Origin of the sequence: Micromonospora sp. L32 (assembly GCF_052068055.1) — a bacterium.
Lineage (GTDB): Bacteria > Actinomycetota > Actinomycetes > Mycobacteriales > Micromonosporaceae > Micromonospora > Micromonospora purpureochromogenes.
This window is the reverse complement of the sequence record NZ_JBQHDD010000002.1, coordinates 108,933-166,603: the sequence shown is the minus strand read 5'-3', so window position 1 is coordinate 166,603 and position 57,671 is coordinate 108,933. Positions and strand designations below refer to the sequence as shown.

The following is a 57,671-nucleotide window of genomic DNA, read 5'->3' as shown; positions in this document are numbered from 1 at the left end:
GGGGAGCTGACTGTCCATGGAGGATCATCCGGAACTGGTGCCGTTGCTGACGGTGGCGGGCGGGGCGATGCGTGGGGCCAGCTTCCGGCTGAGCCCACGGCCGCAGGTGATCGGCCGCGCGCCGACCGCCGACATCGTGGTGACCGACGCGCACCTGAGCCGGCGGCACGCCGAGGTGCGGCTGACCGACGCCGGCGCCGTCCTGGTAGACCTGGGCTCCACCAACGGCACCTGGCTCAACGACCGGCGGATCACCGGCCCGGAGCTGCTCTGCGACGGTGACGTGGTCCGGCTCGGCCGTACCGAACTGCGCTTCTTCGACCCGGGCCTGGCCACCACCGATCCGGTGGGGCTGCGCTTCGCCGGCGGGGGCCCGGTCCGCCGGGACCACCGGCCGACCCTGCCGCTGCCGCTGGCCGCCGCCACCGCGCCGACCGACGCCTGGGCTGCCGGCGGCGAGCCGGTCGGGTCGGCGGCCGGGACCGACGGCGCCACCTGACCTGCCGCCGCGTCGCTGACCTCCGGAGACCGTGCCGCACCCCGGTCGTCGTGCGGGGCGCGGCACATCCGGCCGCGCCGGATCGTGGGCGGCCGGCCCATGGACCGGGGGACGCCGCCGTGGCAGCATGCCGCGGATGGAGATCGAGCAGCGGACCGTGACGGCGAACGGCATCACCCAGCGGGTACGGGTGGCCGGGCCGCCGGACGGCGTGCCGGTGCTGCTGGTGCACGGCAACGGCTCCTCCTCGGCGTTCTGGGAGCCGCTGGTCCGCCGGCTGCCCGCGACGCTCCGGGTCGTCGCGCCCGACCTGCGCGGGTACGGCGACACCGAGACCGCCCCGGTGGACGCGACCCGGGGACTGGCCGACTTCGCCGACGACGTGGCCGCCCTGCTCGACGAGCCGGGTCTCTTCGCCGCCGGCGCGCGTCCGGTGGTGGTCGGGCACTCCCTCGGCGGCGGGGTGGCGATGCGGCTGCTGGTCGACCACCCGGACCGGGTGGCCGCCCTGCTGCTGGAGGCCCCGGTGTCGCCGTACGGCTTCGGTGGCACCCGCGACCTCGACGGCACCCCGACCACGCCGGACTTCGCCGGCACCGGCGCCGGCTCGGTGAACCCGGACTTCGTGGCCAGGCTCGCCGCCGGCGACCGGAGCGCCGACGCCCCGACCAGCCCGCGCAGCGTGCTGCGGACGACCTACGTCGCCGACCCGGCCTCGCTGGGCGAGGACGAGGAGCTGCTGCTGGACAGCCTGCTCTCCACCGCCACCGGCGACGACAACTACCCCGGCACGGCCGGCACCTCGCCGCACTGGCCCGGCACCGCGCCCGGGTCGCGGGGCGTGCTCAACGCGCTCGCCCCGGCCCACTTCCGGCTCGCCGACGAGCTGGTCGCCGTCGAGGTCAAGCCGCCCGTCGCCTGGGTACGCGGCGACGCCGACGTGATCGTCTCGGACACCTCGCTGTTCGACCTGGCGTACCTGGGGTCGCTGGGGATGGTGCCGGGCTGGCCGGGGGAGCAGGCGTGCCCGCCCCAGCCGATGGTCGGGCAGACCCGGGCGGTGCTGGACCGGTACGCCGCGGCCGGCGGCACCTACCGGGAGGTGGTGCTTCCCGGCTGCGGGCACAGCCCGCACGTGGAACGACCGGCCGAGTTCGTGGCCGAGCTGTTGGCGCTGACGGGGGTGCCGGCGACGAACTGACCCGGTGCGTGAAATATCCCACGGCGTCTCGACATCGCAGCGTCGCGTGGCAGACTCCGGCGCATAACCTTAGTCGCCGTTCAAGTCGGCGGGGTGCGGAGCCAGGGGAGGCCGGTCGTGGCGCGCGAGTTCACCAGTGTGGGTGTGGTGGGTCTGGGCACCATGGGTGCCGGCATCGTCGAGGTGTTCGCCCGCAACGGCATCGACGTCGTCGCGGTGGAGATCTCCGCGGCCGCCCTGGAGCGCGGCCGGGTCACCCTCACCGGCTCCACCGACCGGGCCGTCGCCAAGGGCAAGCTCGCCGAGGCCGACCGGGACGCCCTGCTGTCCCGGGTGAACTTCCAGGTCGGGCTGGACGCGCTGCACTCGGTGGACCTGGTGATCGAGGCCGTCCCCGAGCACCTCGACCTGAAGCAGCGGATCTTCGCCGAGCTGGACCGGGTCTGCAAGCCCGAGGCGATCCTGGCCACCAACACCTCGTCGCTGAGCGTCACCGAGATCTCGGTCGCCACCACCCGGCCCAACCAGGTGATCGGCATCCACTTCTTCAACCCCGCCCCGGTGATGAAGCTGGTCGAGGTGGTCCGCACGGTGGTCACCTCCGCCGAGGTGGTCGCCGACGTCGAGGCGCTCTGCGAGCGGCTCGGCAAGGTCGACGTCACCATCAACGACCGGGCCGGCTTCATCGCCAACGCGCTGCTCTTCGGCTACCTCAACCACGCCGTCAGCATGTTCGAGTCGCGGTACGCCACCCGCGAGGACATCGACGCCGCGATGAAGCTCGGCTGCGGCCTGCCGATGGGCCCGCTCGCGCTGATGGACCTGATCGGCCTGGACACCGCGTACGAGATCCTGGACACCATGTACCGGCGGGGCGGTCGCGACCGCCGGCACGCGCCGGTGCCACTGATCAAGCAGATGGTCACCGCGGGTCTGCTCGGCCGCAAGTCCGGCCGGGGCTTCTACACCTACGAGCGGGCGGGCTCCCCGGTGGTCGTACCCGACGAGCAGACGCCCGTGGCGTCGGAGTCGGCACTCGCCGACGGCGCCCGGGGGATCGCCAAGGTCGGCGTGGTCGGCTCCGGGACGATGGCCACCGGCATCATCGAGGTCTTCGCCAAGGCCGGCTACGAGGTCGTCTCGGTCACCCGGGGCGCGGAGAAGTCCGCCAAGGTCTTCGAGTCCGTCAAGACCTCGCTCAACAAGGGCGTGGTGCGCGGCAAGCTGAGCGAGGCCGACCGGGACGCGGCGCTGGGCCGGATCAACTGGTCCGCCACGCTGGAGCACCTGGCCGACGTCGACCTGGTGGTCGAGGCCGTGGTCGAGGAGCTGAGCGTCAAGAAGGCCCTCTTCGCCAGCCTCGACGAGATCTGCAAGCCGGGCGTCGTGCTCGCCACCACCACCTCCTCGCTGCCGGTGATCGACGTGGCGATGGCCACCCAGCGCCCGGCCGACGTGGTGGGGCTGCACTTCTTCAACCCGGCGCCGATCATGCCGCTGATCGAGGTGGTGCAGACCATCCGCACCTCGGCGGAGACCACCACCACCGCGAAGGCGGTCTGCGCGACGCTGGGCAAGACCGGTGTGGTCTGCGGCGACCGCTCTGGGTTCATCGTCAACGCGCTGCTCTTCCCGTACCTGAACGACGCGGTGAAGATGCTGGAGGCCAGCTACTCCACCGCCGACGACATCGACTACGCGATGAAGCTCGGCTGCGGCTACCCGATGGGCCCGTTCGAGCTGCTCGACGTGGTCGGGCTGGACGTGTCGCTGGCCATCCAGCGGGAGCTCTACCTGGAGCTGCGCGAGCCGGGCTTCGCCCCCGCGCCGCTGCTGGAGCACCTGGTCACCGCCGGCTACCTGGGCCGCAAGAGCGGCCGGGGCTTCCGCGACCACACCCGTCGCTGACCGCATCCCCGTGGCCAATGACCTTGGCGAGCCGATCGGCGGGGACTGACCGTAACCTTGGGTACGTGAGCCCCCGTCGCAATCGTCCCCGCCGGGACGACGCCGCCCACCTGGAGCCCGACCGCGTCCGCCAGGGCGTCGCCTCGGTGCAGCAGTGGCGCGACGGCGAGTGGCAGGTACGCGGGATCGGCGGCGGGGCGTCCACCAAGACGTACCGCTGCCCCGGCTGTGACCAGGAGATCCGCCCCGGGGTGGCGCACCTGGTGGCGTGGCCGGCGGACGGGACGGGTGACCTCACCGACCGCCGGCACTGGCACAGCGGCTGCTGGCGGGCCCGGGACCGGCGCGGCCCGGCGATCCAGCGCGGGCGCAGCGCGCCGAAGTACGGCTGAGCGATCTGGATCACCCTGTTTCCGCCCGGGCGGGCGGCGGCGGTGAAGTCGCGCCAGACTTGAGCGGTGAGCACACCGATCCGCGCGTCGTCGATCCTGCCCGGCCACCGGGAGGACATCGAGCTGCACACCGCCGACGGCCTGCGCCTGGTCGGTGAGCTGGCCCGACCGGTCGACCGGGAGCCGGTGGCCACCCTGGTCTGCCTGCACCCGCTGCCCACCCACGGCGGGATGATGGACAGCCACGTCTTCCGCAAGGCGGCCTGGCGGCTGCCGGCCCTGGCCGACCTGGCCGTGCTCCGGTTCAACACCCGGGGCACCAGCAGCGTCCGCGGCACCAGCGAGGGCACCTTCGACGCCGCGGTGGGGGAGCGGTTCGACGTCGCCGCCGCGATCGAGTACGCCGAGTTCCACGAACTGCCGAACATCTGGCTGGTGGGCTGGTCGTTCGGCACCGACCTGGCCCTGAAGCACGGCTGCGACCCGGCGGTGGCCGGCGCCATCCTGCTCTCCCCGCCGCTGCGCTTCTCCGAGCCGGCGGATCTCGCGGCCTGGGCCGAGGCGGGCACCCCGCTCACCGCGCTGGTGCCCGAGTTCGACGACTACCTGCGGCCGGACGAGGCGCGGGAGCGCTTCGCGGCGGTGCCGCAGGCCGAGGTGGTCGGGGTGCCCGGCGCGAAGCACCTCTGGGTGGGCGACGCCGAGACGGTGCTGGACGAGATCGTCCGGCGGGTCAACCCGGCCGTGCCGCTGCCGCTGCCCACCACCTGGGACGGCCCGATGGAGACCGGCGACGTCAGCGCGTACGCCGACCGTACGGTGGCCTCCTTCGCCGATACGCCCGTCCCGGGACCGGCGCGGGACTGAGGGTCAGCGGGCCTCCTGCCGGGGCAGCACCACCTCGCGCAGGATGAGCTGGAGCGCCGCCACCGTCGGGATGGCGATCAGGGCGCCGACCACGCCGATCAGCGCCACCCCGAGCAGCGCGGCGAGCAGGGCGGCCACCTCGTTGACCTCCACCGACCGCCGCATCACCTTCGGGTAGATCAGGTAGTTCTCCACCTGCTGGTAGACCAGGAAGAAGGCCACGCAGGCGATCCCGGTCGGCAGCCCGGTGGCGAACCCGACCAGGGCGACGATCACCGCGCCGAGGGTGGCGCCGATCTGCGGGATCAGGTCGGTCACGGCGACGACCACGGCCAGCGCGAAGGGGTACGGCAGCCCGACGACCAGCGCGAAGACGAACGTGCTCACGCCGGCCAGCACGGCGATGCTCAGCGCGCCCACCATGTACGCCCCGACCTTGGTCAGGATCGCGTCGCCGATCAGGCTGACCCGCTGCCGCCGCGAGCGGGGGACCAGCCCGTACGCCAGGGCGCGCAGCTTGTCGAAGTAGGCCAGGAAGTAGATGGTCAGCACCAGCACGGTGAGCGCCCGGAGCAGGGTGCCGAAGATGAGCTGGGCGCCGCCGAGCACACCGCCGAGTGCCCGGCCCACGGTGTCGGCGTTCGCCGCCGACTGCACGCGCTCCATCACGTCGTACCGTTCCACCAGTTCGTTGGCCGTGGGGTTGCGCCGCAACTCCTCGACGTAGCTGGGGATCTGGTCGACGAACTCCCCGGTCTGCGTCACCACCGGCGGCACGAGCGCCACCAGGCCGCCGGCGATCAGCAGTAGCAGGGTGAGCACCACCGTCGTCACCGCGAGACCGTGCGGCACTCCCCAGGAGCGCAACCGGACCACCGCCGGGTTGAGCCCGACCGCCAGGAAGAGCGCGATGACCACCAGGACGAGGATGCCGCCGGCGTTGCGAACGCCCAGATAGAGCGTGTACGCCAGCAGCACGCCGAGCGCACCGGTGAAGCCGACCAGGAAGCTGCTCCGCCGCAGCGGCCGCCCCGGCTGGCCGTAGCGCCCGGAGGGGGTCGCCACCGGAGCGGCCGGCTCGAACTCCGTCGGGTCGGCGTCGGTCGACGTGGCCGCGTGCGCGCCGGCCGCGGGCCGTTCCCCGGTGGGCTCGAAGTCCGTCGGGTCCCCGTCGGTCGACGGGTGCTCTCCGTCGCGCTGGGTGCGTCGCCCGCCGGGCGTGGTGGGTCGGGTGCCGGCGTCGTCCCGAAATTCGCCCTCCACCGGTTCGTCCTGTCCCACTCGACCTCCCCGGATCGTGCCCCGGCGGTACGCCGGACCCTGTCGGACCGTCCGGCCCGAGCCCCGGGCCGGCCCCCTGCCCGGAGGGTAGTGGCCGGCAGGTGCCCGAGCCAGCCCCGCCCGCATTGTCCGGCCGCCCGCCAGGCCTGTCGGACCAGCCACGCTCCGCCGACCGGGCCTCGGCTGGACAACATTCCGCCCGGGCGGTCCGTCCCGGCCGGCTGCGTTGCCGACCGCGGTCCGTCATTTCACCTGGAGAGTCGCACCGCGCCGGGCACCGCGGTCCCATCGCCTCCTTTGCTCTGCTGCCCAGCCGGCAACACTGGGAGCACTCTCGCTGTTGCCTGGACCGCAGCAGAGCAAAGCGTGTGGCGGAGGGGTGTCGTCGGGCCGGGTCGCCAGGATGCTGGCGGGGTCGGGACCGCAGCGGGGTGGGACCGTCGTGGGCCGCGACCCTGGCGGGCTGGGACGGCTGTGGGTCGGGACGTCGTGAGCCGCGACGGTGGCGGGCTGGGACGCTCGTGGGTCGGGACCATCGTGGGTGGCGATTGTGGCGGGGCTGGGACGGTCGCGGGTCGGGACCATCGTGGGTGGCGATTGTGGCGGGGCTGGGACGGCCGTGGATCGGGACGATCGTGGGCCGGGTCGAGGCGGTTCAGGACCCGGGACAGGCTCAGGACGCAGGGCGATCCGGTCCGGCCTGATGGCGAGGCGGACGGCCGGATACCGCACGGGACAGGGCGAGTCCTGGCCCAGCTCAGCCGGGCGGCCGTTCCGGCGCTCGCGGCGCCGGAACGGCCCCGGTCACTCCGACTCGGCGGTGACCTTGCTCGGCTTGGCGCCGCGCTCGTCGGTGGTCGGCTTGGTCGGCCGCTTGCCGTTCTCGCCGGTGCTGGTGATCTTGGTCGGGGTGGCCTCGCGGCCGCCCGTACCGGGCACCGCGGCCACCGTCGGCTCCCCGTCGACACCGGCGCTGGCCGTGCCACCGTCCACGGTGGTCACCGGCTCGGCCACCGGGCGCGCCTTGGGCTTCGCCCCGTCCGTGCCGGCGACCGGCTCGGCCTTCGGCCTGGCCCCGTCGGTGGCCGGCGCGGTCTTCGCGCCGTCGCCGGTGACTCGCGCGCCGTCGGCGATGGCCTTCACGGCGTCGGCCTTGGGCTTCGCGCCGTCGCCGGTGGGCTTCGCGCCGTCGGTGCTCGGAGTGACGCCGGCGAGCGCCGGAGCGGCACCGTCCGTCGTCGGTACGGCCGCCGTCCCGGTGACCTTCCGGAGCTGGAGTTCGGTGATCTGCCGCTGGAGCTCGTCGGACTCCTGCCGCGCCTGCCAGGTCTCCTGACGCAGGTCGGCGAGCTGCTGCTGGGCCCGCGCGATCTCCAACATCACCTCGGCGAGCTGCTGCCGGCCCGCCGCCGCCTCCTGCTGCGTCGCGGCCAGGTGCTGCTGGGTGGTGGCCAGGTGCTGCTGGGTGGTCGCGGCGTACTCCTCGAACTGCCGGCGGGACGCCGCGACGTGCTCGTCGGCCTTGCGGCGCTTGTCGGCCGACTCGGTCTCGGCCCGCTGGAGCAGCGTGGTGGCCTCCTCCTCGGCCCGGCGGCGCATGGTGAGCGCGTCGACCTCGGCGGACCGACGGACCTCGGCGGCGCCCTGCTCGATCTCGTCGCGGCGCGCCGTCCACTCCCGCTCCAGCTGGTCGTGGCGGGTCTTGTGCTGCTTCTCCAGCTCGTCGCGGCGCTTGGCGTACTCCTGCTCGATGGCGGCGCGACGCTGCGCCAGCTCCCGGTCGGCGGCCTCCCGCTGGCCGTTGACCTCCTTCTCCACGCCCGCTCGCCAGGCGCCCAGCTCCTGCTGCGTCTGAGCGCGGGCGTGCTGCACGTACGCCTCGGTCTCGCTGCGCATCCGCTGCACGTACGCCTCGGTCTCGGCGCGGCTGCGCTTGGCCGTCTCCGCGGCCTCCGTGGTCAGCCGGTGCGCCTCCTGCCGGGCCCGGCCCCGGGTGCCCTTCGCGGCCTCCTCGGCGTCGTCGGTGATCCGCTTCGCCTCCTGGAGGGCCTTGGCGTGGGTGGCCCGCCCGGCCTCGGCCGCCGACTCGGTGAGCCGCTTGGCCTCCTGCTGGGCCTTGGCGTGCACCTCCTTGGCCGCCTCGCGCAGCTCGGTGGCCTCCTGCTGCGCCTTCGCCAGCGCCTCTTTGGCCGTCTCGCGCAGCTTGGTGGCCTCCTGCTGGGCCCGGCTGTGGATCTCCTTGGCCGTGTCGCGGAGCTGGGTGGCCTCCTGCTGCGCCTTCGTCAGCGCCTCCTGGGCGGCGGCGCGCAGCCGGGTCGACTCGTCCTGGGCGGTGGCGCGCAGCCGATTCGACTCGTCCTGGGCCGTGGCCCGCAGCCGGGCCGCGTCCTCCTTGGCGCTCTTGAGCGCGGCCGACGCCTCGGCCTTGCGGGCGGCGGTGTGCCGCTCCTCCTCGGCGCGCCGCGCCGCCAACGCGATCTCGAAGTCCTTGAGTGCCTGGGCGGCCTGCTCGCGGGCCTCGTCGATGATGTGCTCGGCGGCGGCGCGACGGGCCTCGATCTCATCGTTGGCGGCGCTCAGGATGGCGTCCGCCTGCTCCTCGGCGAGGGCGAGGATCTGTTCGACCCGGGGCCCCAGGTGCTTGAACGAGGCGCGGTCCACCACGCCGATCTGCTTGCGCACCTGGGCCAGGTCCCGCTGGAGATGCTCGACCTGCCCGGCCAGCTTGTGGATCTGGGTGTACGCCTGTTCCCGCTCGGCCGTCAGTGTCGCGATCTCGTGCTCCGCACGAGCGACGTACCGGTCGACCTGTCGTTTCTCGTACCCCCGCAGGGCGGACTCGAAGCTGGGCTCCGTGGTCACGTCCCCGCCGAGAGCGAACAGTTCCTCGCCGTGCGACATACCCCCATCCTCACACGCATCCGGTCCTGCTGGGGCGATACGGACGCCCCTGTTGCGACCTACTTCATCACGGTCGGACCGGCCGTATCAGGGGTTGGGAAACGCATACGGCGCGGGGTGCCACCGGTCACCCGGTGTCACCCCGCGCCGTGAACTCATGCCCCGACGGTGCGGTGGGTCAGCTGGCCGTCTCCGCGGTCGCCCGCTGCTCGGTGCCGGCGGCCTTGGCGGCCTCCGGCTTCGCCGGCGCGGCGGCCGGCTGCTGCGCCGGCACACCCGGCACGATGCCGGCCAGGCCGGAGAGCATCTGGCCGAGCTGGGAGGTGACGGCGTCCTTCTGGCGGGTGAGGTCCTCGACCTCGCGGCGGGCCGCCTGGGTGGTCAGCTCCGCCTCGGTGCGCGCCTCGGTGAGCAGCCGGTTCGCCTCGGCCTTGGCCTCGTTGAGGGTCTTCTCGGCCAGCGCCTTGGCCTTGTCGACGGTCTCGTTGGCGGTGCGCTCCGACTCGACCCGGCGGGCCTCGGCGCGCTGCTCGATCTCCTTGGCGCGCTCCTGGGCGGCGCGGGCCCGCTGCTCGGCCTCGCCGACCAGCTTCTGGGTCTGCGCGACCTGCGCGGCGTGCCGCTCGGACTCCTCGCGCTCGGCCTTCTCGCGGCGCTCGGCGAGCTGCAGCTCCAGGGCCTGGAGGTCCTTGTCCCGCTTGTCGCGGGCGTCGGTGAGCAGCTTGGTCGCCTCGGCCCGCTTCTCCTCGGCCTCGCGCGCGGCCTTGGCCCGCTGCTGGGTGATCTCCCGCTCGGCGGTGGCGCGCAGGGTGGCGACCTCCCGCTCGACCGTGGACTTCAGCTCGGCCACCTCGTGCGCGGTGACCGTACGCAGCTGCTTGGTCTCCCGGTCGGCGTCGGCGCGCAGGGTGTCGGCCTCGCGGCGGGCCTGCACGCGGACCTCGGCGGCCTCGCGCTCGGCGGTGGTGCGGACGTTGCCGGCCTCCCGCTCGGCGGTGGCCTTCATCGCCGCCGCCTCGGCGCGCGCCTTGTCGGTGATCTCCCGGGCCTCCAAGCGGGCCGCGGAGAGGATGCCCTCCGACTCGCGCTTGGCCTCGTTGCGGTGGTCGTTGGCCTGCTCCTCGGCCAGCCGCAGGATCTGCTCGACGCGAGTGCCCAGGCCGGAGAGGGTCGGCCGGCTGTTCTCCTCGAGCTGCTTGCTGGTGTCGGTGAGCTTCTGCTCAAGCGCGCTCTGGCGCTGCTCGGCCTGGCGGAGCCGACGCTGGGCGTCGTTCATCCGCTGCTCGGCCTCGGCGCGGGCCTGCTCGGACTGGGTCAGCGCGGCGGTCATCCGGCCGATGAAGTCATCGACCTGGTGGGTGTTGTATCCGCGCAGGCCGACGGTGAAATCTGGCTGCGAGTTCGCGTTATCGAAGAACGCGAGAGGGGAGGACTGCTGCTGGGGCATTGGGACATACTTGCAGACCCCCCGGGGTCGTTCGCAAGAGCGGTCCCGAGCTTTCGTGTCCTCATTACATGGTCAACTTCCGCACTCGGCGGAGACCGGACCAATCGGCGATCTTGGCAGGTCCCGGGCGGGCCGAGGTCACGCCGAGTGAGCGGGAAAAGGGCCGCGGGGGATGCCCGCGGCCCTTTGTCCGTCGTCACTCGAATGGGGTGCGCCGCCCATGTGGAAAGGCAATGGCCGCCTCACCGCAATGGGCATGCCGGCATCACCCGGACGGCTCAGTGGCCGCGGAACCGGTTGATCGCGTCCTCGTGCCGGGAGCGCAGCGCGGTGTCCCGGACGCCCAGCCCGTCGGTGGGGGCGAGGCAGCGCACGCCGACCTTGCCCTGGTGGGCGTTGCGGTGCACCTCGTACGCCGCCTGGCCGGTCTGCTCCAGCGGGTAGGTCCGCGACACCGTCGGGTGGATCAGGCCCAGCGACACCAACCGGTTGGCCTCCCACGCCTCGCGGTAGTTGGCGAAGTGGCTGCCGACGATCCGCTTGAGGTGCATCCACAGGTAGCGGTTGTCGTACTGGTGCAGGTAGCCGCTGGTGGAGGCGCAGGTGACGATGGTGCCGCCCTTCTTGGCGACGTAGACGCTCGCGCCGAAGGTCTCCCGGCCGGGGTGCTCGAAGACGATGTCCGGGTCCTCGCCGCCGGTCAGCTCGCGGATCCGCTCGCCGAAGCGGCGCCACTCGTCCTGGTCCTGGGTCTGCTCGTCCTTCCAGAACCGGAAGCCCTCGGCGGTGCGGTCGATCACCAGCTCGGCGCCCATCTTCCGGCACAGCTCGGCCTTCTCCGGCGAGGAGACCACGCAGACCGGGATCGCGCCGCCGTTGAGCGCCATCTGGGTGGCGTAGCCGCCCAGGCCGCCGGAGGCGCCCCAGATCAACACCACGTCGCCCTGCTTCATGTTGGCGCCGTGGTGCGAGACCAACTGCCGGTACGCGGTCGAGTTGACCAGCCCGGGGCTGGCCGCCTCCTCCCAGCTCAGGTGGCGCGGCTTGGGCATCAGCTGGTTGGCCTTGACCACGCACAGCTCGGCCAGGCCGCCGAAGTTGGTCTCGAAGCCCCAGATCCGCTGCTGCGGGTCGAGCATGGTGTCGTCGTGGCCGGCCGCGTCCTCCAGCTCCACCGAGAGGCAGTGCGCGACGACCTCGTCGCCGGCCTTCCACTTGGTCACGCCGGGACCGGTGCGCAGCACCACGCCCGCCGCGTCCGAACCCACCACGTGGTACGGCAGGTCGTGCCGGCGGGTCAGCTCGGAGAGCCGGCCGTAGCGCTGGAGGAACTTGAAGGTCGGCAGCGGCTCGAAGATGCTGGTCCAGACCGTGTTGTAGTTGATGGCGCTGGCCATCACCGCGACCAGGGCCTCGCCCGGGCCGAGCTCCGGGGTGGGCACCTCCTGCAGGTGCAGGGCCTTGCGCGGGTCCTTGTCGCGGGTGGCCATCCCGTCGAACATCCGGGTGTCCTCGGCCCGGACGACCACGCCGCGGTAGGTCTCCGGTACCGGCAGTCCGGCGAGACCGGCGAGTTCGCGCTCCGGTCGGTCGGAGCCTTCCGCCGCCATGATCGCTTCGAGGATGTCCTGCACGGTGACCTCCCGTTCGTCCGCACCCACGCCGGGGGGCAGGGGTGCTGCCATCGTCGGCGCCGGTGCGACCGACCGCCATGTCGGCAATCGACACATCCGGCACCGGTCGCGCTCCTTGTTGGGCCGGGACGTTACTGAACGGTAGCTAGGGCCGGAAGTCCTGTGTGAAAAACTGCATTGGCCGGTGCGTGGAGGTGTCCGCGCCGCACCCGTACCGCGCACCCCCGCGCTCCGCCCCGTTCCCTGGGTGGGCCGGCGAGGTCCGCCGGCCCCGGATGCGGCGTGTCGCGGTGTCCGACGGCGGGGACACCGCGACACGCCGCAAACGGCAGTGCGGAACAGGCGAGGCGGGCGGTCAGTGGGCGTCGGCGGCCGGCTCGACCAGCTCGACCAGGACGCCGCCGGCGTCCTTCGGGTGCACGAAGTTGATCCGGGAGTCGGCGGTGCCCCGCTTCGGCTTCTCGTAGAGCAGCCGTACGCCCCGCTCGCGCAGCGCGGCGCAGGCGGCGTCGATGTCGGCCACCGTGTACGCCACCTGCTGCACGCCCGGCCCGTTGCGGTCCAGGAACTTCGCGATGGTCGACTCCGGGGTCAGCGGGGCGAGCAGTTGCACGCAGCCGCCCTCGGTGGTCGGGCCGACGGCCAGCATCGCCTCGCGTACGCCCTGCTCGGTGTTGGTCTCGACGTGCACGCACCGCATGCCGAAGGTGCGCTGGTAGAAGTCGATCGCGGCGTCGAGGTCGGCGACCGCGACCCCGACGTGGTCGATGCGGCGCAGGCCGATGTCTGTGACATAGTCGGCAGCGGGCTCGACGGGGGAGTTCTCAGCCATGGCGCTAGTCTGACCGAACAATCGTTAAGGCGTACAGGTCGGCACCCCCTCGGAGGCAGGCAATGGCTTCGGTGATCATCAGCGGCGCGCGGACCCCCATGGGGCGCCTGCTGGGCAACCTCAAGGATCTCCCGGCGACGAAGCTCGGCGGCGTCGCGATCAAGGCGGCGTTGGAGCGCGCCGGCGTCGCTCCGGACCAGGTGCAGTACGTGATCATGGGGCAGGTGCTCCAGGCCGGCGCCGGGCAGATCCCGGCCCGGCAGGCGGCGGTCGAGGCCGGCATCCCGATGTCCGTGCCGGCGCTGACCATCAACAAGGTCTGCCTCTCCGGCCTGGACGCGATCGCCCTGGCCGACCAGCTCATCCGGGCCGGTGAGTTCGACATCGTGGTGGCCGGCGGCATGGAGTCGATGACCAACGCCCCGCACCTGCTGCTCGGCCAGCGCTCCGGCTACAAGTACGGCGACGTCACGATCAAGGACCACATGGCGCTCGACGGGCTGACCGACGCCTGGGACTGCTGCGCGATGGGCGAGTCCACCGAGAAGCACGGCGTGCGGCACGGCATCACCCGCGAGGAGCAGGACGCGTTCGCCGCGACCAGCCACCAGCGGGCCGCCGCCGCGCAGAAGAACGGCCACTTCGCCGACGAGATCGCCCCGGTGGTCATCCCGCAGCGCAAGGGCGAGCCGCTGGTGATCAGCGAGGACGAGGGCATCCGCCCCGACACCACGGCCGAGTCGCTGGCGAAGCTGCGCCCAGCGTTCACCAAGGACGGCACCATCACCGCCGGCAGCTCCTCGCCGATCTCCGACGGCGCCGCCGCCGTGGTCGTGATGAGCAAGGCCAAGGCCAAGGAGCTGGGGCTGACCTGGCTGGCCGAGATCGGCGCGCACGGCAACGTGGCGGGGCCGGACAACTCGCTGCACTCGCAGCCGTCCAACGCCATCCAGCACGCCCTCAAGAAGGGCGGGCTGAGCGTCGCCGACCTGGACCTGATCGAGATCAACGAGGCGTTCGCCCAGGTCGGCATCCAGTCGGCCCGCGACCTCGGGGTCAGCCCGGACAAGGTCAACGTCAACGGCGGCGCGATCGCGCTGGGCCACCCGATCGGCATGTCCGGCGCCCGGCTGGTGCTCACCCTCGCGCTGGAGCTCAAGCGCCGGGGTGGCGGCACCGGCGCGGCCGCGCTCTGCGGCGGTGGCGGTCAGGGTGACGCACTGATCATCCACGTGCCGGCTGGGGCCGAGAGCCAGCAGTGAGCGCGCGGAGCGAGTCGGTGCTGCGAGCTTCGCAGCCGTGAACAAAGGGACCACAGTGAGCGACGCCGTCGATCACGTCCCGGCGACGGCCACCGGGCCGGTGCGCCGCAGCCGGGACGTACCGATGCTGGTGGAGCGGGCCCGCGCGGGTGACCCCCGCGCGGTGGCCCGGCTGATCACCCTGGTCGAGTCCGGTGACGAGGTGCTGCCGCAGGTGGCGGCGGCCCTCGCGCCGTACGCCGGTCAGGCCCAGGTGGTGGGCCTGACCGGCTCGCCGGGGGTGGGCAAGTCGACCACCACCAACGAGCTGGTGCGGGCGCTGCGGGCGCGCGGTCACCGGGTCGGTGTGCTGGCGATCGACCCGTCCAGCCCGTTCACCGGCGGCGCGATCCTGGGCGACCGGGTCCGGATGCAGGACCACGCCACCGACCCGGGGGTCTACATCCGCTCGATGTCCAGCCGGGGCCACCTCGGCGGGCTGTCCGCGGCCACCCCGCAGGCGGTGCGGGTGCTGGAGGGCGCCGGCTGTGACGTGGTGCTGGTGGAGACCGTCGGGGTCGGCCAGGCCGAGGTCGAGGTGGCCTCGCTCGCGGACACCACCCTGGTCCTGCTGGCCCCCGGCATGGGCGACGCGATCCAGGCGGTCAAGGCCGGCATCCTGGAGATCGCCGACGTCTTCGTGGTCAACAAGGCCGACCGGGACGGCGCCGACGCGACGGTCCGCGACATCCAGGGCATGATCGCTCTCGGTGAACGCGGGCCCGGCGAGTGGCGTCCGCAGGTGGTCCGCGCGATCGCCGCACGGGCCGAGGGAATCGACGACATCGCCGCCGCCATCGACAAGCACCGCGGCTGGCTGGAGCAGCACGACGAGCTGCGCCGCCGCCGGGAGACGCGGGCCGCCGCCGAGATCGAGGCGATCGCGCTCGGCGCGCTCCGCGCCCGGATCGGTTCACTGCGCGACGGTACGGAGCTGTCGACGCTCGCCGCCAAGGTGGCCGAGGGCGCGCTCGACCCGTACGCCGCAGCGGACGAGCTGCTGGCCCAGCTCGGGTCCTGACCGGTCCACTGCGGACCTGCCCGCCTAGTACGCTCGCACCGCTCCACGGCGAGCGTGGGGCTGGACGAGTGGGCGGGTAAACCATGGCTGACGAGGCGACGCAGGAGCTGTCGGTGACTCCGGACGCGGTGGCGGGCGGGACGACGCACGTCTCCGACGAGGTGGTGGAGAAGATCGCGGTGGCCGCCGCCCGGTCCGTGCCCGGGGTGGCCGAGCTCGGTGGCGACGTCGCCCGGTTCTTCAACGCCGTGCTCGACCGGGTCGGCCTGGACCAGGTCGGCGACGCGCGGCGGGGCTGCTCGGCGCACGTGACCGACGGCGGGGCGGTGGTCAACCTGGTGCTGGTGATCTCCGCCGGGCACCCGGTGCCGCAGGTGACCGACGCGGTACGGGCGGCGGTGACGGCGGCGGTCGAGGCGTACGGCCTGCGCGCCGACGAGATCAACATCCGGGTGGACGACGTCGCGCTCGACGCCCCGGCCGGATAAGGTTACCGACCGGTACGAACTTCCTTAGCGATCGTTCAGGACTCCGTTCTACACTCGGTCTTCAGTCGAGGACTCGAGGAGGAGCCCCGCGGATGAACGCCGACGAGATCGCAGCCGGACGGGCACGCTGGCAGGCCCGCTACGACGCCGCGCGAAAGCGGGACGCCGACTTCACCACGCTGTCCGGGATGACCGTCGACCCGGTCTACGGCCCGCCGGAGGGCACCGCGTACCCGGGCTTCGACCGGATCGGCTGGCCGGGCGAGTTCCCGTACACCCGGGGGCTCCACCCGACCGGCTACCGGGGGCGCACCTGGACGATCCGGCAGTTCGCCGGGTTCGGCAACGCCCAGCAGACCAACGAGCGCTACAAGATGATCCTGGGCGCCGGCGGCGGCGGGCTCTCGGTCGCGTTCGACATGCCCACGCTGATGGGCCGCGACTCCGACGACCCGCAGGCGCTCGGCGAGGTCGGCCACTGCGGCGTCGCCATCGACACCGCCACCGACATGCAGGCGCTCTTCGACGGCATCGACCTGGCCGGCGTCACCACCTCGATGACCATCTCCGGCCCGGCCGTGCCGGTCTTCTGCATGTACCTGGTCGCCGCCGAGCGGCAGGGCGCCGACCTGTCCAAGCTGGACGGCACCCTGCAGACGGACATCTTCAAGGAGTACATCGCGCAGAAGGAGTGGCTCTTCGACCCCGAGCCGCACCTGCGCCTGATCGGCGACCTGATGGAGTACTGCGCCCGGGAGATCCCGCGGTACAAGCCCCTCTCGGTCTCCGGCTACCACATCCGCGAGGCCGGGGCGACCGCCGCGCAGGAGCTGGCGTACACGCTGGCCGACGGGTTCGGCTACGTCGAGCTGGGGCTCAGCCGCGGGCTGGACGTCAACGTCTTCGCCCCGGGCCTGAGCTTCTTCTTCGACTCGCACGTCGACTTCTTCGAGGAGATCGCCAAGTTCCGCGCCGCCCGCCGGATCTGGGCCCGCTGGCTGCGCGACGTCTACGGCGCGACCAGCGAGAAGGCGCTCTGGCTGCGGTTCCACACCCAGACCGCCGGGGTGTCGCTGACCGCGCAGCAACCGGTCAACAACGTGGTACGGACCGCCGTGGAGGCGCTCGCCGCGGTGCTCGGCGGGACCAACTCGCTGCACACCAACGCCCTCGACGAGACCCTGGCCCTGCCCACCGACGAGTCCGCCGAGATCGCCCTGCGTACCCAGCAGGTGCTGATGGAGGAGACCGGCGTGGTCAACGTCGCCGACCCGCTCGGCGGCTCCTGGTACGTCGAGGCGCTCACCGACAAGATCGAGGCCGAGGCGGAGGAGATCTTCGCCCGGATCCGGCAGCTCGGCGGCGAGGGCCCGCACCAGATCGGCCCGATGACCTCCGGCATCCTGCGCGGCATCGAGGACGGCTGGTTCACCGGCCACATCGCCGAGTCGGCCTTCGTCTACCAGCAGGCGCTGGAGAAGGGCGACAAGCGGATCGTCGGCGTCAACTGCCACACCGGCACGGTCGCCAAGGAGCTGGAGATCCTGCGCATCTCGCACGAGGTGGAGCTGGAGCAGCGTCGGGTGCTCGCCGAGCGCAAGGCCGCCCGGGACGACGCCGCCGTCAAGGCCGCCGTCGCCCGGATGGTCGAGGTCGGCCGCACCGGCGAGAACATGATCCCGGCCATGCTGGACGCCGTCCGCGCCGAGGCCACCCTCGGCGAGATCTGCGACGCGCTGCGCGCCGAGTGGGGCGTCTACCGCGAACCCGCCCGCTTCTGACCCCACCCCCCACCCCACCCCCACCCTCGCGATCTTGCACTTTCGGCCCGCCGAACGCGGCATCTGCCGCATTTGTCGGGGCGGCAAGTGCAAGATCGCGGGAGGCGGCGGGGTGGGGGCGGGGGAGGGGCGGTGAGCAGGGTGAGAGTTGCAACTGTCGCCGTCGCGGTTGATCTGAGTTCCGCGGGACACGTGCGAGACTAGATAACCATGAGCGACCCACGGATCACCTCGTCGATCTTCACCCGCGGCGCGGTCGACCTCAGCGCGCTGCGCAGCACCGCACCGGCCAACACCCGCCCCAGCACACCGACCCAGGCCGGCCCGTCCGCCGGTCTCCCGGGCGGCCCCGCCACCGGAGGCGGCGGCCTCGCCGTGATCGACGTGACTGAGGCGACCCTCCAGTCCGAGGTGCTCGAGCGTTCGCTGACCACGCCCGTCGTCGTCTTCTTCGGCGCGGCCGGCTACCCGGAGAGCGACGAGTTCGCACCGGTGTTGGAGCGGCTGGCGACCGAGGACGCCGGCGCGTGGGTGCTGGCCCGGGTCGACGTCCAGGAGAACCCCCGGATCGCCCAGATGTTCCAGATCCAGGCGATCCCGACCGTCTACGCGGTCGTCGGCGGGCGGCCGATCGACGCGTTCCCCGGCGTCGTCCCCGAGCCGCAGCTGCGCCAGTGGATCTCGGCGGTGCTCAAGGCCGGCGGCGTGGCCGTGGCCGAGCCGGAGGACCCGCGCCTCGACGAGGCCGACGACGCACTGATGAGCGGCGACCTGGACGCCGCCGAGCGGGCGTACAAGAAGATCCTCGCCGAGTCCCCGGCGGACGCCGCGGCGGAGGCCGGCCTGGCCCAGGTCGGGGTGGCCCGGCGGGTCGCCGGCGTCGACCCCCAGGCGGCGGTCGCCGCCGCGCAGGCCGCCCCCGACGACGTCGAGGCGCAGCTGCTCGCCGCCGACATCGAGGTGCTCAGCGGCCTGGCCGAGCAGGCGTACGCCCGGCTGGTCAGCCTGGTCCGGCGGACCGCCGGCGACGACCGGGAGAAGGTACGCCAGCACCTGGTCTCGCTGTTCACCATCGCCGGCCCGGACGACCCCGCGGTCGCCTCGGCCCGGCGGGCCCTGGCCAGCGCCCTGTTCTGAGTTCGTAGCACGCCAGCGCGGGCCGGCGTTCCGGCCGGCCCGCCCGACCACCGAGGACGGGAGCCCATGATGCGCCGGATCGCCGTCCTCGACGCGCCGACAAACCTGGGACTGCGCCCACCCACGTCCACCTCCGTTCCCGGCTGCGGCAAGGCGCCCGGCGCGCTGCGCGACCACGACCTGCTCGCCCGGCTGCGGGCCCGCGACGCCGGCTGCCTCACCCCACCCCGGTACGACCCGGGCGACTGGCGGCCCGGCGACGGCGTCTGCCACGCCCGGGAGATCTCCGGCTACTCGGTGGCCCTCGCGGACCGGATCGGTGCGATCATCGACCGGGGCGAGTTCCCGCTGGTGCTCGGCGGCGACTGCTCGGTGCTGCTCGGCTCGGCGCTGGCCATGCACCGGCTCGGCGAGGCGGTCGGCGGCCGGATCGGGCTGGTCTTCGTCGACGGCCACTCCGACTTCCGGCACCCCGGCAACGCCTCGTACGTGGGCGCGGCGGCGGGGGAGGACCTGGCCCTGGTGACCGGGCGCGGGCAGGCCGACCTGGCCGCCATCGAGGGGCGGCGCCCCTACTTCCGCGACATCGACGTGGTGGTGCTCGGCATCCGCGCACAGGATGAGTACCGCCTCGACCTCCAGGCCGCCGGCATCACCACCCGGCCGGTGCCGGCGCTGCGCGCCGAGGGCGCGGCCCGCACCGCCCAGTGGGCGCACGAGCAGCTCGCCGACTGCGCCGGCTACTGGGTGCACATCGACGTGGACGTGCTCGACCCGGCGGTGATGCCGGCGGTGGACGCGCCGGACCCGGGCGGGATCGCCTTCGCCGAACTGGAGATCCTGCTCGCCGGGCTGGTGGACACCCCGCACTGCCTCGGCGTCGAGTTGACCGTCTTCGACCCCGACTACGACCCGGACGGCTCGTACGCCGCCGAGATCGTCAACACCGTCGTGGCTGGCCTGGCCCCGGTGTCGGCGCCGCAGGCGGTGCCGCCCCGGCTGCTGCCGGCCGCCCCGCCGCCGCAGCGCGTCCGGTCCACCGGGCCGGCGACCCGCGCCGGTCTCGCCACCGCGCCCAACGGCGGTGCCGGGCCGGCCGGAGCGCCGGGGCCGGGCTCCCCGGTCGGCATCGCGCCGCTCGGGTCCGGCGAGCCGGCGGTGGACGAGCCGGAGGCCGCGACGGGCCCGGCGACCGGAGGGCTCGCGCCGGCGCCGGTGGAGACGCCGATGCCCGCGGTCGCCGTCGAGCCGGTCGGGCCGCCCGCCGCCGTCGGGCCCGGCCTGCTCCGCCGGGTGCCCCGTGCCGACGAGGACGGGACGTCGGAGGACGACCCCTCACCGTCGTCCGCCGGCATCGCCTGACGGATCGCCCACGCCCCGGTCCGGCCCGGCTCGCCTGGTCTGTGATCGACACGGTTTGCGGCGTGTTGCGATATCACGGCTGACGGACACCACGACTCGCCGCAAACGGAGTCGACCAACGCTCGCGGCCGGCGAGGCGCGCCGGCGCTGGGGGCGGGTCAGCGGAGGGCGCGGAGGAAGCGCTCGCTGATCGGGACCGCGCTGGCCGTGCTCGACCCGCCCTGCTCGACGAAGACCGCGAACGCGACGTCACCCTGCCAGCCGACGAACCAGGCGTGGGTGTGCGCCGGGTTGTTGTCGTACTCGGCGGTGCCGGTCTTGCCGTACACCGGGCCGCCGGGGACGTCGGCCAGCGCCTTCGCCGTGCCGGCGGTGACCACCTCGCGCATCATCGCCTTCAGCGGCTCCACCGACTCGGCCTTGAGCTGCGGGCCGGGCTCCGCCGGCTTGGCCGGGGCCGGGTCGAGCACCAGTTTCGGCTGCTCCCAGCGCCCACGGGCGACCGCGGCGGTGGCTCCGGCCATGGCCAGCGGGCTGACCACGGTGGTGCCCTGGCCGATCGCGGCGGCGGCCTGCTCGACCGGCGAGCCGTTGGCCGAGACCTTGCCGGTGAAGGCGTCCGTGCCGAGGTCCCAGCTGCCCTCCAGGCCGAGGGTACGGCCGGTGACGGCCAGCCCGTCGGGGCCGAGCTTCGGCGCCAGGGAGGCGAAGGCGGTGTTGCAGGACCTGGCGAAGTCGGTGCGGAACGGCACCTTGCCGAGGACGAAGTCGTCGGAGTTCTTGAAGGGACGTCCGTCCACCGTGAACGTCTTCGGGCAGTCCACGACGGAGTCGGCGCCGACCGCGCCGCGGTCCAGCAGGCCGAGGGCGCTGACCACCTTGAAGGTGGAGCCCGGCGGCACCTGGGCGGTGAAGGCCAGGTTCTCCCCGGCCGCGCCCGGCCCGTTGGCCGCGGCGAGCACCGCGCCGTCGCTGATCCGTACCGCCACCAGGGACGAGCGGCGCTTCTCGCCGCGCAGCGCGGCGTCGGCGGCGTTCTGGGTGGCCACGTCGAGGGTGGTCTTCAGCGGCTGGCCGGGCTGCGGCTCGTGCCGGAAGACCTCGGTCGGCTCTGGGGTGCCGTCGGGACCGGCCGGTCCCTGGACGAGCACGGTGAGCCCGGGAGTGCCGCGCAGGCGGTCGTCGTAGCGGCCCTGGAGGCCGCCGTGCCCGACCAGGTCGCCCTTGGCGTACCGGTCGGGGTGGGCGGCCAGGTCGTCGGCCTGCGCCTCGTCGACGGAGCCGAGCAGCGCCCGGGCGAACTCCCGGGTGGGGGCCAGGTCCCGCTTCTCGGTGGGGAACCGGGTGCCGGGCAGGTCGTAGATGCGCGACCGGATCTGCCGGTACGCCTCGTCCCGCAGCGTCACCACCTCGACGAAGGCGCCCGGATCCGCCTCGCTGAGGCGTTTCGGCAGGTCGGAGAGGTCGACCGGGGGATTCAACGCCGGCCGGATCGCCTTGAACGCCGCGTCGAGCTGCCTGACCAGCGCCTTCACGTCGGTCACCTCGCTGGGCTGCACACCGACGCGGACCACCTGCCGGGGCGCCACGATCGGCTGCCCGGCGGCGTCCAGCACCCCCGCCCGGGGGCTGGCGGTCCGGCGTACCGTCAACCGGTCGCCCTCGCCGAGCTGCTCCTGCACCAGCTGCGGCTCCCAGATCACCTGCCACTGGTCGTCCCGGCCCTGGCGCAGCCGCACCGGCCGGTCGTACGCCCAGGTGGTCTTTCCCGGCAGCGCCCACTCCACCCGGACCTTGGCGGTGGCGATGTCCTTGGTGACCTCGGCGTCGCCGGAGCGGCGCAGGGTGGGCGGGGTGGCGGCCAGCTCGCCGGAGAGCTCCTTGATCTCCTTGGCGACCTCGGTGGCCGGCAGCCGGGCGCCGGTCGGGTCGATGAACCCGACCGCGCCGAGGTCGCCGGAGCGCCAGCCGGTCAGGAAGGCGTCGACGGTCCGCTCCGGTCCGTCACCGTCCGAACACCCGGTGAGCGCGCCGGCCGCCAGCACGGTGGCGGTCAGCGCCGCGAGGGCCGGCCGGAGGCGCGTACGGGGACGGCGGAGCGGGTACGACACGGGCATGGAGCGGTACCTCCGGATCTCGGACTGCCCTGCACGCTAGTACGACCGTGCTCCCCGTACCGCCCCGGCGTGGCCGCACGCTGCGTGAAGACCCCGACGGCGGTGTGATGAACATCGCGAGTCGGGGTACTCCGCAGCCGGCCGACCACGCATCTGCAACGGGTGAAAGGACAGAGTCCCGAACCGGACGTCCGGCCGGTGGTCCGCCGACGAACGGACAGAGTGGCAGGGCCTAGGCTGGGCGGCAGAGTGACCCACAACGCGGTGGGTCGAGGGGAGTGGCACCGATGGACCGGCGTCCGGCGATCAAACCGGGACCCGACCTCCGGCAGGCTGACACCGGCCGGGACGACAGCTTCGATTCGGCGACCGACGGGGACGGCTTCGGCCGACTCGACACAGGAGTTACCGGGATGACCGGTTCGAGTATCGACACCCTCTACGAACTGGGGCTTCCTTCCGAAGCGCTCGGTGACGACGTGGAGGACGCGGAGCTCGACGAGCCGGTACCCAACGCGGAGCGCCTGGTCGCCCAGGCGGTGGCGCTGGCCGGCGACGACCACGACGCGGCCACCCTGGTGGGCCGTTTCTGGCGGTTCGCGCCGGACGAGGAACTGATCGGATTCACCGCCGAGGAGATGCTCGACGCCGCCAGGGCGCACCGGGACCTGGCCCAGCAGCGGGTGCCGGGCGAGCTGAAACTGCGCATCCACGAGCCGGACGCCGAGCAGCACCACACGGTCATCGAGATCGTCACCGACGACATGCCGTTCCTGGTCGACTCGGTGACCGCGCTGCTCAACTCCCACCACCTCGACGTGCACCTGCTGGTGCACCCGCTGGTCGTGGTGCGGCGGGAGCCGCTCGGCCGGCTGACCGAGGTCTCCGCCGACGTCGAGCCGGACGACGCGATCGCCGGCGACCTGGTCGAGAGCTGGATGCGGATCGAGATCGACCCGGTCCGCGACGCGGGGGAGCGGGAGAAGCTGCGCCGCGAGCTGCAGCGGGTGCTCACCGACGTGCGCGAGGCGGTGGAGGACTGGCCGAAGATGCGGCAGCGCGCCCTGGCGCTCGCCGACGAACTGGCTTCGGCCCGGACCTCCGACAACCGTCCGCCCGTGCCTGAGAAGGACATCACCGACTCGGTGGAGCTGCTGCGCTGGCTGGCTCACGACCACTTCACCTTCCTCGGCTACCGGGAGTACCGGCTGGTCGACAGCGACGGCGGCGACGGACCGGCGCTGGAGGCCGTGCTCGGCACCGGGCTGGGCATCCTGCGGTCGGACTCGCCGGAGGCCCGGGCGCTGTCGTCGATGACGCCCGAGGCGCACGAGAAGGTGATGGAGAAGCGCCTGCTGATCATCACCAAGGCGAACTCCCGGGCGACCGTGCACCGCTCGGCCTACCTGGACTACATCGGGTTCAAGATCTTCAACGAGGCCGGCGAGGTGGTCGGGGAGCGGCGGTTCCTCGGCCTGTTCTCCACCGCCGCGTACCGGACCAGTGTCCGTGAGCTGCCGGTGGTCCGACGTAAGGTCGCCGAGGTGCTGGACCGCTCCGGCCTGAGCCAGCGCAGCCACTCCGGCAAGGACCTGCTCCAGATCCTGGAGACCTACCCGCGCGACGAGCTGTTCCAGATCAAGACCGACGACCTGTACCACGCGGTGATCGGCGTGCTGCGGATGGCCGGTCGCCGGCAGCTGCGGGTCTTCCTGCGCCGGGACGCGTACGGGCGGTTCATCTCCTGCCTGATCTACCTGCCCCGGGACCGGTTCACCACCCAGAACCGGCTGCGCATGCAGGACATCCTGCTGCACGAGCTGAACGGCGTCGGGGTGGACTACACCACGCGGGTGACCGAGTCGATGCTGGCCCGGGTGCACTTCATCGTCCGGACCGACCCGACCAACCCGCCCGGCGAGGTCGACGCCGACCTGCTCGCCGAGGAGCTGGCCGACGCCACCCGGCTCTGGGACGACGACTACCGGCTGGTGCTGGAGCGCAAGCTCGGCGACGAGCAGGCCAAGCACCTGTTCAGCCGGTACGCCGACGCCTTCCCCGAGGGCTACAAGGACGGCCACACGCCGTACGAGGCGATGAAGGACCTGGCGAAGCTGGAGCTGCTGGAGGAGCCCGGCCAGCTGGAGATGCACCTGTTCCGCAAGCAGCTCGCTCCGCGCGGGGCCGGCGGGGACGCCGACGACGCCATGGACGTCCGCTTCAAGGTCTACCGGTACGGCGAGCCGATGATGCTCTCCGCCGTGCTGCCGGTGCTGCACTCGCTGGGTGTCGCGGTGGTCGACGAGCACCCGTACGAGGTGGACCGGGTCGACGGCCGGGTCTTCCTGTACGACTTCGGCCTGCGCCTGCCCGAAAGGCACCAGGAGCTGGCCGAGGTGCGTCCGCACGTGGAGAACGCCTTCGCCGCCGCCTGGCGGGGCGAGGCCGAGGTGGACGGCTTCAACGAGCTGGTCCTGCGCGGCGGTCTCACCTGGCGGCAGGTGGTGGTGCTGCGGGCGTACGCGAAGTACATGCGCCAGGCCGGCACCGTCTTCTCCCAGGACTACATGGAGCAGACCTTCATCGCGTACCCGAAGATCGCCGCCCTGCTGGTGGAGCTCTTCGAGACGCGGTTCGCCCCGGGCTCGGCGAGCATGGAGGAGCGCCGGCAGCGCGGCGACGAGCTGGTCGGCGCCATCAGCGCGGCCCTGGACGACGTGGCCAGCCTGGACCAGGACCGGATCCTGCGGTCGTACCTGACGCTGATCCAGGCCACCCTGCGGACGAGCTTCTACCAGAAGCCGGTCGGCGGGCGGCCCAAGTCGTACGTGGCGTTCAAGCTGGACCCGCAGGCCATCCCGGACCTGCCGGCCCCGCGGCCGAAGTTTGAGATCTTCGTGTACTCGCCCCGGTTCGAGGGCGTGCACCTGCGGTTCGGGCCGGTGGCCCGGGGCGGGCTGCGCTGGTCCGACCGGCGGGAGGACTTCCGCACCGAGGTGCTCGGCCTGGTCAAGGCGCAGATGGTGAAGAACGCCGTGATCGTTCCGGTGGGCGCCAAGGGCGGCTTCGTGCTCAAGCAGAAGCCGGGGGACCGCGACGAGGCGGTCGCCTGCTACAAGGAGTTCGTCGGCGCGATGCTCGACGTCACCGACAACATCGTCGGCGGCGAGATCGTGCCGCCGACCGACGTGGTCCGGCACGACGTCGACGACCCGTACCTGGTGGTGGCGGCGGACAAGGGCACCGCCACGTTCTCCGACATCGCCAACGAGATCTCGGCGGCGCACCAGTTCTGGCTGGGCGACGCGTTCGCCTCCGGCGGCTCCGCCGGGTACGACCACAAGAAGATGGGCATCACCGCCCGGGGCGCCTGGGAGTCGGTCAAGCGGCACTTCCGCGAGCTGGGCCACGACACCCAGACCCAGGACTTCACCGTGGTCGGCGTCGGCGACATGTCCGGTGACGTGTTCGGCAACGGGATGCTGCTCTCGGAGCACATCCGGCTGGTGGCCGCCTTCGACCACCGGCACATCTTCCTGGACCCGGACCCGGACGCCGCCACCTCGTACGCCGAGCGGAAGCGGCTGTTCGAGCTGCCCCGGTCGTCGTGGGAGGACTACGACCGGAAGCTGATCTCGGAGGGCGGCGGGATCTTCCCGCGTACCGCCAAGTCGATCCCGATCACGCCGCAGGTCCGGGCGGTGCTCGACCTCGACGAGGGCACGACGCAGCTCAGCCCGCAGGAGCTGATGAAGGCGATCCTCACCGCGCCGGTCGACCTGTTCTGGAACGGCGGCATCGGCACCTACGTGAAGGCGTCGACGCAGACCAACGCCGAGGTGGGCGACAAGTCCAACGACGCGATCCGGGTGGACGGCAAGAGCCTGCGCTGCCGGGTGGTCGGCGAGGGTGGCAACCTGGGCTGCACGCAGCTCGGCCGGATCGAGTACGCCCTGGCGGGCGGACGGATCTACACCGACTTCATCGACAACGCGGCCGGGGTGGACTGCTCCGACCACGAGGTGAACATCAAGATCCTGCTCAACACGGCGGTCGCCGACGGCGCGCTGGACGTCCCCGAGCGGGACGAGCTGCTCGCCCAGATGACCGACGAGGTCGCCGAGCTGGTGCTGCGGGACAACTACGACCAGGCGCGGGCGATCAACAACGCCCAGGCCCAGGCCGCGTCGCTGCTCCCGGTGCACCGCCGGATGATCAACGAGCTGGAGCGGGCCGGTCAGCTCGACCGGGCCCTGGAGGCGCTGCCGCCGGACGAGGAACTGGCGGTCCGCACCGAGTCCGGGCTGACCGCGCCGGAGTTCGCGGTCCTGCTCGCGTACGTCAAGATCGTGCTGGAGCGGGAGATCCTGGCCGAGGGGCTGGCCGACGAGGAGTGGACGACCGAGGTCCTGGTCAACTACTTCCCGACGCCGATGCGCGAGCGCTTCGCCGATCGGATGGCCCAGCACCGGCTGCGCCGCGACATCGTCACCACGGTGCTGGTCAACGAGGCGATCAACCGGGGCGGCATCTCGTTCGTCTTCCGGGTCGTCGAGGAGACGGCCGCGTCGTCGGCGGACGTGATCCGGGCGTACGTGGTGGTCCGCGAGGTCTTCGGGCTGCGCGAGCTCTGGGACGCCGTCGAGGCGCTGGACAACAAGGTTTCCCCGGAGCTGCAGACCAGCGTCTACCTGGACACCCGGCGGCTGCTCGACCGCGCGGTGCGCTGGCTGGTCACCAACCGGCGCTCGCCGATCGACGTGCCGGCCGAGATCGCCCGGTTGCGCGACGGCGTGGCCCGGCTCCTGCCGGACCTGGAGGAGCGCTTCTACGGCAGCGAGCGGGAGTCGCTCGCGGCGCACATCGACTCGATGGCCGAGCGGGGTCTGCCGCGCGACCTGGCCGAGCAGGCGACCCGCCTGATGTACAGCTTCGGCCTGCTGGACGTGGTGGAGACGGCCACCTCCAGCGGGCGGGACGTGGGCGAGGTGGCCTCGGTCTACTTCGTCCTGTCCGACCTGTTCCGGGTGGACTCCCTGCTGTCGAAGATCTCCCTGCTGCCGCGGGAGGACCGCTGGCAGACGCTGGCCCGGATGGCGTTGCGCTACGACCTGTACGCCGCGCTGGCCGCGCTCACCGCGGAGGTTCTCGGCTCTACCCCGGACAACCTGCCCTCGAACGAGCGGGTGCTCCAGTGGGAGCAGTCGAACGCCACCTCGATCCACCGCGCCCGTCGGGCGATGGGGGAGTTCGACGAGTCGCGGGCCGACCTGGCCGCCCTGTCGGTGCTGTTGCGCCAGATCCGCACCCTGGTGCGGACCTCCGCCGCCGCCTGACGAGTACGCCGACGCGCCTCCGGCGGGACTCAGGTCCCGCCGGAGGCGCGTCGCGTTCACGGGGTCATCGTGGCGAAGACGACGATGTTGTCGGGGTAGCTGCCGGTGGCCTGGTCGAACTCGCCGCCGCAGGTCACCACCCGCAGGGCGGGCTTGTCGTTCGGGCCGTACACCAGCTCGGTGGGGAAGGACACCTTCGGGTACGACCGGACCTCGTCGACGGCGAAGGTGGCCTTGACGCCGTCGGCCCGGGTGACGGTGATGGTGTCACCCGGCTGGAGGGCGCCGAGTTCGAAGAAGACGGCGGGGCCGAGCTTCGCCGAGTCGACGTGCCCGACGATCACCGCGTTGCCGACCTCGCCGGGGCTGGGCCCCGGGGAGTACCAGCCGGCGCGCTGGGCCTGGTCCAGCGGGGGGACCTGGACGGTGCCGTCCGGGTTGGTGCCCAACGTCATGATCTCGGCGTCGACCCCGATCCGCGGGATCGAGATGGTGCCGGGGGCGGCTCGGGACAACGCGGCGGGGGGCACCTCCACCGCCTCGACCGGGCCTTCGCCGGCTACGACGTCCGGCTCGGCGGCGGGGGTCTGCGGGGCGGACTGGGCCCGCGGCTGCGGGGGGCGGGGCGGGGGTTCGGTCCGCAGCGACGCGCCGATCATGCCGGCGCCCACCATGGCCAGCAGGACGACGACGGCCGCGCCGGCGGCGCGCCACGGTCTCCCGTGACGGCCGCCGGCCCGTGTCGCCGTCTGGTCAGACGAGGCCATCGGCCCGACGCCGACGCATCAGCACGATGCCACCCAGGGCGGCCGCGCCGATCATGCCCGCCCCGCCCATGGCCATGCCGCGGTCGGTGCTGGTGCTGGTCATGCCACCGTCACCACCGTCGACGCCACCGCGCGGGAGAACCACCAGTTCGCCCTCGCCGCAGGAGCCCTTGAGCTCGTACTTGCCCGGACGGGCGTCCTTGGAGACCTTGGCCTCGCCGTAGTAGACGAAGTCCTTCTTGTGCTCCCAGCGGTCCTCGTCATCGCCGTAGCCCGAGTGGTCGTCCCGGCCGTTCTCGTCGTGGCCGTTCTTCCAGTCGCCCTTGTCGCCGTGCTCGTCGGACTTCTCGTCGTGGCCGTTGCGGTCCCGGCCCTCTTCCTGGCCGTACTCGTCGTGGCCCTTCTTGTCGTCGTCCTTCTTGCCGTGGTCGTCCTTCTTGCCGTGGTCGTCCTTCTTGCCGTGCTCGTCCTTCTTGCCGTGCTCGTCCTTCTTGCCGTGCTCGTCCTTCTTACCGTGCTCGTCCTTCTTGCCGTGCTCGTCGCCGCGACCCTCCTCGTGGTTCTTGGCGTCGCGGTCCGGCCCGTTGTCGGCAGCGAAGCCGCCGCCCGCGCCGTTGGCCGGGGGCTGGCCGCCCTCGTTCGACCACTGGCCCTTGCCGTCCTCGCCCTTGCCGTGGTCGTCCTTCTTGCCGTCGTCCTTCTTGCCGTCGTCCTTCTTGCCGTGCTCGTCGCCGCGGCCCTCTTCGCCCTTGCCGTGGTCGTCCTTCTTGCCGTCGTCCTTCTTGCCGTCGTCCTTCTTGCCGTGGTCGTCCTTCTTGCCGTGCTCGTCGCGGCGCTCGTCGTCCTTGCCGTGCTCCCAGTCGCCCTTGTCCTTGTCCTTGTCCTTCCAGTCCCCGTGCTCGCCGCCCCGGTCGTCATGCCGGTCCTTGTCCACCGGCTTCAGCTCCACCTTGCCGGTGACCTTGGACCAGACGAAGGCGTGCTTCTGCCGCTCCGGGCAGATCTCGAGGAGCTTGACCTCGTCGCCGGCCTTCACGACGTGCGGCTTGGCGATGACCTTGCCGTCGCGGTCCTCGCTGTCGTGGTTGTTGTCCGCGAACGCGATCCCCGGCGTGAACACCAGGAGGGACGCGCCGCCGAGGGCGGCACCCGCTACGACCTTCCCGAGCATCTTCTTTGCCATGACCTGCGTCACTCCATCCCTGTTGTCCTGAGCCCGACGACAGTCGAGCTATGACCGACGTTAGACCGTTTCACGACTTATGCGGGGAAAGATTCGCGTTTAAGAGTTTCTAGGCAGTCAGGGCGATAGAGGTGCTAGATGGCTTCTGTCCGCCCGGTGGCCCCGCTGTCGACCTGCCGGGCGCTCTGGGTGTCTCCGCGACGGGAAGGGCCTACGTCCGGGTCGCCGATGCTCCCCGGGTGTGGGGGTTTGCAGCAGGTATCGAGGCATTGCCATGGAAGCGCTCCCATGCAAGAATCGCTGCACGCGGTTCGGGGAGCCACACCGCGCAGGCAGACGTCGAGGGCAACCGGTCCGACCGGACGGCGTCGCCGCTGGACCGGTCCGCGTGACCGGTCGACGTCACCACCACCACGCCCGTCCGGGTCGGGCACCCCCGAGATATCCCGTTGGCGCCGAGGACCGTCCCCGCAGGGACGTCCACCCGGGCCATTCCGCCGGGCCGTACGCGGATCCGGTCTCGCCCAAGGAGTTCAGTGGCATGAATCTGTGGAGAAACCTGTCCGGCCGGCGCCGGGCGGTCGCGCTAGCCGGTGCGAGCGCCCTGGTCGCGGGCGGGATGGTGGCCATTCCGGTCACCGCGGCGCAGGCCGCGACCCAGTGCAGCGTCGACTACACCACCAACGACTGGCCGGGCGGGTTCACCGCCACCGTAGTCATCAAGAACCTCGGTGACCCGGTCAGTTCCTGGAACCTCGGCTTCACCTTCCCGAACAGCAGCCAGAAGGTGCAGCAGGGCTGGTCGGCGAAGTGGTCGCAGACGGGCCAGAACGTCACGGCCACGAATGAGTCCTACAACGGCTCGCTCGCCTCCGGCGCCAGCGCCAGCATCGGGTTCAACGGCGCCTGGAGCGGCAGCAACCCCAAGCCGACCTCGTTCACCCTGAACGGGACGGTCTGCAACGGCGGCAACCCGACGCCGACGCCGACGAACCCGACCCCCACGCCCACCGACCCAACCCCCACGCCCACCGACCCGACCCCGTCACCGACCACGCCGGGGCAGAAGGTGGACAACCCGTACGTCGGGGCCAAGGGGTACGTGAATCCGGAGTGGAAGGCGAAGGCGGACGCCGAGCCCGGTGGCAGCCGGGTGTCGAACAACCCGACCGCCGTCTGGCTGGACCGGATCGCCGCCATCAACGGCACCACCGGCAGCAGCTCCAACGGCGCGATGGGAGTGCGTGACCACCTGGACAAGGCCCTGGCCCAGGGCGCCAGCTACATCCAGTTCGTCATCTACAACCTGCCCGGCCGGGACTGCGCGGCGCTCGCCTCCAACGGTGAGCTGGGTCCGGAGGAACTGCCCCGGTACAAGGCCGAGTACATCGACCCGATCGCGGCCATCCAGGGCGACCCGAAGTACGCCAGCCTGCGCATCGTCAACATCATCGAGATCGACTCGCTGCCGAACCTGGTCACCAACACCTCCGGCCAGCCCGGCGGCACCGCGATGTGCGACACGGTCAAGGCCAACGGCGCGTACGTCAACGGTGTCGGGTACGCCCTGGCGAAGCTGGGCGCCATCGGCAACGTCTACAACTACATCGACGCCGCCCACCACGGCTGGATCGGCTGGGACAGCAACCTCGGCCCGACCGCGACCCAGCTCCACCAGGCCGCCACCGCCTCCGGCAGCACGGTGAAGAACGTGCACGGCTTCATCGTCAACACCGCGAACTACTCGGCGCTTCGTGAGCCGTACATCAAGATCACCGACACGGTGAACGGGCAGACCGTCCGCCAGTCCAAGTGGATCGACTGGAACCAGTACGTCGACGAGCTGTCGTTCGCCCAGGCGTTCCGCAGCAAGCTGGTCTCCGTCGGCTTCGACGCCAACATCGGCATGCTGATCGACACCTCCCGCAACGGCTGGGGCGGCACCGCCCGGCCCACCGGCCCGGGCGCGACGACCAACGTGGACACCTACGTCAACGGTGGCCGCATCGACCGCCGCATCCACGCCGGCAACTGGTGCAACCAGGCCGGGGCGGGCCTCGGCGAGCGGCCCAAGGCCGCGCCGGAGCCGGGCATCGACGCGTACGTCTGGGTCAAGCCCCCGGGCGAGTCGGACGGCTCCAGCAGCCTGATCCCGAACAACGAGGGCAAGGGCTTCGACCGGATGTGCGACCCGACCTACACCGGCAACGCCCGCAACGGCAACAGCCTCAGCGGCGCCCTGCCGAACGCGCCGATCTCCGGCGCCTGGTTCTCCGCGCAGTTCCAGGAGCTCATGAGGAACGCCTACCCGGCGCTCTGAGCACCGGGCGGACGGCCCACCCGCCGCGGCGGGAGTGAGGCACTGCCGCGGCGGGTTCCCCACGGGCCCCTGGCCCGACCGGTCCATCCGGTCGGGCCAGGGGCCCCCGCCGTGCCCGCCGGTCGGGCGCGCGGGCCCGGTGCGGCGTGCCGATCAGGGGACGGTCCGCTCGATCGCGGCCCGGCCGTGCTCGGCCAGGTCGCGGCGGGCCCGCTCGAGGTTCTCCGGCGTCATGTCCTGCCCGCGGGCCATCACCAGGTCCTCCGGCTCCCAGGGCTGCTCGGCCCCGGTGCGGATGTTGTCCCCGCCGGCCCCCGTGCCGGTCCCGGTGGCGCCGGTGCCGGCCGCGTACGGGTCGCCGAGCAGGTCCTCGGTCGGCACGCCGCCGCCCGCCCCGCCACCGGGCTCGGTGAAGGACGGGTTGTCCCGGTCGGCGCCGCCCCCGGTGGCCAACTGCGGCACGGTGGTCTCGTCGTCGACCGCGGCGGCCACCTCCGGGCTCTCCTCCAGCGGTCGGCGGTTCGGGTCACGATCTGTCATGGTGCTGACCTCCTGTCCCGGGCGCGTCCCTGATCTCGCGTACCCCGCTGGGACCGGCCCATGCCGGCGGAGGTCACGCCTTCCGGTACGCACGCGAACGCCCCGGCCGCTGGTACGGCCGGGGCGCCCGGTTTGTGGTCAGCGTCCGAGGACCCGATCCAGGAAGTCGCGGTACTGGCGCACGGCCACCCGCAGCTGCTCGGTGTCCGCCGAGCCGGCCGTCTGCCAGCCGCCGAGCTTCTCCTTCTGCGTGGCGAGCGCGTCCGAGAGGGCCTGGATCGCCTCCTCGACCAGCGACTGGGCCTCGCCGACCGCTGCGCGGGGGTCGTCCACGAAGCGGAGCTGCACCTCCCGCCAGCGGTCCCGGAAGGCCTGCGCCGCGTCCGCCTCGAAGAGCGTCGCCGCGTGCGTCGGGACGTTCGCTCCGGACGGCCGGGCCGCCTCGGCCACCCCGGCCGCTCCGGCGGCGCCGACGCCGGCCGCGGCCGCCGCCGCGCCACCCTCCGGCGCCTCGGCGTCCGGGTCGACCATGGTCGGCTCGGCGCTGCCGTACCCGGCCGCGCCCTCCGCCGACGCGTCGCCGTCCGGGCGTACCCCACCCGGGGTGTGCTCGGCCTCCCACCGCTGCCGGTCGTGGATCCGGTCCGCGGCGGTCGGGTCGGCCCGCTTGTCGTCGAAGGGTTCGGTCCGCCCGGGCGCGCCGTCACCCGGCGCCACGGTGTCCTCGCCCCGGGCGTCCCGCTCGTCCTCGGGACGGCCGCTGGCCAGCGCCGACGCGGCGACCGCGTCGCCCACGGAGGCCGCGCCGAAGGTGGTCGGCAGCGGGGCCGGCTCGTGGAACTCCGGCCGTCCGTCGCCGTCGGCGTCGTCGCGGTCGAGGTCACGCACGTCGTACGGGCGGGTGTCGTCGGGGTCGTCGGCGCGCCGGTCGGCGGCCACCCGCGGGTCGTCGAAGGTGCCCCGGTCGTCCAGCACGTCGTCGGGGATGTCGGCCCGGCCGTCCCGGTCGTCCCGGGGCGTCCGGGTTGCGGCGTCCGGAGGGGGGACCGGCACCGGGGCGGAGCGGACCGCCTCCGGGTGGTCGCTGCTGCCCTGCTGCTCTTCCTGGCGCATCGTCGGCTCCTCAGTGGCTGGTGACGTCGTGCGGGCTGTCCGGGCGGCGCTGCTCCGGCGGCCGGTGCCCGACCGGCTCCTCGCCGAGCAGGTCGGCGAAGAGGGCGCGGTAGTGCACGACGGCCTGGCGGAGTTCCTCGGTGCTGGCCTCACCGCGCTCGTTGCGCACCCGGATCTCGTGCCCGTCCCGGTAGTGGGTGAGGGTGCGGGCGTGGTCGACGGAGAGATGGGCGATCTGGTCCGAGAAGTCCCCGGTGGGGTAGCCCCGCTCGGCGATCAGCCGGCTGACCAGCTCGTCGGCGTCGCCGACGGTCTCACCGGGGGAGTCGACGAAGCGGACCTGGAGCTCCTCCCAGGCGGCGGCGTACCGGGCCCGGGACTCGGGGTCCAGCGGGGTGAGTTCGAGCTCCGCGTGCCGGCGTTCCCGGTCGCGCAGCTCCCGTTCGGCGGCGCCGTGGCTGTCCTGCTCCGCGACGACCCGGTCGTACTCGGGGCCGAAGCGGCGCCTGAGCGCGCGCCGCCGGCCGGCGACGACGGCCGCGGCGACCAGCACCACGACCACCAGCACGACGAGAACCACAACGATTACCTGCGTGGGCGACATGGCTCCTCCTTCGCCACCTGGTATTCCCTCCGCGCGCTGGCCGCCAATCCCGATCCCGCGCACTTTCCTGGCCGATTCCCCCACCCGAGCATGGCCAGGCCCACCGGGTGAGCCGTCCCAAAAACTTGACCTGTTCCAGAAAAAGCGCCTGGGCGGGGTGATGCCGGTCCACTCCGACGCCGGACGGACCGGGCTGCGCCACGATCGGGCCTGATCCAGCGGCAGACGACGACTCCCAGGCCGGCCGGCGCCCTACCGCGGGATGGCCGACCGGGAGCGGGACGATCTGATCCTCAACCTGGTCGACAACCTGGCTCAGCGGGTCGCCGAGGGCCTCGGCATCTCAATCAACGACTGACCGTTCCGCTCGGCACGCGACGCTCCGCCGATCCACCGGCGGGAGGTCCGTCGTCCGGGAAGCGAGTGTCCTCCGGGGACGGTCCACACCGGATTGGTAGTGACGGGCGAGACGGACGGTAGTGCTACGGCGCGGGATTACGTATCCTGCCCAAGGCGCCCGAGCCGGTGCCCGGCGCGGCCGGGACGCTGCCCGGCCGGTGCCGGCGCCACCGCTGCCACCCCTTCGGGCGAGGACTCATGGACACCCGCGACTGGCCGATCCGCGCCAAGCTGACCGCCCTGGTCGTCACCCCGGTGGCCGCCCTGCTCGCGCTCTGGATCTTCGCCACCACGCTGACCTTCGGCCCGGCGCTGGATCTGCTCTCCGCGCGGACCCTCCTGTACGACCTGGGCCGCCCCGGCGAGGTGGTGGTCACCGAGCTGCAACGCGAACGCCGGCTCTCGGTGGTGCAGCTCGCCGGCCCGGCGGCCCTGCCGGCCCTGGCCGACCAGCGCCGCCGCACCGACGCGGCGATCGCCGAGCTCCGGGACCGGGTCGGCGGGGACAAGCTGCGCGACGCGGCCGGCGAACTGCTCGACGCCCGGCTCGACAAGCTGGTCGCCGCGCTCGACGCCCTGCCGGCCGGGCGGGGCTTCATCGACCGCCGGCAGGTGGACCGGGCCGGCGCCGTCGGGCTCTACAGCGGCATGATCTCCTTCGCCTTCCAGACCTTCTCGGCGATGGCCGCCCTACCCGACCCGGAGCTCAACCGGGAGGCGCTGGCGCTCACCGCGCTCGGCCGCTCCCGCGACCTGCTCGGTCAGGCCGACGCGCTGGTGGCCGGCGCGCTCGCCGGCGGGCGGTTCTCCGACGGCGAGCACCTGCTCCTGACCCAGACCATCGGCAACGAGCGGTTCCTGGTCGACACGGCCGTGGCCGACCTGCCGCCCGAGGCCCGCAGCGCCTACCAGCGGCTGACCGAGGACCCGGCCTTCGTCCGGCTGCGCACCCTCCAGGAGGGGCTGCTGCGGGCGGACCCGGCCGCCCCTCCGCCGGTCGACGCCCGCAGCTGGCAGACCAGCCACGATGCCGTCCAGCAGGCGCTGCGCGACTTCGAACTGAGCCAGGCCGACGGGCTGGCCGAGCGGTCCGTGCCGGTGGCCGTCGGCATCCTGGTCCGGCTCGCCGTCGCCGGGCTGCTCGGCCTGGCCGCGATCGTGGTGTCGCTGTTGGTCGCGGTCCGGGTCGGGCGGACGCTGGCCCGCCGGCTGATCGGCGTGCGCAGCGCCGCGCTGGAGATGGCCGAGCAGCGGCTGCCCGACGTGGTGGCCCGCCTGCGCCGGGGCGAGCAGGTGGACGTGGCCCGGGAGGCGCCGCCGCTGGAGTACGGTGCCGACGAGATCGGCGACGTCGGGCGCGCCTTCAACGAGGTCCGGCGGACCGCCGTCCGGGCGGCCGTCGACGAGGTCACCCTGCGCCGCGGCCTCAACGAGGTGTTCCTGAACCTCGCCCGGCGCAGCCAGGGCCTGGTGCACCGCCAGCTGGCGGTGCTCGACCGGATGGAACGGCGTACCGAGGACCCGGACGAGCTGGCCGAGCTGTTCCGGGTCGACCACCTGGCCACCCGGCTGCGCCGGCACGCCGAGGACCTGGTCATCCTGGCCGGTGCGGCCCCAGGGCGGGGCTGGCGGCAGCCGGTGGCCGTGCTGGACGTGGTGCGCGGCGCGGTCTCCGAGGTCGAGGCGTACGACCGGGTGGACATCGGGGCGGTGCAGCCGGCCGGGGTGGTCGGCCGGGCCGTCGCCGACGTCATCCACCTGCTCGCCGAGCTGATCGAGAACGCCACCGCCTACTCCCCGCCGGAGACCCGGGTCGAGGTCTCCGGCCAGCAGGTGCCCCGGGGCTACGTCGTGGAGATCACCGACCACGGCCTGGGCATGACCCCGCAGGCGGTGGAGAACGCCAACCGCCGGCTCGCCCGGCCGCCCGAGTTCGACCCGGCGGACAGCGCCCGGCTCGGCCTGTTCGTGGTGTCCCGGCTCGCCGCCCGGCACGGCGTCCGGGTCACCCTGCGCTCCGAGGCTCCCGGCGGGGTGACCGCCGTGGTCCTCGTCCCGTCCGACCTGGTCACCGAGGAGCCGCCGGCCGCGCCGGTCAACACGGGGCGGCCGGCCTCGGTGGTCACCCGGCTGGCCACCCTGCCCCGGACCCGCGCCGGCCGCGCCGGGCGGGACCGGGCCGAGCAGACCGTGCTGCCGTTCGCCCCGGCCCGCATCTCCTCGGTGGAGGCCGCCCCCGACGGCGACGGCCTGCCCCGCCGGGTCCGCCGGCGCGGGCCGGTCGCCCGCCCCCGCCCGCAGGTCGCCGAGGCCCCGGCCGCCCGCTCCCCAGAGGAGGTACGCCGGCAGATGTCCGCGCTCCAGGCCGGCACCGCCCGGGGTCGGCGCGACGGCGCGATCCGCTCCGTGCCGCCGGGGCGACCCGACGACGCCGTGCCCGCCCCGACCGGCGGCCGTACCGAGGGGCGGGGCGGGGATCCCGCGCCGTCCCCGCCGCCGGGTGCGACGGCGGCGACCCCCGATTCCCCGACCGCGACTGAGAGGGACGCCTAGTGGTGGACACGACGAGGCAGAACGTCGACCTCGGCTGGTTGCTCGACGAACTGGTCGACCGGGTACCGGCCGCCCGGGAGGCCGTGGTGCTCTCCGCCGACGGGCTGCTGCTCGGCGCCTCCGCCGAGCTGGACCGCGCCGACGCCGAGCACCTCTGCGCCCTGGCCTCCGGCTTCTCCAGCCTGGCCAAGGGCGCCAGCCGGCACCTCGCCGGCGGCGGGGTGCGGCAGACCGTGGTGGAGATGGAGTCCGCGTACCTGTTCGTGACGGCCGCCGGGCGGGGCGCCTGCCTGGCGGTGGTCTGCGCGGCCGACGCGGACATCGGCCTGGTGGCGTACGAGATGGCGATGTTGGTCATCCGGGTCGGCGAGAACCTGACCGCGCCCGCCCGAGCGACGGTGGGGGCCGTCGATGCGGGCTGAGCCGCCGGGCGCCCAGCACGAGTGGCTGGACGCGGCGGCCGGCCCGGTGGTTCGTCCGTACACCCTCACCGGCGGCCGGGTGCGCCCGGCCGTCGACGGGTTCGACCTGGTCGCGTTCGTGCTGGCCGGCGCGGGCGCGGACCCGTCCGCCCAGCCGGGCCTCCAGCCGGAGCACCGGCGCCTGGTCGAGCTGGCCCGGCGTCCCGTCGCGGTGGCGGACCTCGCCGCCGACCTGGACCTCGCGGTGGGCGTGGTCCGGGTCCTCCTCGGTGACCTGCTCGCCCGGGGCCTGGTCTCGGTGCACGAGCCCCCGGCCGCCGGTCTTCCCGACAACGACATCCTCAAGGCGGTGGTCAGTGGACTACGTGCGCTCTGACCGGGACTCCTCCGGGCCCCGGTTGCCGCTGGCTCTCAAGATCCTGATCGCCGGGGGGTTCGGCGCGGGCAAGACGACGTTGGTCAGCGCGCTGAGCGAGGTCCGCCCGTTGCAGACCGAGGAGGTGCTGACCGGGGCCGGCATCGGCACCGACGACCTCTCCGGGGTGGAGGCGAAGTCGACCACCACCGTGGCGATGGACTTCGGCCGGATCACGATCAACGAGGACCTCCAGGTCTACCTCTTCGGCACGCCCGGGCAGGACCGCTTCTGGTTCCTCTGGGACGAGCTGGCCTTCGGCGCGCTCGGCGCGGTGGTGCTGGCCGACACCCGGCGCCTGGCCGACTGCTTCCCGTCGATCGACTACTTCGAGCAGCGGGGCATCCCGTTCGTGGTCGGAGTGAACTGCTTCGACGGGTCCCGCCGGTTCGGCATCGAGGCGGTACGCCAGGCGCTGGACATCGACCCGGACGTGCCGGTGGTGCTCTGCGACGCCCGGGACCGGCAGTCCGCCAAGCTGGTGCTGATCTCGCTGGTCGAGCACGTCGCCCGGCAGCGGGGTGAACCGGTCCCGGTCTCCTGACCCGCGGGCGGCGGGGCCGGGCGGTGGAGCCGGAGCCGCCGCCGGCGGCGTTCGGAGGAATTTCCGGAAAACAGGGCTGACGCCCGGGTCGACGGGGAAGCCTCTGGTGGGATCGACGGCAGATTCGGCGGAGGGTGCACCGGTGACGAACACGATCGTCCACATCGGCGGCTACACGGCGGCGAGCGGCGGGCGGGGGGACGGCATCGTCGCCGCCCGTCGGGATCCCGGATCGGGGGAACTCACTCCGCTCGGCACCGTCGCGGTGACCGATTCGCCCTCCTTCCTCGTCCGGCATCCCGCCCTGCCCGTTCTCTACGCGGTGAACGAGCTGCCGGCGGGGCAGGTCAGCGCCTTCCGGGTGGGCGGCGACGGCGAGCTGACCCCGCTGGGCGTCCGGCCGACCGGCGGGGCCGACCCCTGCCACCTGGCGGTCGCGCCCGACGGGCGGCACCTCTTCGTGGCCAACTACGGCGGCGGGAGCGTGGCGGTCTTCCCGCTGGACGCCGGCGGGGCGCCCGCCGAGCGCAGCGACCTGGTGGTGCACCAGGGGCACGGCCTCGACCCGGAGCGCCAGGAGCAGGCGCACTGCCACATGGTCTCCCCGGACCCGGGGGCCGGGCCGCTGCTCGCCGTCGACCTGGGCACCGACTCGATCTACCGGTACGACCTGGACGCCGACCCGGGCCGGCTGGTGTCCCGCGAGCCCCGGATCCGTACCGCGGCCGGCACCGGGCCCCGCCACCTCGCCCGGCACCCCGACGGGCGGCGCTGCTGGGTGGCCGGCGAGCTGGACGCGACGGTCACCGCGTACGAGTCGACCCCGGACGGGGCGTTGCGCCAGCGGGGACGGGTGGACGCCAGCGGGCGGACCGGGCACGTCCAGCCCTCCGAGATCGCGGTGGGGCCGGACGGGCGTTTCCTCTACGTCGGCAACCGGGGAGTGGGCACGGTCGCGGTCTTCGCGCTGGACGCGGAGCTGCCCCGGCTGGTCGCCGAGGTCGACACCGGGGGCGAGTGGCCCCGGCACTTCGTGCTGACCGGGCCTCACCTCTACGTGGCGGACGAGCGGGCCGACATGGTCCGGGTGTTCCGGGTCGACCCCGGCTCGGGCGCGCCCGAGCCGCTCGGCGAACCCGTGCCGGTGCCGAGCCCGACCTGTGTCCTGCCCTGAGCGGCGCCGTCCGGTGTGGATCGTGGCGACGGCACGAGACTGACTGATTACTCACTGTGCCAAAAGAGCGATCAACTGTTTCTCCTGCGTAACTTTCAGCCGAACGGTTATGGCACTATCCGAACGAGTTACGCAAGATGGTCAGCGTGTCTGGCCGCCATCGCATGCGTTCAAGTATCCGTGGAGCAGGAGCCGCTGCGGCGGCGACTGCGCTCGTCGTCGTGGTCGGGGGTACCTGGTTCGGTTACCAGCAGCTGGCCGGACCCTCCTGCTCCGGCGAGATCCAGCTGTCGGTGGCCGCCGCTCCCGAACTCGCCCCGGCGGTGCAGAAGGCCTCGGCGCAGTGGGTCGAGGACGGCGCTGCCGTGAGCGGCACCTGCATCGCGGTGAACGTGAGTGCCTCCGAGCCGGTGGACGTGGCGGCCGCGGTCGCCAGCAAGCACGGCGCCACCCTCGCGGGTGTCGGCCAGGCCAGCGGCACGGTGAGCACGCCCGACGTCTGGATCCCGGACTCCTCCACCTGGCTGCTGCGGCTGAAGAACAACGGCGCCACCGCCTTCGCCCCGGGCAACGGCGCCTCCGTCGCCCGCAGCCCGGTGGTGGTGGCGATGCCGGAGCCGGTGGCCTCCCGCTTCGGCTGGCCGGACAAGAAGCTCAGCTGGACCGACCTGCTCAACGCGGTCAGCACCGGCAAGGGCCTGCGCGCCGGGATCGTCGAGCCGACCCAGGACGCCGCCGGCCTCTCCGGCTTGCTCTCCCTCACCGCCGCGGCGAGCGCCTCCGGCGGCGACACCGCGAAGGCGACCACCGGGGCGCTGCGGGCGCTGGCCACCGGCCGTTCCGCGCTGCGGCAGGACCTGCTCGCCCGCTTCCCGCGCTCCAACGACCCGACGTCCATCGCCAGCGGGCTCGCCGCCGCCGCGCTGTCCGAGGAAGACGTCATGGCGTACAACAGCACCAAGCCGCCGATCCCGCTGGCCGCGCTCTACCTGGAGCCGGCGCCGATGCCGCTGGACTACCCGTTCGCGGTGCTGCCGGGCATCGAGCCGGCCAAGCAGTCGGCCGCCAGGGTGCTCTACGAGTTGCTCACCACGCAGGGTTTCAAGAACCGGTTGGCCGCCCAGTCGCTGCGGGCGCCGGACGGCAACTGGGGTGACGGTTTCAAGGCGCCGCAGGGGGCGCCCAGCCCGGCCGGTGGTCCGGCGACCGCCCCGCCGGCGGGTGTCGGCGCGGTGGGTGGCCTGGACCCCTTCGCGATAGACCGTGCAGTCTCCGGCTGGTCCATCGCCACCCAGTCCGGTCGGATGCTCGCCGTCATCGACGTCTCCGGCTCGATGAAGGCGAAGGTGCCCTCCGCGGGCAACGCCACCCGGGAGCAGGTCACCGTGGCGGCGGCGAGCCGTGGCCTGAACCTGTTCGACGACTCCTGGTCGATCGGCCTCTGGACCTTCTCCACCGAGCTGGTGGGCTCGCGGGACTGGCGCGAGCTCGTGCCGATCAACCCGCTCTCCACCAACCGCAGCCGGCTGGAGCAGGGCCTCGCCGGGATCCGCCCGTCCAGCGGCAACACCGGTCTGTACGACACCGTGCTGGAGGCGTACAAGACGGTCCAGAAGGACTGGGAACCGGGCCGGGTGAACTCGATCGTGCTCTTCACCGACGGCAAGAACGACGACAAGAACGGCATCTCGCAGGCCTCGCTGATCAGCCAGCTCAAGCAGCTCAACGATCCGGAGCGCCCGGTGCAGGTGGTCGTCATCGGCATCGGCAACGAGGTCTCCAAGGCCGAGCTCCAGTCGATCACCAACGTCACCGGCGGCGGCACCTTCGTCACCGAGGACCCGAGCAAGATCGGTGACATCTTCCTGAAGGCGATCGCGCTGCGCCCGAACGCGCCGCGCTGAGTCTTCGGACAGTGCGGAGAACCGCCGCGCCGGACTTTTCCGGTGCGGCGGTTCGCATTTCCGGTGTCCGGGCCGGAAGGCAAAGTGACGGCAATACGTCCGAATCAATCGGCGAGCATCATTGTCAGGCAGGATGTCCGGTACGCTCCGGCGTCGAGGTCCCGCCCGGGGCGGTCGTCGGCCGGAGCCGGTGCGCGCGATGTGGGGAGGCTGGGTGACGTCTGCGACGCTCTCCACGCCGGCACGGATCCCGCCTGCCCCGGCCGGCCCGCCCACCGGCCCGGTCGCCCGGGCCGACCAGCGGGCGTACGTGCGGATGCTGGTGGTGCTCGACACTGCCGTGCTCTCCCTCGCCGTCCTGGTCGGGTACGCCGCCCGCTTCGGTGACCGGGTGCCGGTCGGCTCCGAGATCCCGTACGTGCTGGTGGCCCCCGGCCTGGTGCTCGCCTGGCTGCTCTCGCTGCGGATGCTGCGCTGCTACGACGACCGGGTGGTCGGCTACGGCGCCGACGAGTACCGGCGGGTGAGCGCGGCCAGCCTGCGGCTCGCCGGTGGCATCGCCATCGTCGGCTACATCGCCGAGGCCGACGTGTCCCGGGGATTCCTGGGCATCTCGTTCGCCGTCGGCACCGTGGCGCTGGAGGTGAACCGGTTCGCCGCGCGCAAGCGGCTGCACCGGGCCCGGTATCGGGGCGCCGGCTGGTCCCGCCGGGTGCTGGTGGTCGGCGACACCGCCCACGTGCTGGAACTCGTGCACACCCTGCGCCGCGAGCCGTACGCCGGCTATCAGGTGGTCGGTGCCTGCATCCCGGACGCGCTGCTCGCGCCGGTGCCGCAACGGCTCAGTGACGTGCCGGTGGTCGGCTCGCTGCGCGGCATCCCCGAGGCGGCCGGCGCGATCGGCGCGGACACGGTCGCCGTCACCGCCTCCGGCGAGCTGACCGCGGCCCGGCTGCGCCGGCTGGGCTGGCAGTTGGAGGGGACCGGCATCGACCTGGTCGTCGCGCCGGCGCTCACCGACGTGGCCGGCCCCCGCATCCACACCCGGCCGGTCGCCGGGCTGCCGCTGATCCACGTCGAGGCGCCCGAGTTCCGGGGCGCCCGCAAGCTGGTCAAGGAGTTCGTCGACCGGGCCGCCGCCGCGCTGGCCCTGCTGCTCCTGCTGCCCCTGGGAGCGGCGGTCGCGCTGGCCATCCGGCTGGACAGCCGGGGCCCGGTGCTGTTCCGGCAGACCCGGGTCGGGCGGGGCGGCCGGGAGTTCGGCGTGCTGAAGTTCCGCACCATGGTGGTCAACGCCGACGCCCTCCTCGACGAGCTGGTCGTGCGCAACGAGACCGACGGGCTGATGTTCAAGATGCGCGACGACCCGCGGGTGACCCGGGTCGGGCGGCTGCTGCGCAAGTGGTCCCTCGACGAGCTGCCGCAGCTGGTCAACGTGCTGCTGGGGCAGATGAGCCTGGTCGGCCCCCGGCCGCCGCTGCCCTCCGAGGTGGCCCGCTACGACGGCGACGTGGCCCGGCGGCTGCTGGTCAAGCCCGGGATGACCGGGCTCTGGCAGGTCAGCGGCCGCTCCGACCTGAGCTGGGAGGACGGCATCCGCCTCGACCTGTACTACGTCGAGAACTGGTCGCTCGCCGCCGACCTCACCATCCTCTGGAAGACCTTCGGCGCGGTGCTGCGCGGGCGCGGGGCGTACTGACCCTCAGGGCTGCGGGCCGGTCCAGTCCAGGCAGACCACCACCGCGTCGTCGATCAGGTCGCCGGCGACGAACGCCCGCAGGTCGCCCAGGAGCGACCGGACGGCGTCCAGCGGCTCCATCGGCCCGGTACGGCGCAGGAACCGGTCCAGCGCGGTCTCCCCGTACCGGATGTTCTGGCTGGTCGCGTCGATCACGCCGTCGCTGAGCACGAAGAGCCGGTCGCCGCGGCGCAGCTCGAAACACTGCTCCTGGTAGTCGGTGCCCTCGAACATGCCGAGCGGGAACTGCTTCTCGAGCACGTGCTCGCTGATCTCCCCGTCGCGCAGTCGCACCAGGCGGGGCGACCCGGCGTCCACCACCGTCAGCTTCCCGGAGGCGAGGTCCAGCTCCATCAGCAGCGCGGAGAGGTGCTGCTCGCCCCGGTGCAGGGCGTAGATCGCCTGGTCCGCCAGGGCGGCCTGGTCGGCCAGCCCGAGCCCGCCTCGACGGGCGTTGCGCAGCGCGTAGGTGGCCAGCGAGGTGAGCAGCGCGGCGGCCACCCCCTCACCCGACCCGTTGATCGTGGCGAGCCAGACCCGGTTCCCGTCGTCGGACCAGTCGAAGCTGTCGCCGCGCACCGCGTACGCCGGCTCCAGCTGACCGGCCAGGCTGAACGACGGGCGGATCCGGCTGCGGCCGGGCAGCAGCTCCCACTGCATCTCGGCGGCGAGGGTGAGCCGACGGGCCCGGCGGGACGCCCGGTAGATGTCGGTGCCGGCGGAGACGGCGGCGAGTTCGTGCCCGAGGGCGGTGGCGATGGCGGCGAGTTCCTCGACCTGGGCGGGCTCGTCGGCGACCGGGGCCAGGCGCAGCACCCCGCGCCGTTCGCCGCGCATGCCGACCGGGAACCAGCCGACGTCGCCGGCCACGATCGGCTCCTGGTGGTCGAAGCAGCGCCAGGCCGGGTGGCCGGGCTCGGTGATCGGATCCCCGTCACCCAGCGGCAGCAGCACCGAGAGGCGGTAGTCGACCTGGAAGAGTTCGCTCTCCGTGATGCTGAACGTCCGTTCCAGCTCGGCGGTGAGCCGGTCGAGCAGGAGGTCGGCCGGTGCCTCGACCAGCACCCGCCGGGCGTGACCGTCCGGTCCGCTCATCGTCACTCCTCCTGACAGGGGCCGACCACCCGGTACTCCGGGTAGTCTCGGGCCCACCATGGCCGACCAACATGGTCCCGCGGGACCGGAACTGAGTATGGCCGCCGAGCTCGACGGCGCGGCGGGTGCCCTGCTGTCCCTGTGGGAGGCGGCGCGGGAAAGCACCACCAGCCGCCTTTCCGCCGCTCAGCTGCGCGCGGTGATGGTGGTGGAGCGGCACGACGGGATCAACCTGCGCCGGCTCGCGACCCTGCTCGACATGCTGCTCTCCTCGGCCAGCCGGCTCTGCGACCGGCTGGTGGCGGCCGGCATGCTGGAGCGGGAGCCGGGCCGCGTCGACCGGCGGGAGATCTCCCTGCACCTGACCCCGGAGGCCCGGGGACTCCTCGCCGAGCTGCGCCGGGACCGGCGGCGGCGGCTGGCCGACGTGCTGGCCGGGATGAGCGACGAGGACCGCCAGGCCCTGCTGCGGGGAGTCCGGGAGTTCGACCGGGTCGCCCGCGACCTGGAGGAGTTGGCGCCGCCGGTGGTGCCGTGGCAGGGCAGCGGCGTCCCGCCCCACGACGACGCGATCGGCGACCCGTCGGCGGCCCGCTCCGCCTGATCCTGACCCGCTGGGAGACGTCACCGCCGGTCGTGGGTCAGCTCCGGGCCGGTCACGCCGAGGGCGCGGCGCAGACGGCGAGCATGGCGATGTCGTCGTGGCTCTGCCCGTCCAGCCAGTCCGCCACCACTTGCAGCAGGCGGTCGACCACCGCGCTCGGCGGCAGTCCCGCCGCCGAGGCGAGCGCCTCGCGCAGCCGTCGCTCGCCGAACATCTCCATCGCCGTCGGGCCGCCGCGCGGGCAGCGGCGCGTCGGAGGACGGTCGGCGCGGTGCGGGAGAAGCCGGCTCCCCGCTGCCGGCCGGTCCGGCGGGTGCACCACGACGGATGGTCGTCACCGCTGGTCGCCGGTCGCCTCGGCCTGTCGACCTGTGCGCATGCTGGTAGCGGACTCCTCGGACGGGAACGTTGCCTCAGGGCAAGGGTAGCGAGGCGGACCGACGGGCACCCATCCAGCAAGGTCGGCTCAGGGCCGGCTGGCCAGCCAACCGGACGGCCGGGTGATGATCCGGCGGACCACCGACCCGGCCCCACCGACCGCGGCCGACGCCGGGCCGAGCGCCGCCGCGCGGACCGTGACCGGTGACCAGGCGGCGGTGAGCACCCGGTCGGTCAGCTCGGCGAGGACCGGGGGGCGCAGCCAGGGCGCCAGGGTGGCGTATCCGCCCCCGAGGACCACGGTGTCCAGGTCCAGCAGGTTGACCACGCCGGCCACCGCCACCCCGAGGGCGGTGCCGGCCGCGCGCAGCGCGTCGAGGGTGGCCGGGTCGCCCGCCTCGGCGAGGTCGGCCAGCCGGCGCGCCGCCGTGTCCGCCGGCAGGTCCGCCCCGGAGAGGCCGGCCGCGCCGAGGACGGCCTCCTGGCCGGCGTACGTCTCCAGGCAGCCCCGCGCGCCGCAGCGGCACCGTGGCCCGGCCGGGTCGACCGGTACGTGGCCCAGCTCGCCGCTCCAGCCCCGGGCGCCCCGGAACAGCGCGCCGTCGAGCACGATCCCGGCGCCGATGCCGATCTCGCCCGAGACGTGCAGGAAGCTGGCCGTCGCCGGGCCGGCGTGCAGCTCGCCGAGGGCGGCCAGGTTGGCCTCGTTGTCGACCACCAGCGCCGGCACCCCGTCGACCGGCCCGGCCAGCGGCGGATGCCCGGCGAGCAGGGCGGGGACGTCGACGTCGCGCCAGCCGAGGTTGGGCGCGAGCCGGACCAGGCCGTGGCCGTCGACCAGCCCCGGCACGGCCAGCGTGGCCCCGGCCAGGGTCAGCCCCTCCCGGTCGGCGGCGGCCCGGGCCCGCCCGGCCAGCTCGACCAGCCGGGCGAGCGCGTCGGCGGGGGCGACCGGGCGCAGGTCGGCCCGGCGTACCTCGTGGTGCCGGACGGTGCCGGCGAGGTCGACGACGCAGGCGGCCAGGTAGTCGACGTTGACCTCCAGCCCCAGCCCGGCCGGGCCGTCGGTGGCGAGCCGCAGCCCCCGCGCCGGGCGGCCCGCTCCGCCGCGCGGCGCGGGGTCGGCCTCGGTGACCAGGCGGCCGGTGATCAGGTCGTCCACCACGGCCGAGACGGTGGCCCGGGTGAGACCGGTCTGGCCGGCGATGCCGGCCCGCGACGGCGGTTGGTCGGCGGCGGCGATCCGCCCGAGCACGACGGCGAGGTTGAGCTCGCGCAGGCTGCCCTGCCGGACCGCGCCCGCGGTGCTGGTGCTGGTCACCCCTTGACAGTGCCACAGCACGGTCATTTAATCCATCCATTGAACAAATTGCGGCGACACCACCGGAGGTCTGCCATGGCACCCCGTCCCACCCCCGCCGACAAGTTCTCCTTCGGGCTCTGGACGGTGGGCTGGCCGGCCCGCGACCCGTTCGGCGACGCCACCCGCGCTGAGCTGGACCCGGTGGAGGCGGTGCACCGCCTCGCCGAGCTGGGCGCGTACGGGATCACCTTCCACGACGACGACCTGGTCCCCTTCGGCGCGGACGCCGCCGCCCGCGAGGCCCACCTGGCCCGGTTCCGCAAGGCGCTCGACGAGACCGGCCTGGTCGTCCCGATGGTCACCACCAACCTCTTCACCCACCCCGTCTTCAAGGACGGCGGATTCACCAGCAACGACCGGGACGTGCGCCGGTACGCCCTGCGCAAGGTGCTGCGCAACGTCGACCTCGCCGCCGAGCTGGGTGCCCGCACCTTCGTGATGTGGGGCGGCCGGGAGGGTGCCGAGTACGACCTGGCCAAGGACGTCCGGGCCGCGCTGGACCGCTACCGCGAGGCGGTCGACCTGCTCTGCCAGTACGTCGTGGACTCCGGCTACGACCTGCGCTTCGCCCTCGAGCCCAAGCCCAACGAGCCGCGCGGCGACATCCTGCTGCCCACCATCGGGCACGCGCTGGCGTTCATCTCCACCCTGGCCCACCCGGATCTGGTCGGCCTCAACCCGGAGGTCGGGCACGAGCAGATGGCCGGGCTGAACTTCGCGCACGGCATCGCGCAGGCGCTCTGGCAGGGCAAACTGTTCCACATCGACCTCAACGGCCAGCGGAGCATCAAGTACGACCAGGACCTGGTCTTCGGTCACGGTGACCTGCTCAACGCCTTCGCCCTGGTGGACCTGCTGGAGCAGGGCGGCCCGGACGGCGGCCCCGCGTACGACGGGCCCCGGCACTTCGACTACAAGCCCTCCCGCACCGAGGACTTCGCCGGCGTGTGGGCCTCGGCGGAGGCGAACATGCGCACGTACCTGCTGCTCAAGGAGCGGGCCGCGGCGTTCCGCGCCGACCCGGAGGTGGCCGAGGCGCTGGCCGCCAGCAAGGTCGCCGAGCTGTCCACCCCGACGCTGAGCCCGGGGGAGGGGTACGCCGAGCTGCTCGCCGACCGGTCCGCTTACGAGGACGTGGACGTGGACGCGGTCGCGGCGCGGGGCTTCGGCTTCGTCCGGCTCAACCAGCTCGCCGTCGAGCACCTGCTCGGCGCGCGCTGAGGCGGGCCGCCGTGCCGCTCGTCGCCGGGGTCGACTCGTCCACCCAGTCCTGCAAGGTCGTGATCCGGGACGCGGCCACCGGGGCCCTGGTCCGGCAGGGCCGGGCGCCGCACCCGGACGGCACCGAGGTCGACCCGCGGGCCTGGTGGGACGCGCTGCGCACGGCGGTGGACGCCGCCGGCGGGCTGGCCGACGTCGCGGCGGTCTCGGTCGCCGGCCAGCAGCACGGCATGGTCTGCCTGGACGAGGCGGGCGGGGTGGTCCGGCCCGCCCTGCTCTGGAATGACACCCGCTCCGCCGACGCGGCCCGGGATCTGGTCGACGAGGCCGGCGGCGAGGTGGCGGGCCGCCGCTTCTGGGCCGAGGCGGTGGGCAGCGTGCCGGTGGCCAGCTTCACCGGCACCAAGCTGCGCTGGCTGGCCCGGCACGAGCCGGAGCACGCGGTCCGGGTCGCGGCCGTCTGCCTGCCCCACGACTGGCTCACCTGGCGGCTGGCCGGCGCGCCCGGCCTGGCCGCGCTGCGCACCGACCGGGGCGACGCCAGCGGCACCGGCTACTGGTCGCCCCGCACCGGCGAGTACCGCCTCGATCTGCTGGAACAGGCCTTCGGCCGGGTGGTGGCGGTGCCGACGGTGCTCGGCCCGGCCGAGGCCGCCGGCGTCCTGGACCCGGCCACGCTGGGCGGCCGGGCGCCGGGGCCTGGCGCGGTCGGGGGCTCCGGGGTCGGCCCGTCGGGTGCCGCGCCCGGCGGGATCGTGCTCGGCCCGGGCACCGGGGACAACGCGGCCGCCGCCCTCGGCGTCGGCGCCGGCCCCGGCGACGTGGTCGTCTCGATCGGCACCTCCGGCACCGTGTTCAGCGTGGCCGACGTGCCGGCCGCCGACCCGGGCGGCGCCGTCGCCGGGTTCGCCGACGCCACCGGCCGGTACCTGCCGCTGGTCTGCACCCTCAACGCCGCCCGGGTGCTGGACGCCGCCGCCGCGCTGCTCCGGGTCGGCCTCGACGAGCTGAGCGAGCTGGCGCTGTCCGCCCCACCCGGCGCGGACGGGCTGGTCATGGTCCCCTACCTGGAAGGGGAGCGGACGCCCGACCGGCCGCTGTCCACCGGCGCGCTGCACGGGCTCACCCTGCGTACCGCCACCCCGGCGCACCTGGCCCGGGCCGCCGTCGAGGGGATGCTCTGCGCGCTCGCCGACGGGCTGGACGCGCTCACCGCCCAGGGCGCCGACGCGCGGCGGGTGATCCTGGTCGGTGGCGGGGCCCGCTCGGCGGCGGTGCGCCGGATCGCCCCGCAGGTCTTCGGCCGGCCGGTGGTGGTGCCACCGCCCGGCGAGTACGTCGCTGACGGGGCCGCTCGCCAGGCCGCCTGGGTCGCCCTGGGCGGCGCGGCGCCACCGGAGTGGGCCGACGCCGACACCCGGGAGTACGACGCCGAGCCCGTCCCCGCCGTCCGCGAGCGGTACGCCCAGGCCCGCGACCGGACCGTCGACCGGACGCCGGGCTGAGCGGGTGGGGCCGACCCCGGTGACGCGACCGTGACCTCGCCCTGATTGGCTGCCGCACATGACCTTGACCAGGGGTGGGGCGGCGCGGTCCTGGGGCGGCGGCACGGTGCACCGGTTCTACAGTGTCGTGGTCTTCGTGGTGCTCGCCTCGCTGGACAACGTGGCGATCGGCCTGGTCCCGCCCCTGTACGGGCCGATCTCCGGTGCGCTGGGCGTGTCGCAGCGGCTGCTCGGGCTGGTCACCGCGGTCAGCTTTCTGGTCAGCGCGGTGGCGGCGGTGGCCTGGGCGTACGTGGGGGACCGGACGAACCGCAAGCCGCTGCTCATGGTCGGCACCCTGATCTGGGCGGCCGGCACCGGCGGCAGCGCGCTCGCCCAGGACTACCCGACCTTCCTGGCCGCGCAACTGGTGGCCGCGGTCGGGCTCGGCGCGGTCGGCTCGGTCGGGTTCTCCGTCGTCACCGACCTGATCTCGCCCCGCCGCCGGGGGCTGGTGATGAGCTTCTGGGGGCTGTCGCAGGGAGTGGGGACGCTGGCCGGCACGCTCACCGGCGGCCTGCTGGGGGCCACCGACTGGCGGCGTCCGTTCCTGGCGCTCACCGTGGTCGGGCTGGCCGCCACCCTGGCCTACCTCTTCACGTACGACATCCGGCGCGGGCAGAGCGAGCCCGAGCTGGCCGCTGCGCTGAACGCCGGGGCCGAGTACGACTACCGGATCACCCGCGCCGACCTGCCCCGGATCCTGCACCGGCGGACCAACCGGTGGCTGATCCTGCAGGGCCTGACCGCGCAGGCGGCGTTCGGTTCGCTGGTCTGGCTGCCGGTGCTCTTCGCGCAACGGGCCGAGGCCCAGGGCTACTCGTCGGCGACCGCGGTGGTGGTGGGCAGCGTCTTCGCCACGCTGTTCCAACTCGGCGGGGTGTTCTCCATCGTCGGCGGACTGGCCGGCGACGCGCTGCAACGGCGTACCGCGAGGGGACGGGCCCTGGTCGCGGCGGTGGGCATCCTCGCGGCCGTGCCGTTCTACCTGGTCCTCTTCTTCGTGCCGATCCGCATCGTGGTGCCCGACGGGGCGGGCGGCGGGGCGGTGGTGCGGGCGGTGCTGGCCAGCGTGCTGACCGAGCCGACGGTCGGGCTGAGCCTGCTCGCCGCCGTGGTCGCGCTGGCGCTGACCTCGGCCAACTCGCCGAACTGGTTCGCCCTGATCGCCGACGTCAACCCGCCCGAGCACCGGGGCACCGTCTACAGCCTGGGCAACCTGGTCAACGGGGTGGGCCGGGCGGCCGGCAACGGCCTGGTCGGGGTGGCCTTCCACACCCTGCGGGCGGCCTTCCCGCCGCCGCTGAACTACGCCGTCGGCCTGGCCGTCTTCCAACTCTTCTTCATCCCCACCGGCCTGATGTACTGGCGGGCCTCCCGTTCCTCACCGGAGGACATCGAGGCGGTGCACGACCTGCTGCACGCCCGCGCCGACCGCCTCTGACCGATCGCCGTCGGGCCTCACCGGCCGCGCCGGGCCGGGCCATGCCACGCCTCCGGGCCGAGGTGGACGCCGATCATCAGCACGGTGGCCCCGGGCCGGGTCGGCTTAGCGGCGCTGGCGCTGGGGCTGAGCCGGCGGATCCACCGGGCCGGGTGCCCCCAGGACGCTATGGACCTGATGTCGTAAACGATTCAGGCCGGCCTGATGTCGGAACGATGCAGACCGCCGTCCACTCGGGACGGCGCGACACGTCCGGCAGCGTGCCCCGGGACACGACCCGCCGTGGAACCCGCCCTACATCCCGTGCGCCGCCATCGCGACGCGCACACCTGTCCCCGTCAACGACGGGGTAGCGCAAGGGCTCTTGGCCTGCCGACCATGGCGGGACGCGGGGTCCGTGCCGGTGCGCTGCGGGGGTGGGGAAGCAGGGCTGAGTCGTTTACGACATCAGATCCATAGCGAACCAACCGGGTGCTGGGGTGGACGGGTGAAGAGTGCCGGACACGGCAGTGACCGAGGCGCCGCGCCATGCCCGAGCCGCCGAGCGGCCGTGCCCTGACGTACCCGAGATCGGTGTGCCGGGCGACGAGGCCCAACCCCGCCGACGCCGACAGGTGACGGCCGCCAGTCCTGCCCGAGCCGGCCCGCCGGCCCCGCGGACGAGTGCGGGGCCGGCGAAACGGTGCCTGCGTCAGGCGCGGACCCAGACCGTCACGTCGGTGGGGACCCGCCCGTCGGCGTCCAGCGGGGCGCTGCTGTGCAGCAGCTCCCCGGCCGGCGCCGGGACGGCTGCCGCGCCGAAGTTGGTCAGCACGGTGAGCCCGCCGTTGCGGAAGGTCAGCACCTCGTCGCCGGAGGAGAGCCACCGCAGCGGACCCCGGGCCAGCCCGTGCTCGCGCCGCAGCCGCAGCGCCGTCCGGTACATCTCGTACGTCGAGCCGGGCACCCCGCGCTGCCGGTCGAGGGCGTACTCGGCCCACAGCGGCGGCTGCGGCAGCCAGCTGGCGTCGGTCGGCCCGAAGCCGTACGACGGAGCGTCGGCCTCCCACGGGATCGGCACCCGGCAGCCGTCGCGGCCGCGCTGAGTGTGGCCGCTGCGCTCCCAGGTCGGGTCCTGCCGGACCTCGTCCGGCAGCGTGGTGTGCTCCGGCAGGCCCAGCTCCTCGCCCTGGTAGAGGTAGGCGCTGCCGGGCAGGGCCAGCATCAGCAGGCTGGCCGCGCGGGCCCGGCGCAGGCCGAGCGCGGCGTCCGGCTGCGGGTCGCCGATGCCGATGCCGTTCGGCCGGCCCCCGCCGACGGACAGTCCGAGCCGGGAGGCGTGCCGCACCACGTCGTGGTTGGAGAGCACCCAGGTGGTCGGCGCGCCGACGCTGTCGGTGGCCTCCAGCGAGCGGGTGATCACCGCGTACTGGGCGGGCGCGGTCCACGAGGCGAGCAGGTACTCGAAGTTGAACGCCTGGTGCATCTCGTCCGGGCGCACGTAGCGGGCCAGCCGCTCCGCCGGCTCCACCCACGCCTCGGCGACCAGGACCCGCTCGCCCGGGTACGAGTCGAGCAACCGGCGCCACTCCCGGTAGATCTCGTGCACGCCGTCTTGGTCCCACATCGGGGGCCGGGGCTTCGCCACCTCGCTGCCGGAGAGGATCTCCTGCGGCTCCTGCCAGTCGGCCAGGTCGGCCTGCTTGATCAGGCCGTGCGCCACGTCGACCCGGAAGCCGTCGACGCCCCGGTCCAGCCAGAACCGCAGTACGTCCAGGAACTCCTCGCGGACCTCCGGGTTGTCCCAGTTCAGGTCGGGCTGGCCGGTGTCGAACAGGTGCAGGTACCACTGGCCGGGCCGGCCGTCGGGATCGGTGACCCGGGTCCAGGCGGGGCCGCCGAAGACGCTCTGCCAGTCGTTCGGGGCCTGGTCGCCGTCCGGGCCGAGACCGTCCCGGAAGATGTAGCGGGCCCGCTCCGGGCTGCCCGGGGCTGCGGCCAGGGCCGCGGTGAACCACCGGTGCGCCGAGGAGGTGTGGTTGGGCACCAGGTCGACGATCACCCGCAGACCCTTGGCGCGGGCCTCGGCGATCAGCTTGTCGGCGTCCTCCAGCCGCCCGAAGAGCGGGTCGACGTTCCGGTAGTCGGCCACGTCGTACCCGGCGTCGGCCTGCGGCGACGGGTAGAACGGCGACAGCCAGACGGCGTCCACGCCCAGCTCGGCGAGGTGGCCGAGTCGGGCGGTGATGCCCGGCAGGTCACCGACGCCGTCCCCGTCGGAGTCGGCGAACGAGCGCGGGTAGATCTGGTAGATGACGGCCTCGGTCCACCACCCGGTGGCCGGGCCACCGGACTGTTCCTGGTGCCTCGCGTCGGTGTTCAGAGCCTTCTCCCTGTGTCGAGCCGTGGTGCGTCGAATCCGTTCAGTGTGCCCGCGGTGGTGCGGTCGATTCACGCACCACCAGCCGAGTGGGCAGGATCACCGGGGGGGTCGGCGTGTCGTCCCGGCCGCCGCCGACCCGCTGGTCGGGGACCCGGCCGGCGTACGGGCCGGTGGTGCGGGTGCCGAGCGGGTCGAGCAGCAGCCGGGCGGCGAGCCGGCCCTGCTCGGCGGCGGGCTGGGCGATGGTGCTGAGCCCGAGCACGCTGGCCAGGTCGTGGTCGTCGACGCCGATCACGCTGACGTCCTGCGGCACCCGCAGCCCGGCGTCGCGCAGCGCGGTGATCGCGCCCATCGCCATCTCGTCGCAGGCGGCGAAGATCGCGGTCGGTGGCTCGCCCCGGGAGAGCAGTTCGGCGGTGGCCCGGGTGCCGCCGTCGATGGTGAACTGCGACTCGACGTCGAGGCTGGGGTCGGGGCGGATCCCGGCCGCCCGCAGCGCCTCCCGGTAGCCCCGGCGCCGGTCCAGGTGGGTGGTGAAGGCCAGCTCGTCGTCCGGGTCGCCGGAGATGTGGGCGATCCGGCGGTGCCCCAGGTCGAGCAGGTGCCGGGTGGCGGTGCGGGCGGCGGCCACGTCGTCGATCCGGACGCAGGGCCAGCCGGGCACCACGGTGCCGGAGCTGATGGTGATCCCGGGCAGGTCCAGCGCGCCCAGCGCGGTCAGGTCGGCCGGCCGCAGGGGCGTGGCGACCAGCATGATGGCGTCGACGCGCTTGTGCAGGTTGGCGTTGCGCAGCACCCGCTGCCGGATCTGCTCCCGGCCGCCCAGGTTGTACAGGAGCAGGTCGTACCCGGCCTGGTGGAGGAACTCCTCGACCGCCTCCACGACGGTGCCGAAAAACCAGCGGGTGATCCGGGGGACCACCACGGCCACCGTCCCGGTCCGGCCACCGGCCAGCCGCGAGGCGCTCGGCGAGACGGCGTACTGGAGCTGCTCGGCGGCGGCGAGCACCCGGCGGCGCGTCGCGGCCGACACCGTCGGCAGGCCGCGCAGGGCCCGGGAGACGGTGGCGGTCGAGACCCCGGCGAGTCGGGCGACGTCATCAATCTTCGTCATGGTGTTCCCCCGCTCCGCGCCCGTCACCGCCGCCGCCCGCCCGGCGGGCGGCGGCGGTACGAGGCCTCAGCCCTTGACGCTGCCGGCGAGCAGGCCGCGGACGAAGTAGCGCTGCAGGGACAGGAACACGATCAGCGGTACGACGATCGAGACGAACGCGCCCGCCGTCAGCCGCTGCCACTCGTTGCCCCGGGTGCCGGCCATCTCGGCCAGCCGGACGGTCAGCGGGGCGGTCTCGTTGCCGCCCCCGGCGAAGATCAGCGCGACCAGCAGGTCGTTCCAGACCCAGAGGAACTGGAAGATGCCGAAGGCCGCCAGGGCCGGGGTGATCAGCGGCAGGACGATGGTGCGGAAGATCTTGGGGTGGGTGGCCCCGTCGACCCGGGCCGCCTCCATCAGGTCCCTGGGCAGCTGCGAGATGAAGTTGTGCAGCAGGAACACCGCGAAGGGGAGCGCGAAGCAGGTGTGGGCGAACCACACCTGGGCGAACTTCTGCTCGTCCACCAGGTCCCAGGCCGGCATCAGGGTGACGCCGGCGACGGTGACGCCGGTGGAGAAGAACTTCAGCAGCGGCACCAGCGCCATCTGCAGCGGGACGATCTGCAACGCGAAGATCGCGATGTAGAGCCAGTCCCGGCCCTTGAAGTTGATCCAGGCCAGCGCGTACGCGGCGAGCGAGGCGAAGGCGAGCGGGAACAGCACCGAGGGGATGGTGATGGCCAGCGAGTTGATGAAGTAGCTGGCGAGCTGACCCGAGGAGGACGAGCTGCCGAAGAGCACCTCCTGGTAGTTCTCCAGGGTGAACTGCGGGTTGGTGAAGAACGTCCACCAGCCCGTGCTCTTGATCTCGTCCTCCGGCCGGAACGAGGACACGAAGAGGCCGAAGGTCGGGATCGTCCAGAGCAGCGCGATGACGATCGAGATCAGCGTGGCCGTACGGCTGTTCAGCCGCTTGCGGACGCGTCCGGCGGTGGTGGTCTTCCCGGTGGCCTGGGTGCCGGCCGGGACCGTGGGCGTGGCGGTGCTCATCTCAGCCCTCCCGCTGCTGACGCAGGTTGCGGATCTGGTAGATCACGATCGGGACCACCAGGATGAACAGGAAGACGGCCAGCGCCGAGCCCTGCCCGTTCTGGCCGTACCGGAACGCCTGGTTGTACATCTCGTTGGCGATCACGCTGGTGTCGTAGTTGCCGTTGGTCGCGGTCCGGACGATGTCGAAGACCTTGAGCGTGGCGATCGACAGCGTCACCACCACGACGATCAGCGCGGGCCGGATGCTCGGCATGGTGATCTGCCAGAACATCTGCCAGGGGGTGACCCCGTCGAGGCGGGCGGCCTCCACGATGTCCGCCGGGATCGCCTTGATCGCGGCGGAGAGCACCACCATGGCGAAGCCGGCCTGGATCCATACCATGATCACGATCAGCAGCAGCGTGTTCAGCGGCGACTCCAGCAGCCACTGCTTCGGCTCGCCGCCGAGGCTGACCACGATCTGGTTCAGCAGGCCGATCTGCTCCTGGCCGTCGCCGCGGTAGGCGTAGACGAACTTCCAGATGATGCTGGCGCCGACGAACGAGATCGCCATCGGCAGGAAGATCAACGACTTGGCGACCGCCTCGAACCTGGCCTTGTCCACCATCACCGCGTAGAGCAGGCCGAACGAGGTGGCCACCAGCGGGACCAGCAGCACCCAGACCAGGGTGTTGAGCAGGACCCGGACGATCGAGTCCTCGGAGAACATCCAGCCGTAGTTGCGCAGGCCCACCCAGTCGTTGCTGCCGGCGTCCATGAAGGAGAGCAGCGTGGTCCGGATCGCCGGCACCACCAGCCCGATGGCGAGCAGCAGCAGCGTTGGCAGCAGGAAGAACAGGGCGAACAGCCCCTCCCGCGGCTTCAGCCGGCGGGGCAGTGGACCGCCGCTCGCCGCTGCGGCGACCAGCTTCTGCTCCCGACGGCGGGCGAACCAGGCCGGCACCACGTCGAGGAGCAGGAGCAGACCGCCCACCACCGCGACGAAAGCGATCAGCCCGTACATCAGCATGAGGAACTTCGGCTGTTCCTCCGCGAAGTCGAACTCCATCGACCCTCCTTCAAGGGCTCGGTTTGCGGTGGTGGCCCGGTCCGCGACGCGGACCGGGCCACCAACTCAGATCACTTCCAGCTGCCCTCGATGCCGTTGAGGACGGTCGCGGTGTCCTTGCCGTTCACCCAGTCGACCATGCCCTTCCAGAAGGTGCCCGCGCCGACCGCGGCCGGCATCAGGTCCGAGCCGTCGAAACGGAAGACGGTCTTCGGGTCCTGGAGGATGCCGACGGAGAGCTTGTCCACCGGGTTCGGCACGTTGGCCAGGTCGAGCTTCTTGTTCGCCGACAGCCAGTCGCCGATCTTGGCGCGGCTGTTGACGTACTCGCCGGAGGCCAGGTAGGTCTGCACCGCCTGGACCTCGGGACGGTCGGCGAAGCCCGCGACGAACTCGCCGGCACCCAGCACCGGCTTGCCCTTGGCCGGGTCGATGGCCGGGAAGTAGAAGGCGAAGACGTCGCCGTCCTCGGCCACCTTGGTGCCCTGCGGCCACTGGTTGGCGTAGAAGGACGCCTGGCGGTGCAGCGCGCACTTGCCGGTGGTGATCGGGACGCCCGCCTCCTGGAAGGAGGTGGTGGCGATGCTCTTCACCCCGCCGAAGCCGCCGTTGACGTACTTCTCGTTCTTGAGGATGGTGCCGGCCTTGTTCACCGCGTCGGCGACCTTCGGGTCGTTGAACGGGATGCCGTGGGTGGTCCACTGGTCGTAGACCTCCGGACCCTGGGTCCGGAGCATGACGTCCTCGATCCAGTCGGTGGCCGGCCAGCCGGTGGCGTCACCGGACTCGATGCCGGCGCACCACGGCTTGGTGCCGCTGGCCGCGATGGTGTCGCTGAGCTTGATCAGGTCGTCCCAGGTGGTCGGGACCTGCCAGCCCTTCTCCTTGAAGGTCTTCGGCGAGTACCACACGTACGACTTGACGTTGGAGCCGAGCGGAACGCCGTAGAGCTTGCCGTCGACGGTGCTGTACTTCAGCCAGTCGGGGGTGAAGTTCTGCTCGGCCAGCGCCTTGGTGTCGGCGCCGACCGTCTTGACCTTGCCCGCGTCGACGAACCGCTTGAGCAGACCCGGCTGGGGGATGAAGGCCAGGTCGGGGGCGTTGCCACCGTCGACCCGGACGCCCAGCTGGGCCTCGAACTCGCCGCTGCCCTCGTGGTCGATCGTGATGCCGGTGCAGTCCTCGAACTGCTTCCAGGACTGCTCCAGGCGGTCGGCCTCGATGTCCCGGATCGACGAGTAGATCGTGACCTTCTTGCCGTCGTGGCCCTGGTACTTCTCGTATG

42 protein-coding genes and 1 pseudogene (1 of these 43 only partly in view) are annotated in these 57,671 nt (G+C 73.1%); 24 read left to right on the top strand and 19 right to left on the bottom strand.

Features of this window, described 5'->3' with window-relative positions:
* Positions 1-16: 16 nt before the first annotated feature.
* From ACTMTB_RS05355 to ACTMTB_RS05335, 5 genes are all read left to right on the top strand, one after another.
* A complete protein-coding gene (locus tag ACTMTB_RS05355) occupies positions 17-499 on the top strand; it encodes an FHA domain-containing protein (protein ID WP_441142888.1) in 483 nt (160 codons plus the stop codon).
* Between the two features lie 136 nt (positions 500-635).
* On the top strand, positions 636-1,700 hold the full coding sequence (locus ACTMTB_RS05350; RefSeq protein WP_441142886.1) for an alpha/beta hydrolase: 1,065 nt from the start codon (positions 636-638) through the stop codon (positions 1,698-1,700).
* Positions 1,701-1,817: 117 nt separating this feature from the next.
* The gene (locus ACTMTB_RS05345) at positions 1,818-3,608 is read left to right on the top strand and encodes a 3-hydroxyacyl-CoA dehydrogenase family protein (RefSeq protein ID WP_441142885.1); all 1,791 of its coding nucleotides are present in this window, start codon (positions 1,818-1,820) and stop codon (positions 3,606-3,608) included.
* Between the two features lie 65 nt (positions 3,609-3,673).
* On the top strand, positions 3,674-4,000 hold the full coding sequence (locus ACTMTB_RS05340) for a hypothetical protein (protein WP_441142883.1): 327 nt from the start codon (positions 3,674-3,676) through the stop codon (positions 3,998-4,000).
* Positions 4,001-4,066: 66 nt separating this feature from the next.
* Positions 4,067-4,867, top strand: coding sequence for an alpha/beta hydrolase (locus tag ACTMTB_RS05335; protein WP_441142881.1), 801 nt, complete (start codon positions 4,067-4,069; stop codon positions 4,865-4,867).
* A 3-nt stretch (positions 4,868-4,870) separates the two neighbouring features.
* Here ACTMTB_RS05335 and ACTMTB_RS05330 read toward each other — a convergent pair whose 3' ends face one another.
* The 5 genes from ACTMTB_RS05330 to mce form a co-directional block, all read right to left on the bottom strand.
* Complete coding sequence (locus tag ACTMTB_RS05330; protein WP_441143982.1) at positions 4,871-5,932, bottom strand: AI-2E family transporter; 1,062 nt, start codon at positions 5,930-5,932, stop codon at positions 4,871-4,873.
* Positions 5,933-6,952: 1,020 nt separating this feature from the next.
* Entirely contained in the window at positions 6,953-9,049 is a 2,097-nt protein-coding gene (locus ACTMTB_RS05325; RefSeq protein WP_441142879.1) for a hypothetical protein, read from the bottom strand.
* 178 nt (positions 9,050-9,227) lie between these two features.
* A complete protein-coding gene (locus tag ACTMTB_RS05320) occupies positions 9,228-10,496 on the bottom strand; it encodes a cell division protein DivIVA (RefSeq protein WP_357611590.1) in 1,269 nt (422 codons plus the stop codon).
* Between the two features lie 278 nt (positions 10,497-10,774).
* Entirely contained in the window at positions 10,775-12,130 is a 1,356-nt protein-coding gene (gene ccrA / locus ACTMTB_RS05315) for a crotonyl-CoA carboxylase/reductase (protein WP_280836239.1), read from the bottom strand.
* Positions 12,131-12,485: 355 nt separating this feature from the next.
* Entirely contained in the window at positions 12,486-12,962 is a 477-nt protein-coding gene (gene mce / locus ACTMTB_RS05310; RefSeq protein ID WP_154942305.1) for a methylmalonyl-CoA epimerase, read from the bottom strand.
* Positions 12,963-13,024: 62 nt separating this feature from the next.
* Between mce and ACTMTB_RS05305 the strand changes: the two genes are divergently transcribed.
* The 6 genes and pseudogenes from ACTMTB_RS05305 to ACTMTB_RS05280 form a co-directional block, all read left to right on the top strand.
* The gene (locus ACTMTB_RS05305; RefSeq protein WP_441142876.1) at positions 13,025-14,224 is read left to right on the top strand and encodes an acetyl-CoA C-acetyltransferase; all 1,200 of its coding nucleotides are present in this window, start codon (positions 13,025-13,027) and stop codon (positions 14,222-14,224) included.
* A 55-nt stretch (positions 14,225-14,279) separates the two neighbouring features.
* Complete coding sequence (gene meaB / locus ACTMTB_RS05300) at positions 14,280-15,284, top strand: methylmalonyl Co-A mutase-associated GTPase MeaB (protein ID WP_210776220.1); 1,005 nt, start codon at positions 14,280-14,282, stop codon at positions 15,282-15,284.
* An 83-nt stretch (positions 15,285-15,367) separates the two neighbouring features.
* Positions 15,368-15,772, top strand: a complete 405-nt coding sequence (locus ACTMTB_RS05295; protein ID WP_210776221.1) for an Asp23/Gls24 family envelope stress response protein — start codon at positions 15,368-15,370, stop codon at positions 15,770-15,772.
* A gap of 92 nt (positions 15,773-15,864) precedes the next feature.
* Positions 15,865-17,553 carry an acyl-CoA mutase large subunit family protein gene (locus tag ACTMTB_RS05290; protein ID WP_441142873.1) on the top strand — a complete coding sequence of 563 codons (1,689 nt, stop codon included), beginning with the start codon at positions 15,865-15,867 and terminating at the stop codon, positions 17,551-17,553.
* A gap of 210 nt (positions 17,554-17,763) precedes the next feature.
* Complete coding sequence (locus ACTMTB_RS05285; RefSeq protein ID WP_441142871.1) at positions 17,764-18,690, top strand: tetratricopeptide repeat protein; 927 nt, start codon at positions 17,764-17,766, stop codon at positions 18,688-18,690.
* Between the two features lie 66 nt (positions 18,691-18,756).
* Positions 18,757-19,711, top strand: a pseudogene (locus tag ACTMTB_RS05280) (arginase family protein); the annotation flags it as partial.
* Positions 19,712-20,210: 499 nt separating this feature from the next.
* Here the strand turns inward: ACTMTB_RS05280 and ACTMTB_RS05275 are convergent.
* Entirely contained in the window at positions 20,211-22,169 is a 1,959-nt protein-coding gene (locus tag ACTMTB_RS05275; RefSeq protein ID WP_441142869.1) for a penicillin-binding transpeptidase domain-containing protein, read from the bottom strand.
* Between the two features lie 287 nt (positions 22,170-22,456).
* Here ACTMTB_RS05275 and ACTMTB_RS05270 point away from each other — a divergent pair, with 287 nt between their 5' ends.
* Positions 22,457-27,505: an NAD-glutamate dehydrogenase gene (locus tag ACTMTB_RS05270; RefSeq protein WP_441142867.1), complete on the top strand. Its 5,049-nt coding sequence runs from the start codon at positions 22,457-22,459 to the stop codon at positions 27,503-27,505.
* Between the two features lie 56 nt (positions 27,506-27,561).
* Here the strand turns inward: ACTMTB_RS05270 and ACTMTB_RS05265 are convergent, their stop codons facing one another.
* Together ACTMTB_RS05265 and ACTMTB_RS05260 are read right to left on the bottom strand one after the other, a co-directional pair.
* Complete coding sequence (locus ACTMTB_RS05265; protein ID WP_441142865.1) at positions 27,562-28,272, bottom strand: class F sortase; 711 nt, start codon at positions 28,270-28,272, stop codon at positions 27,562-27,564.
* Positions 28,259-29,455: a hypothetical protein gene (locus tag ACTMTB_RS05260; RefSeq protein WP_441142863.1), complete on the bottom strand. Its 1,197-nt coding sequence runs from the start codon at positions 29,453-29,455 to the stop codon at positions 28,259-28,261. The genes ACTMTB_RS05265 and ACTMTB_RS05260 overlap by 14 nt, the downstream gene beginning before the upstream one ends.
* Positions 29,456-29,996: 541 nt before the next feature.
* On the opposite strand from ACTMTB_RS05260, the gene ACTMTB_RS05255 reads away from it, so the two are divergent.
* Complete coding sequence (locus tag ACTMTB_RS05255; RefSeq protein ID WP_441142861.1) at positions 29,997-31,775, top strand: glycoside hydrolase family 6 protein; 1,779 nt, start codon at positions 29,997-29,999, stop codon at positions 31,773-31,775.
* Positions 31,776-31,928: 153 nt separating this feature from the next.
* Here the strand turns inward: ACTMTB_RS05255 and ACTMTB_RS05250 are convergent, their stop codons facing one another.
* From ACTMTB_RS05250 to ACTMTB_RS05240, 3 genes are all read right to left on the bottom strand, one after another.
* On the bottom strand, positions 31,929-32,315 hold the full coding sequence (locus ACTMTB_RS05250; protein WP_350799018.1) for a hypothetical protein: 387 nt from the start codon (positions 32,313-32,315) through the stop codon (positions 31,929-31,931).
* Positions 32,316-32,453: 138 nt separating this feature from the next.
* Positions 32,454-33,428 (bottom strand): hypothetical protein, encoded by a 975-nt coding sequence (locus ACTMTB_RS05245; RefSeq protein ID WP_441142859.1) that lies wholly within the window; start codon positions 33,426-33,428, stop codon positions 32,454-32,456.
* 10 nt (positions 33,429-33,438) lie between these two features.
* Complete coding sequence (locus ACTMTB_RS05240) at positions 33,439-34,032, bottom strand: hypothetical protein (protein ID WP_441142857.1); 594 nt, start codon at positions 34,030-34,032, stop codon at positions 33,439-33,441.
* A 597-nt stretch (positions 34,033-34,629) separates the two neighbouring features.
* Between ACTMTB_RS05240 and ACTMTB_RS05235 the strand changes: the two genes are divergently transcribed.
* From ACTMTB_RS05235 to ACTMTB_RS05205, 7 genes are all read left to right on the top strand, one after another.
* Complete coding sequence (locus ACTMTB_RS05235; RefSeq protein WP_441142855.1) at positions 34,630-36,984, top strand: sensor histidine kinase; 2,355 nt, start codon at positions 34,630-34,632, stop codon at positions 36,982-36,984.
* Positions 36,984-37,406: a roadblock/LC7 domain-containing protein gene (locus ACTMTB_RS05230; RefSeq protein ID WP_441142853.1), complete on the top strand. Its 423-nt coding sequence runs from the start codon at positions 36,984-36,986 to the stop codon at positions 37,404-37,406. Before ACTMTB_RS05235 ends, ACTMTB_RS05230 begins: the two co-directional genes overlap by 1 nt.
* Positions 37,396-37,782: a DUF742 domain-containing protein gene (locus ACTMTB_RS05225; RefSeq protein WP_441142851.1), complete on the top strand. Its 387-nt coding sequence runs from the start codon at positions 37,396-37,398 to the stop codon at positions 37,780-37,782. Before ACTMTB_RS05230 ends, ACTMTB_RS05225 begins: the two co-directional genes overlap by 11 nt.
* Positions 37,763-38,365, top strand: coding sequence for a GTP-binding protein (locus ACTMTB_RS05220; protein WP_210778768.1), 603 nt, complete (start codon positions 37,763-37,765; stop codon positions 38,363-38,365). Before ACTMTB_RS05225 ends, ACTMTB_RS05220 begins: the two co-directional genes overlap by 20 nt.
* Positions 38,366-38,507: 142 nt before the next feature.
* Positions 38,508-39,539, top strand: coding sequence for a lactonase family protein (locus tag ACTMTB_RS05215; protein ID WP_441142849.1), 1,032 nt, complete (start codon positions 38,508-38,510; stop codon positions 39,537-39,539).
* A gap of 164 nt (positions 39,540-39,703) precedes the next feature.
* Positions 39,704-41,443, top strand: coding sequence for a substrate-binding domain-containing protein (locus ACTMTB_RS05210; RefSeq protein WP_441142847.1), 1,740 nt, complete (start codon positions 39,704-39,706; stop codon positions 41,441-41,443).
* A gap of 214 nt (positions 41,444-41,657) precedes the next feature.
* Positions 41,658-43,142 carry a sugar transferase gene (locus ACTMTB_RS05205; protein ID WP_441142845.1) on the top strand — a complete coding sequence of 495 codons (1,485 nt, stop codon included), beginning with the start codon at positions 41,658-41,660 and terminating at the stop codon, positions 43,140-43,142.
* Positions 43,143-43,145: 3 nt separating this feature from the next.
* Here the strand turns inward: ACTMTB_RS05205 and ACTMTB_RS05200 are convergent, their stop codons facing one another.
* Positions 43,146-44,276 (bottom strand): PP2C family protein-serine/threonine phosphatase, encoded by a 1,131-nt coding sequence (locus tag ACTMTB_RS05200; RefSeq protein ID WP_441142844.1) that lies wholly within the window; start codon positions 44,274-44,276, stop codon positions 43,146-43,148.
* Positions 44,277-44,373: 97 nt separating this feature from the next.
* Here ACTMTB_RS05200 and ACTMTB_RS05195 point away from each other — a divergent pair, with 97 nt between their 5' ends.
* Entirely contained in the window at positions 44,374-44,880 is a 507-nt protein-coding gene (locus ACTMTB_RS05195; protein WP_441142842.1) for a MarR family winged helix-turn-helix transcriptional regulator, read from the top strand.
* A 52-nt stretch (positions 44,881-44,932) separates the two neighbouring features.
* Here the strand turns inward: ACTMTB_RS05195 and ACTMTB_RS05190 are convergent, their stop codons facing one another.
* Both ACTMTB_RS05190 and ACTMTB_RS05185 read right to left on the bottom strand, forming a co-directional pair.
* Positions 44,933-45,094 (bottom strand): SpoIIE family protein phosphatase, encoded by a 162-nt coding sequence (locus ACTMTB_RS05190; protein WP_441142840.1) that lies wholly within the window; start codon positions 45,092-45,094, stop codon positions 44,933-44,935.
* A gap of 252 nt (positions 45,095-45,346) precedes the next feature.
* Complete coding sequence (locus ACTMTB_RS05185; protein ID WP_441142838.1) at positions 45,347-46,606, bottom strand: ROK family protein; 1,260 nt, start codon at positions 46,604-46,606, stop codon at positions 45,347-45,349.
* A 48-nt stretch (positions 46,607-46,654) separates the two neighbouring features.
* On the opposite strand from ACTMTB_RS05185, the gene xylA reads away from it, so the two are divergent.
* From xylA to ACTMTB_RS05170, 3 genes are read left to right on the top strand one after another with little or no spacing between them, the layout of a single operon-like run.
* A complete protein-coding gene (gene xylA, locus ACTMTB_RS05180; RefSeq protein WP_441142836.1) occupies positions 46,655-47,842 on the top strand; it encodes a xylose isomerase in 1,188 nt (395 codons plus the stop codon).
* Positions 47,843-47,853: 11 nt separating this feature from the next.
* Positions 47,854-49,347 (top strand): xylulokinase, encoded by a 1,494-nt coding sequence (gene xylB / locus ACTMTB_RS05175; protein ID WP_441142835.1) that lies wholly within the window; start codon positions 47,854-47,856, stop codon positions 49,345-49,347.
* A gap of 58 nt (positions 49,348-49,405) precedes the next feature.
* Positions 49,406-50,830: an MFS transporter gene (locus ACTMTB_RS05170; protein ID WP_441142833.1), complete on the top strand. Its 1,425-nt coding sequence runs from the start codon at positions 49,406-49,408 to the stop codon at positions 50,828-50,830.
* Positions 50,831-51,521: 691 nt separating this feature from the next.
* On the opposite strand, the gene ACTMTB_RS05165 is transcribed toward ACTMTB_RS05170, so the two are convergent.
* From ACTMTB_RS05165 to ACTMTB_RS05145, 5 genes are all read right to left on the bottom strand, one after another.
* The gene (locus ACTMTB_RS05165) at positions 51,522-53,192 is read right to left on the bottom strand and encodes a glycoside hydrolase family 13 protein (protein ID WP_441143980.1); all 1,671 of its coding nucleotides are present in this window, start codon (positions 53,190-53,192) and stop codon (positions 51,522-51,524) included.
* 40 nt (positions 53,193-53,232) lie between these two features.
* Positions 53,233-54,306 (bottom strand): LacI family DNA-binding transcriptional regulator, encoded by a 1,074-nt coding sequence (locus ACTMTB_RS05160; protein WP_441142831.1) that lies wholly within the window; start codon positions 54,304-54,306, stop codon positions 53,233-53,235.
* 66 nt (positions 54,307-54,372) lie between these two features.
* A complete protein-coding gene (locus ACTMTB_RS05155) occupies positions 54,373-55,335 on the bottom strand; it encodes a carbohydrate ABC transporter permease (protein ID WP_154942333.1) in 963 nt (320 codons plus the stop codon).
* Position 55,336: 1 nt separating this feature from the next.
* Complete coding sequence (locus tag ACTMTB_RS05150) at positions 55,337-56,386, bottom strand: carbohydrate ABC transporter permease (RefSeq protein ID WP_280836058.1); 1,050 nt, start codon at positions 56,384-56,386, stop codon at positions 55,337-55,339.
* Between the two features lie 71 nt (positions 56,387-56,457).
* On the bottom strand, positions 56,458-57,671 hold the 3' portion of the coding sequence (locus ACTMTB_RS05145) for an ABC transporter substrate-binding protein (protein ID WP_238449322.1). The gene runs 127 nt beyond the window's last position; 1,214 of the gene's 1,341 nt are visible here — the last part of the coding sequence; its start codon lies off the right edge, out of view; its stop codon occupies positions 56,458-56,460.

What these genes read in the sequence shown, in the direction of transcription:
- ACTMTB_RS05320 (WP_357611590.1), bottom strand. Translation starts at nt 10,496, where the DNA reads ATGCCCCAGCAGCAGTCCTCCCCTCTCGCGTTCTTCGATAACGCGAAC.
- ACTMTB_RS05260 (WP_441142863.1), bottom strand. Translation starts at nt 29,455, where the DNA reads ATGGCAAAGAAGATGCTCGGGAAGGTCGTAGCGGGTGCCGCCCTCGGC.
- ACTMTB_RS05245 (WP_441142859.1), bottom strand. Translation starts at nt 33,428, where the DNA reads ATGCGCCAGGAAGAGCAGCAGGGCAGCAGCGACCACCCGGAGGCGGTC.
- ACTMTB_RS05235 (WP_441142855.1), top strand. Translation starts at nt 34,630, where the DNA reads ATGGACACCCGCGACTGGCCGATCCGCGCCAAGCTGACCGCCCTGGTC.
- ACTMTB_RS05190 (WP_441142840.1), bottom strand. Translation starts at nt 45,094, where the DNA reads ATGTTCGGCGAGCGACGGCTGCGCGAGGCGCTCGCCTCGGCGGCGGGA.
- ACTMTB_RS05210 (WP_441142847.1), top strand. Translation starts at nt 39,704, where the DNA reads ATGCGTTCAAGTATCCGTGGAGCAGGAGCCGCTGCGGCGGCGACTGCG.
- ACTMTB_RS05325 (WP_441142879.1), bottom strand. Translation starts at nt 9,049, where the DNA reads ATGTCGCACGGCGAGGAACTGTTCGCTCTCGGCGGGGACGTGACCACG.
- ACTMTB_RS05240 (WP_441142857.1), bottom strand. Translation starts at nt 34,032, where the DNA reads ATGTCGCCCACGCAGGTAATCGTTGTGGTTCTCGTCGTGCTGGTGGTC.
- ACTMTB_RS05150 (WP_280836058.1), bottom strand. Translation starts at nt 56,386, where the DNA reads ATGGAGTTCGACTTCGCGGAGGAACAGCCGAAGTTCCTCATGCTGATG.
- ACTMTB_RS05275 (WP_441142869.1), bottom strand. Translation starts at nt 22,169, where the DNA reads ATGCCCGTGTCGTACCCGCTCCGCCGTCCCCGTACGCGCCTCCGGCCG.
- ACTMTB_RS05170 (WP_441142833.1), top strand. Translation starts at nt 49,406, where the DNA reads ATGACCTTGACCAGGGGTGGGGCGGCGCGGTCCTGGGGCGGCGGCACG.
- ACTMTB_RS05305 (WP_441142876.1), top strand. Translation starts at nt 13,025, where the DNA reads ATGGCTTCGGTGATCATCAGCGGCGCGCGGACCCCCATGGGGCGCCTG.
- ACTMTB_RS05295 (WP_210776221.1), top strand. Translation starts at nt 15,368, where the DNA reads ATGGCTGACGAGGCGACGCAGGAGCTGTCGGTGACTCCGGACGCGGTG.
- ACTMTB_RS05270 (WP_441142867.1), top strand. Translation starts at nt 22,457, where the DNA reads ATGGACCGGCGTCCGGCGATCAAACCGGGACCCGACCTCCGGCAGGCT.
- ACTMTB_RS05185 (WP_441142838.1), bottom strand. Translation starts at nt 46,606, where the DNA reads ATGACCGTGCTGTGGCACTGTCAAGGGGTGACCAGCACCAGCACCGCG.
- xylA (WP_441142836.1), top strand. Translation starts at nt 46,655, where the DNA reads ATGGCACCCCGTCCCACCCCCGCCGACAAGTTCTCCTTCGGGCTCTGG.
- ACTMTB_RS05195 (WP_441142842.1), top strand. Translation starts at nt 44,374, where the DNA reads ATGGCCGCCGAGCTCGACGGCGCGGCGGGTGCCCTGCTGTCCCTGTGG.
- ACTMTB_RS05225 (WP_441142851.1), top strand. Translation starts at nt 37,396, where the DNA reads ATGCGGGCTGAGCCGCCGGGCGCCCAGCACGAGTGGCTGGACGCGGCG.
- ACTMTB_RS05355 (WP_441142888.1), top strand. Translation starts at nt 17, where the DNA reads ATGGAGGATCATCCGGAACTGGTGCCGTTGCTGACGGTGGCGGGCGGG.
- ACTMTB_RS05265 (WP_441142865.1), bottom strand. Translation starts at nt 28,272, where the DNA reads ATGGCCTCGTCTGACCAGACGGCGACACGGGCCGGCGGCCGTCACGGG.
- ACTMTB_RS05285 (WP_441142871.1), top strand. Translation starts at nt 17,764, where the DNA reads ATGAGCGACCCACGGATCACCTCGTCGATCTTCACCCGCGGCGCGGTC.
- ACTMTB_RS05255 (WP_441142861.1), top strand. Translation starts at nt 29,997, where the DNA reads ATGAATCTGTGGAGAAACCTGTCCGGCCGGCGCCGGGCGGTCGCGCTA.
- ACTMTB_RS05160 (WP_441142831.1), bottom strand. Translation starts at nt 54,306, where the DNA reads ATGACGAAGATTGATGACGTCGCCCGACTCGCCGGGGTCTCGACCGCC.
- mce (WP_154942305.1), bottom strand. Translation starts at nt 12,962, where the DNA reads ATGGCTGAGAACTCCCCCGTCGAGCCCGCTGCCGACTATGTCACAGAC.
- ACTMTB_RS05350 (WP_441142886.1), top strand. Translation starts at nt 636, where the DNA reads ATGGAGATCGAGCAGCGGACCGTGACGGCGAACGGCATCACCCAGCGG.
- ACTMTB_RS05200 (WP_441142844.1), bottom strand. Translation starts at nt 44,276, where the DNA reads ATGAGCGGACCGGACGGTCACGCCCGGCGGGTGCTGGTCGAGGCACCG.
- ACTMTB_RS05250 (WP_350799018.1), bottom strand. Translation starts at nt 32,315, where the DNA reads ATGACAGATCGTGACCCGAACCGCCGACCGCTGGAGGAGAGCCCGGAG.
- ACTMTB_RS05290 (WP_441142873.1), top strand. Translation starts at nt 15,865, where the DNA reads ATGAACGCCGACGAGATCGCAGCCGGACGGGCACGCTGGCAGGCCCGC.
- ACTMTB_RS05155 (WP_154942333.1), bottom strand. Translation starts at nt 55,335, where the DNA reads ATGAGCACCGCCACGCCCACGGTCCCGGCCGGCACCCAGGCCACCGGG.